Origin of the sequence: Bradyrhizobium sp. A11 (assembly GCF_042077125.1) — a bacterium.
Lineage (GTDB): Bacteria > Pseudomonadota > Alphaproteobacteria > Rhizobiales > Xanthobacteraceae > Bradyrhizobium > Bradyrhizobium japonicum_B.
The window spans coordinates 3,305,309-3,360,496 of sequence record NZ_CP149509.1 but is presented as its reverse complement, the minus strand read 5'-3'; the positions used below and the strand labels follow the sequence as shown (position 1 = coordinate 3,360,496).

Genomic DNA, 55,188 nt, shown 5'->3' with positions numbered 1-55,188 from the left:
CAGTGCCGCGAAATAAGCGGCGGCATCGTTCAGGACCGCCACGCGCCGCGCCTTGCACCGTCGCCAGACAGTGTCGCCGGGTATCAGGGTCGATGAGCTCTGAAGCAGGTGGACCTCGCAAATCACGTTCGCGTCTAAACGCGCTGAATGCTCAAGGGGTTCCATGCCTCAGGGATGCGCGGCCGGAGGGATGGCGATGATCCCCACGCCATCGCACCCTGCCGCTATTTGGTTCGGATAGTCTTTGCTCCGGCGCCCTTCAACACAGCGGCGATCTTGTCAGGCGTATCGCCGTGAAAATCCACGGAGACCTCGATCGGCCCCTCCAGCTTCTGGTGTCCCTCCGGGGCTGGCTCCGCCTTGGCGTCGCTGCCTGCCGGACGGGTCCCCACCGTGTTGGCAGCGCCGGCGGGCTGAACGAAGACGTCGCTGCGCGGCACGCCGCATTCCTGCACGACATGCTCAACCGCAAGCTCTGCGCCGCGGCGCGTGTCGAATTCGCCAATGATGGTGCTTTCCAAGAGCGCTCTCCGTGACTGGTCGAGAGTGCGAACAACCGGCCAGCAAGGACGAGGTTCCTGAAGGTCAAAACCGGACGATGCCGAACATAAAGAGCAGCGCGACGGTGATCGAGCCGGAGATCAGGCCCTCCCCTGCGCCGCATCGCAATCGCAATGTCGTGAGACCACGAGATCATTGAGACAGGTCAATACGGGCTGGCCCAGGCTCTGGGAACCTCGCGTCGGCAAGCAGATGGAGACGGCCATGTCACAGCAGAGCAGCGTGCACTATTATCTCAATTGGGCCAAGGAGCGGATCGACGAGATGGACGCCGCATTGGCCTCGTTCGAAGTCAAGGCCGGTCAGGCCAAGGCTGAGTCCAAGGTGAAGTCCGATCAGCTGCTGTCTGATCTCACCAAGCGCCGCGACGAATTTCAGGCGATGCTCAAGACCCAGGCGGAAGCAGGCGAAGCCGCCTGGACGGACGCCAAGGCCGAGCTGGAAAAGCAATGGGCAGGATTCGAAGCCCAGGTGAAGACCTACTTCGAAGGCGCCGGCAAACAGTTCGAGCAGCAACAGGCCACCTTCAAGGACGTTGCGGCGGCACAGGCCAAGGCCTGGCGCGAAGCCGCGGACAAATTCCGCGAGGCCGCGGGCAAGGTCGCCGCAGCCCGCACCGTCGATGTCGATGCCGCGCTCAAGCAGATGAAATCGGATGCATCCGAAGCAGAAGCCCGCCTGCAGAAGCTGAAGCAGGCCGGCAGCGAGTCGTGGTCGGTCCTGAGTGCGGCGCTGGCTGAATCCCGCAAGGCGTTCGATCAGGCGAACCAGGCCGCGTGGGACGCGCTGAAGGGGGCGAGTCCGAAGAGCTGAGAGCGGATGAGGCGGACCTTGTCGCTATGCTTCGGCTCCGGCCGAAGCGCCACTGACCCGATGCGCTCAGTTTCCTTTGGCCGGGGTTCCTGACCGCGGCCCGCCGAGGCCGGGACTGATGGCCAGCGACGCTCCCGCAGCGCCGCCGGCTTCATAGGCCGTCATCGACACCATCCGCCCGCTGCTTCGCTGGTTCCGAAGATTGAGGCCGAGCTTGTCGAATTCTGCGTCGACCACGGAAGTCTTGAGGATCACCAGCCCGCGGCCGGTGCTTGCGTTGGCCTGATCGCGGCCGTCCTTGATCGCCACCAGCCTTTGCGCGATGGACGCCACCATCCCGAGCGCGAAGGACGCATTGGCCAGATGCCGCTCCTGGTGCCGGAACCTGCCGTACTCGATCGAGGTCTTGAAGCGGCCGAGCTCGGCGCGCACGGCGCCGTCGATCAATTCAGCGAGGTAATGCGCGACCTCGACATCCGCGCCGAGACCAAAGAACACATAGACGTTCTCGCCGTCGGCGTTCTTCTCGCGCCAGACCCGGCAATCGCAGAAATGAGCGATCGCGCCGATGCAGTCGTCCAGGGGAATCCGCTTCTTGCGATTGGTCTGGTAGACCGTCCGTTCGCATGGCGAGGCGCGCAGCTCGACATCGGAGAGCGACAGATCATGCCGATCCAGCAGCTCGGCAACCTTGGCGGCGGCGGACAGCGCCTCGTCCTCGGTGCAGCCATTGGCGATCGTCTTGGCGCGCAACGCCTGAATGCGGAGCTTCAGTTTGTCGAGCGCGGCCGGATTGGACGTTTGATTCACCGATGACCTACCTGGGGAAAGCCGGACCGATAGACCCCTGACGGCTCGGCTGGCGGAAGGGGTGGGATTCGAACCCACGGTACCCTTGCGGGCACGCCGGTTTTCAAGACCGGTGCCTTAAACCACTCGGCCACCCTTCCAAGCCTTGAAATTGTTTAGCTTTTCGTCGCTTCGCAGAGAACGTTTCGTGGACTCTGCTACCGCTTTGCTACCCAACGTCGTCGGTTCGCTTGTTTATGGCGGCGCGCATAGCGACGTCAACCGCCGCGGCGGCCTCGCCCTGCATGTTCGGCATCAGGTGGCTGTAGATATCCATGGTGATGGCGATCGAGGAATGGCCCAGCCGCTCCTGCACGATCTTGGGATGGATATTCGAGGCCAGCATGTGGCTCGCGTGGCTGTGCCGTAGACCGTGCAGCGTGACCCGCCATTCCTTCAGGAACTCGGAAACTGAATGGGTGAGACTCCGCGGCTGAAGCGGCGACCCGTCGACTTGCGTGACAACGTGCAGCTCATCGTCACCGCGAACCCCCAACCGCAGTAGCTCCTCCGCCTGCTGGATACGCCAGCGCCGCAGCTCCTCCACCGCCATGGACGGCATGGCGATCGTACGGGCTCGGCCGCTCTTTGCTTCCTTCTCCCGAATGGCGCCGGCATCGGTCTGCTCTGTGCTTGCGACGACTGCCAACTGACCATTGTCAAGGTCGACCGACTGCCAGCGAAGGGCCGTGATCTCGCCGCGACGCAGGCCGCACAGCGTTGCCAGGATCAGCGGAATGAACAGGCGACGCTCCCGGGCCGCATCAAACGCCGCGGCAGTGTTGTTCGCATCAATGGTCCTGACAGGCTTGCGTTCAATCTTCGGCCGATCGCGTTTCTCGAGCAGCGCGGCCGGGTTACGAGGGATGAGCCGCCAACGTTCGGCCTGACCGAGCGCGGAGAACAGAACACGGTGCATGTGATGTACGGTGCGCGGCGACAGACCGCCCTTCCCGTCACGCCGACCGCTCTCCAAAGCCTTGCTGTATGCCTCGCTGATCTCGATCGGCTGGAGCTTAGAAAGGATCTTGGCGCCAAGCAGTGGGGCAATGTTCTTTGTCGCGATCTGCTCATAGCGCTCATGAGTACGCGGCGAGACGTTCGCCTTGATGTGCTTTAGCCAGCGGTCAAAGAACTGCGCCAGCGTAGTCTTGGATGGCTCGACATAGGATCCGCCGTTAAGTTCGGTTATCAGCTTGCCGCACGCTGTCTGAGCATCGCGCTTGCCCTTCGCCTCCGGCAGGGCAACCCATTTGCGTTTGCGTTTGCCGGTGCCGTCGCGGATCTCGATGACGGCGTACCAGCGGCCCTTACCGCGTTGCCGAACATGCCCCTTCATTTCTGCTTCCCCTCTTTCGGGAACAACTTAGCACCAAGGGCAGGCAGCGCGTGCAAGCCTCTCGCTGTGTGAACGTTCTTTGCAGGTTTACCGGTTGGTGCATCCATCATCATTTGCTGCCGCAAACCGAAGGCGACGGCATCACCGATCCCTTCAGGGGTTGTCATGCCAGCGGGCATCTGCTGCAAGCGGTTCGGGGTGGCTGCGTCGCCGCCGGGGTTTGACCAAGCTAGACTGACCTCCAAGGCTCGCTTGAGCGCTTGATGTGCGAACTGGTCTTCGTTCCAGGGGCGCCCTGTGCTCAACTCGATGCCCGTGGCCAAATGCATGACCAGATGGCCAAGAGCACGCACATGAGGGGCAAACTCATCGTGCTTCTCGTTCAGCGAGTCCTTTAGGCGCATTTGAATTTCCGCCGAGAGTGAACGTGGCGGATCTGCGCTAGCAGCCTCTCGCTCAAGCCGGTCCCTTGTGGCTTCATCCAGGCGGGTGGAAAAGTAAGCGCTCTTCGTCACCGCCAGAGGTTTCCGACCTGCATTCTTCCGGGCTCCGCCCCTTCTCTCGGGTTTGATTTCTGCCATAATAATCTCCGCCATTTGACGTACTATCGCATGGCAAATGGGGCAAATCAACATAAATTGCGACTGCCGGCACTGAACAAGCATGGTTTGGGGCTACCGGCGCCCAGATTTCCCAGCGAAGGACGGAAGATGACGCAAGCGAAGACCATCTCAGTGCCGGAGGCCGGCAAAGAGTATTTCAACATGTGTCGGAATGCGGCGTACGCCGCCGCGGCTCGTGGAGAGATTCCCACTATTCGAATTGGGAAACTGCTTCGGGTGCCTGTGAGGGCTCTAGAACAGATGCTCGAAAACCCGAAAAAGACGGAGGTCGCGTAAGCCATGGCCGTCATGCAAAACCCCACCCCGCTGGCGGCGGGTGGGGCTTCGAAAGTTGATCTGGCTGGCGCTTCGATCTCCTCGAAATCTAATCCCAGTTTTCCAAGTCTGCAAGCGGCGGGGCCCACCCGGCGCTGCGCAAACCGGCTCCGCTTGGCTGCCGTTGGCCCCCTCCTGCACCACGAGGGCCAATAATGAGCAGCCTTCAGGCGATAGAATGCCAAATCAAAGCTATTGAGAATCACGTCCGGCAGTCATCTCGCGAGGACGCGCTCGCTATCGCGATGGCACTACTGAACGCCACTGCGGCCGCGATTGAGGTCTTGCGGCCTTCCGAAGCGGTTCCTAGCCTCACACTGGCCTCCCTCAAGGTCGGCGGATATCAAACCAATGAGGTGCCCGCATGACCCGCGAGCAGCTCCCCAACCGCCGTCCGAACGAGACCCAGGAATTCGATCGAGACGGCATCCGCGTGACCTTGACCGTCGGTTACAAGCCGAACGGCGAGGTTGGCGAGATCTTCCTGAACGCAGATCGCTCCAACTCAATGCTCGATGTGCTGATGTCTGACGCAGCGATCATCGCCAGTCTCGCCCTTCAGTACGGGGTATCGCTTCGGCAGATTGCCCACAGCATCAAGCGGGACAAGTTCGGCATCGCCTCCAGTCCGATCGGCGCCGCACTCGACCGCATCTCCACCCCGGAGGTGCTGTGATGATGCGCTGCATTCTCGGCATTGATCCCGGCGCATCTGGCGCGCTCGCCTTCTATTTCCCTGACCATCCGGAGAGGGTCGCCGTGGAAGACATGCCACTCGCTGCCGGCGAAGTGGATGCGGTCAACCTCGCGAAGCGCATTGCCGCGATGGCGCCGGATACCGTCTTCCTAGAGCGTGTCAATGCGATGCCTGGCCAAGGCGTATCATCCACGTTCAAGTTCGGTCGCGCCTATGGTGTGGTTCTAGGAGTGATTGGTGCGGCAGCAATCCCTCTGCACCTCGTTACCCCGGCGAAATGGAAAGGACATCTTCGCCTATCCTCGGAAAAGGAAGAGGCCCGCGCGCTGGCGCTACGGCTGTTCCCGACGTGCGGAGACCACTTCAAGCGCAAGAAAGATCACGGCCGCGCCGAGGCCGCGCTGATTGCGCGCTACGGCGCCGAAAGCCTGCGTCTGATCGGAGGGGCCGCATGAGCCACCCCCTCATGGTCTCGGACCCGGAAGTCCGCAAGCAGCTCCAGCTCGCCGGCCTGCGGTTCATGTGCACGCGCGCGAAGTGGCTGGAGAGCGAAGCCAAGATCCTTGGCGTCAGCCTCAAGAACGGCAATCTGTCGAGCCGAGAGGTCGACCAACGGCTGGAGCAAATGGGCGCGCTGGACCTCGTCTATCCCGAGCTGATGAGGTGCGAATGAGAACCCCGGACGCAGCACTGGCCCGGGCGAAGGGTTTCGGCTTCGAATTGTTCGGCAACATCCGTTGCCCGACCGAGGCCGGCAAGTCGCATATCATCAAGGGCATCTTCGCCTACGACGAAACCTCGGCATGGGTTGGACCGCCTGGAAGCCTCAAGTCCGCGTTGCTGGCGGACGCTGCCGTCGCCATTGCAAGCGGCTCGGATTGGTTCGGGCACCGCAACAAGCATCAGACAGGCGTGATCTACTTCGCCTTGGAGCGAGCGGATCTCGTGCGGCGCCGGCTGCTGGCGATCGCGAAGACCAAGGGATTAGAGCGGCTGCCGATCGCTGTAGTCCCCGCGGTCGTCGATTTGGTCCGGCCGGATTCAGTCCGGAAGGTTCTCGACACAATCGCCGACGTAGAGGCCGAGTTCTACGGGCCAGAGTACGACAACGCCGCAGGTGCCGGCGTCATCATCTTCGACACATGGGCGAAGCTCATTGCCGCCGGCGGTGGTGACGAGAACCAGGCCAAAGATCAAGGCGCCATTTTCGCCAACCTCCAGCGCATCAAGAACGTCACGGGGGGGCCTCACGTCGCTCTGATCGGCCACACCGGCAAGGAAGCCGACCGCGGCCCCCGCGGCAGCAGCGCGATTGTGGGCGATGTTGACATGCTGGTGACCATCAGCGGCGAGGATATCAAGACCGCCAGCATCACCAAGGCCAACGACGCTCCAGAGGGCCCGCTGTTCTCCTTCAAGTCGAAAGTTCATGAGTTCGGCTTGGACGAGGACGGCGACCCAATCACGGTCAACATCGTGGAGCCTACAGACGAAGCGCAGGCCCCACAGAGCCGCCAACCCAAACTCACACCCAATCAGCGGACCATGCTTCTGTTGCTCCAGGAAGCCGGAAAGCCCGGGCTGATAACCGAGGACTGGAACGCCAAGGCAAAAGAGGCCGGCATAGGCGAGCGCCGCAGAGCCGATCTCACGGATGCCAGATCAGGCTTGAAGGCCAAGGGCCTCGTTCGGGAATACATGGATCGATGGCACTGTTCGTAATGTTCGGGTTTCGGGGTTCTTATAGAACCCCCGAACCGAACGAACATCCGAACACGAACACGAACCGAACATGTCCGAACAATCCGAACACGGGGACGAGATGGGAGAAAGAGGGGGAAAGTCAGCCCCAAGCGTGTCGCTGGCATCCGCGGCGCTCCGGAGACTGTGACCAATGGGAAACAGGTGCCAGCGTCAGATCAAGCGCGCCTTCATCGCCAAGCCTGGTGCTCGTCTAACCACGATGGATCTGGTGAGGTGGTGCTATCCGCGGCTCGCTGAACCGGTTCGCAACAAGCACCGGTTTGCGGTCAGACGAGCTGCCGAGCGCGTTGCTATCAAGGTCGGCCGAACGTATCCAGGCGGCTTCATTTGGGAGGGAAAAGGCCCCCTTCGGTAGCAAAGCGGTAGCAACAACGCTTCGCCCATTAGCAAATTTGAGTCCGATCAACCTCTTAGCTCACCAGAAGCACCGGTTCTGTAATTCGGTCGAAGTGAGACAATTGATTTATGCCATAGCGTTATACGCCAATTGACATGTATTTAATTGCCGTAGTGAGGCCGTCATACGTACATTCGGAGCATCAAATCACCAACTGGTGCAAACCGCGATGCCCGATCAAACGTCCTGCCACTTCACTGAGCGAGCTGTCTTCAAGTGCTCGCCCGAGCTGCTGGAAGTAATCGACCGCTCTGCGGCCGCGAACTTCACCACCCGCTCGAACTTCCTCCGCGATACCGTGGTCGATCGCTTGCGGCGAGAGGGTGTCATCCCCTGCCCGCGTGCCGAGGTCGCATGATGGAAGCGGCCCATTCCAGGAGTTGGCTACCCGCTATGAAATCTCTTTACAGGCTGCTCGCGCTTGTTTTGGTGAGCTTTTTTTGTGCCTCTGCGCATGCGCAGAATGCGGGTACGGCTACAAGTCACGCCTTCCTTTTAGGAAAGGGCGCTGGCACAACCGGGTACACTTCTCTCCTCTGTGGCTCTGCCCAGCTCGCAGTGGGCCAGGCCGCGGCGGACCCGATCTGCAGAGATGTCACCGGCGACGTGACCATGAACGCTTCCGGCGTCACCGCGATCGGCGCCAGCAAGGTCACGAATTCGCAGCTTGCGACGATGGCCGCGAACACGACGAAGTGCAACGCGACGGCTGGGACTGCCAACCCGACCGACTGCACCGGCGCAACGATGCGGGCCAATATCGGCCTCGTCATCGGAACGAACGTGGAGGCGTGGGACACCGACCTCGATTGCCTCGCTGGGCTGTCTTCTACCGGCGTTGTCTCCCGCACGGGAAGCGGAACATGTTCGGCCGGCGCGCTCGCAATCAGCGGGCTCGCGACCGGCACGCAGGACACGGTCATCGGCTATTGGGGGTCGACCACAGCAACCGCAATCGCGATCAACAACTGCACCGGCGCGCTCACATATTCGACCACGACGCACACATTTGGCTGCAACACGACCAGCGGCACCGGAACCGTCACTTCGGTGACGTGCTTCGGGTCGGCCATCACCACCACCGGAACGTGCGCGACCGCAGCGACAAAGTCAGATCAGCAGACCGGCACGAGCACAACTGCAGTCGTTACCCCATCTCAGGCGCAGAGCCACGACAGCGCCATCAAAGCGTTCGCATACGCCACGCAAAGCGGCGGCGGCGTCACGAACCTAAAGCGGTACAATCTTGATATCGCGAGAACGGGGACGGGGACCTACACGGCAACCGTAACCACAACGAACTTCGACAGTGCCAATTATGCTTGCGTGATCAACGCGAGCAAGTCAGGCAGCATCATGTTTGTTGCGCAGACCTCGATTTCATCGACAGCCATCGGCTTTACAGTTTTCATCGCGCCGGGCTTCACCGCGTCTGATCCTGACAATATCGCGGTGATCTGCGCGGGGCGCCAGTAGCGTGTTTTCGCGATGCAAGCTGGCGCTTATAGGAAGGGAGATATCAATATGAAAGCGAATGATCCTCGCTTGGCGACGCTCAGTCCGGCCGATCGGTTGGCGCTTATCCCAGAGCCTTCCCTAGAGACGAGGTTGGCCAACAAGGCTGCAGTTCGCGAAGAGAAGATCCACAATCGGAAACCACCCTACCCTGTCCTGGCGGTCGGCACCCTGGTGCGAACCGACGTTTATGGCTTCCGCGGGCATGACGTCCAGGTGGTGGAGGATCCGGGGCCAGCGAATTTGATCACCCGCAAGGTGCGGCTCGAGAAAATCGAAGGCCGCCAGAAGGGCGAGAGAGTCTTTGTGACGCGTGATCGTGTGAAGCTTTCGCCGAAGCAGTGAGTTGGCGAAGCCGCCGCCGGGCTTAACGGGCGTTTGGGACGATGACCCGTCAACATCGGATGCCGCCGGTCTGCGGGCGTAGAGGAAGCAGTGACGATGTCTGAAGCGATCGATCAGGCTGAGGTTGGTAGCGTAAGTGAGAGTAATGGCGCAGCGGAGTCGGCCACTCCGCTCGCGTCTATTCTAGACCACCGTGACACGTCGGAGGCGCCCGCTTCGGAGCAAAGCAACTCGCGCGCGGAGGATGGCGATGTGCCGAACGTTCCGCTCACCGCTTTGCGGGCTGAGCGAGAACGCCGACGAAAGATGGATGCTCGCGTTCGGGAGCTGGAGGACGAGCTTCAGAAGTACAATGAGGAGAAATGGGGCTATTACGACGAGGCCGACGAAGGGGCCTCGCAGACTTCACAGCAAAACGATGCCAATCAAGATCCGGCGGTGGAGCGGTACAATCAGAGCTTTACCAGCTTCACGTCGAAGCACGGTAAGGCCACCGTCGACGCGATAGATGCGGCGCTGAAACAGCTAACCCCTGCGCAGAAGCAGGAAGTCCTGAGTATGGTTGGCTCGACCACGGATCCCGTGGAGAGCATCTATGGCTATGTGAAGCGTATCGGCCTGCTCGACGGTGCCAAGCCTCTCTCAATCAAGGACATCCTTGCCTCCAAAGGCAAGGTGCCACCGTCGGCGGAGGACGGCGATGCGGAGCGGCGTCTTTCCGAGATGACGCAGCGCGAGCAGGCGGTACATGCCGCCGAGCTACGAGCCATTCAGGCGGCGTCGCGGAGCGAGTTCATTGCTGAGCACGGTGTGGACACGTTCAAGCAGCTTGACGCTGTTGTCGGCCACCTCATGCAGAACCAGCACCCCGCGGTCGAGCAGCTGAAAGTGATTTATCAGTCGAGCCCCAGACCGGCGCACGCGGTAGCGGAGGCACTTTACCAATGGGGGATGCTGGAAGGCCCTTCGGCCCATCAGCAAGCGCAGCCTCAGCGCCAGCCGTCGCCTCAGGTTTTCCCGTCGAATTTTGCGAATGTTCGCAACGTCGGTGTCAGGAATGGCCCTGCGTGGGCAGGACCGGCGCCGCTCCAGGATATTTTCAAGCGAGGGAGAGCCTGATGTCGCGCGCTCCGAACGGACAGTTTCTCAAGGGGACCGGTGGTCGCGTGGTCGGGTCCAGAAACAAGCTGCAAGGCGAGGTCATTACCAGGTTCCTGGAGCACTGGAAGAAAACCGGTCACGCCGCGATCGACATTGTTTTCAAGGAAAACCCGAAAGACTATCTGAAGATCATTGCGAGCCTGCTCCCGAAAGAGCACATCTTCGCGGAAGCCGGCCTAGACGATCTCACGGACCAGGAGTTGGCCGAAACGCTCGCGGAAATCCGGAAAGCGAGGGCCGCCGCCTCTCCGACGGTCGGCAATGCTTGAGGCCGCCGCACTAAAGCCGGAGGCTCTGGCGGCGCTTGAGCGCCGTCTTGAGGGGGAGCATGAGCGGCGACAAGTCCGGAAGAGCATGGCGGCGTGGGCGCGCTACAAGGGCTTTGAGCCGGCGGCGCATCACCTCCTGATCATCAATGAGGTGGAAGCCTTCCTTGAAGATCCGGAGTTGGAGGTCCTGTTGCTCCACGCCCCTCCCGGCTGCGCGAAATCGACCTACATCAGCCATTTGCTGCCGCCCTGGTACTTCGCGAAGTACCCGCAGAACAACATCCTGTTCGCGACCCATAACGGCGACTTTGCCCAACGCTGGGGGCGCAAGGTCCGAAGCGAGATCACCAACGAAGGTGATGCGCTCGGAATCTCCATCTCCCCGGTCAACGCCGCGGCCGATCAATTCGCGCTGCAGGAAGGCGGGGAATATTACGGCGTCGGCGCCGGCGTGGGCATCAGCGGCTTTCGTGCTGATCTCGGACTGTGTGACGACCTTTTCGGCAATCGCGAGGACGCTTGGTCGGATACCGTCCGGCAGAAGCGCTGGGACTGGTACACGGACGATTTTGGTGCTCGTCTGAAGCCTGGCGCCAAGCGAATTCTGATGAATACGAGGTGGCACGAGCTGGACGTTGCCGGCCGCGTTGCCGAACAGATCAAAGCGGGCCTGGTGAGCGGCAAGATCATTGATATTCCTGCGATCGCAGGCGAGGACGACCCGGTCGGGCGCAAGCCCGGTGAATATCTCTGGGACGAGCCAAACGGCTACAACTACGGTAGTTATTTGCGCAGCCGGCAGCGCGAGACATCGCCGATGATGTGGGCCGCGCTCTTTCAGCAGCGCCCCGCACCGGAAGACGGCGATTATTTCAAGGCTGATTGGCTGAAGCCCTACACGCATGAGCCGGACCGCAAGACGCTGCGAATCTATGGCGCGTCCGACTATGCGGTGAGCGCCGATAAGGGCGATTACACAGTGCACGGAGTGATCGGCGTCGACCCCGAGGGCCGCATGTACCTGCTCGACCTGTGGCGCAAGCAGGCGGCTTCTGACGTGTGGGTGGAAGCCTTCTGTGATTTAGTCTTGCGCTGGAAGCCCGTAGGCTGGGCTGAGGAAGGCGGACAGATCAAATCAGGCGTGGGGCCGTTCCTGACACAGCGGCAGCGCGAGCGCCGCGCCTGGTGCGCCCGGCAGCAATTTCCGACCCGTGGCGACAAGTCGGTGCGCGCTCAGTCGATCCGAGGACGGATGGCGGCGAATGGCCTCTACGTGCCGATGAACGCGCCTTGGTATCCGGCTTTTCGCGCTGAGCTGCTGGGCTTCCCCGCCGGCCGAAATGACGATCAGGTCGACATGCTGGGGCTGTTGGGGCAACTGCTTGACCACATGCTCCCCGGCCAAGCTGCCACCAGCAAGGGGCCTCCTAAGCAGCGGGATCGTTGGGAAAAGGCCTTCGCCGAACCTGACGAAGTGCCGAGTTGGAAAGTGAGTTAGCCATGGCAGGTCTGCACGGCATGACGCAGCGGCTGATCGGGATGGCCGTTGATCAAGCGAAATGCGTTGCGACGATGCCGGATGGCGTGGCGAAGCATTAAGGCGGCCTTAACCGGAACTTGTGAGGTTGGAGAATGTTGGGGGGCGTATGAACAGGGAAGCGATCAGGCGAGCCAACGAGGCAATCCTAGAGCGACTGGCGGGCGTACCCGCCAATCCTGGTTTCGTTCCCGCCAATTATGTCAAAGGCGGAGATGATCCTAGCTCTAACCGATCGTCCGGTGATGCGTGTTCAGAGCGGGATTCCACTTCTGGATCAGGTCTCGCTCCTCCGCGAGGCGTGCCGACTCTCCGCCTGGTGTGGTGTGCGCCACAACCAAAGACGCGCCTGCCCTGATCGCATCGTCAAACCGCTCGTGGCACGGCAATCGGGCTTGCAGATTGTCCGCCTGCCCGATGTAGACGGGCAGGTAGTTTCCGTTCGACAGTTTCTTCAGAAAGGCGTAGTTGCCAGCGACGGCTTGCCATCCTGCCGTTGAGCGCGGCAGATCGATTTTGAAATAGGGATAGCTCACACCTGATGCGCCCGGGAGATAGATGAACGGCTGAGACATAGCTTTAGTTCACTTTCTGGGGTTCTGCCCCGATTAGAAGAACCGAGCTATTGACGCCGTTGATGCGAGGTTTAAAAAGGAATCGCACTTCTCACAGGGCTCCTCCGCTCGGTTTAAAGGTGGAGGTACTGATCGCTTAAAGACCGCCAGGCCTCCCAACCTTTGGCGGTCTTTCTGCGAATCAGCCGGTCAACAACCCATTATGCCGCGTGATTTGCCCCCCTGAGTCAATCTGCCGCGCCATATCCCCGATAAAAGAAAAACGGTTCACAGAAGTCCGCTAGCCATTGCGAGGCCGCGACTCAGGCGCGCCCTTCCGCAGCGCAATTGTGCGCTTTGTGGAGGCGATAATGGCGGACCAGTTTTCTCGCTCCGAACTTCACCGCGCGGCTGAACTGAAGTGGCGCAATGTGCCACCCGGCATTCCGGCGGATCTCGCCGTTGAGTTTATGGCGAAGCTCAAAGCCGGCAGCACGATCCGAAAACTGACCTCGGGAATGAAGCAGTTTGGCCCGGCCATTGTGAGTTACGAGCGTTTCAAGCGGCACTGCAAGTTGCACCCCGAGTGGGCGGCCGACGCGTTATCTATTTCCGGCGAAAATGCCCGTCGTGGAAAAGGCTCCCGTCTCCGCAATTTCACGCACTGCAAACGCGGCCATTCTCTCGCCGATGCGCGAATGCGTGTCACTAAGCAGGGATGGAAGATAAGGCAGTGTGTGATTTGCCGAAACGCAGCGCGCAATAAATGCGAGCCGCTCCCGCCGGAGAAGTTGCGGCAAGTGAAGGCTTTGCTTGTGGCCAGGAAATCGATTGCCGATATCACTGGTCAGTGGTTGCGCGGAAAGAAGCGACCGGTGATATGCAACTCCTCCTACTTCTACAACGCCCGGAAGGCAGATCCTGAATTCGATAGATTTGTGCGTGAGCACATAACAGACAGTCAATCCAAGGCTCAGACGTTGCGGTGGTCTCTACAGCGCACGCGGGAAGTGACGGCCGCACGACGACAGGAGGCGAACGACTATATGGCCATCCGCGCCTTGGTACCCGCATATGTCCCCGACCCGGATGAGATCGTAAGCCGCATCATTGAGGACATCTTGACGGGAGCGTTGCAGCGATCGGACGCACCGCAGCGGGTGCGATGGTTCGTCCAACAGCATGAAAAGCAATTCCCCACCAAGCACCGCAAATTCGGCGACAGCCCACTTCTGTCTCTCGATGAGGCCTTGTTTGACGACGGTTCGGCGACCGTGGGTGACAACGTCAGCCGGGGACTGTGGGATTAGCCCTTGTAGGCCGCAAGACGCCAGTTGCGACGCCTGCGGCCTACGCCGGCTACCGTTCCGCACGATCGGCGCCGGCAATGTTATTTGGGACCGAAGGCACTCAGGAGCCCGATCGCGACGGGTATCAGAGCGACGCAGGCCCACAAAGCTGGCGCGTCAGAGTTTAGCCCGGCAATGAAGATCCCGATGCCAAAGCCGATGATAAACGCCGAGATCGCATAGGCAGCTACTGTATCCATCGGTCGACCCACAAGCGACAGGATCGATGCCTCCTAAGGACGCGTCGCGGCAACAAACGTTCCAGCGCGCCAAGCCCCGAAAGGGGATGGATTTTTAAGCAAATCAGGAGCAGCATGTCCGTGGGTGTCGAAACCCGGACCAGTGATAAGCCGCTTCATGCTTGGTCAGCATGTCCACTCGATTGGCGTCGAGCGGTGACGGCTGAATGATGACCGGGATTTTCCCGGCTATCGACGGACGCACTTGGCGGTGCGGCTCCGACCCGAACCTTATTGCCTATTCGGATTCCGAGGGCAAGTGGCCGGGGGCGGACTGTGCTGTCCAGAGGGGGAGATTAAGTTCCCACCCCTTAAAAGCGTCCGACCAGTCTCACTGGCTGGTTTCGACCCCCCGGCTGCCCCGTCCGACCACGAGGCATGGCTGTCGAAAGCCCAAACCAGTGAGACCACCATGGAAAACGTCAAAGAACTGCCAGCGGAGTCGCTGGATGCGATCCTGTCCGGTCCAGCACTCCAAGAGCTGGCCCGGCGAACGGCGATCCACACCCTCGCCAGACTCAGGAAAGAGGCACGGGCAGAAATTACCAAGCTGATCGACTTCCTGGATGCCTCCGACCCCTATGTCATGACCGAGCTAGAGGACGACATTTCGGCCGATCTGGAGGACGGCGACCCTGCTGAGGATGACGATCCGGCCGAGAACGGCCTTGACGACGAGCCGTCGCTTGGCAGCCTGGAGCGGCATCCGAGCGCTTACGGGCCGGACGACCGCAACTGGACGGGTGATCAGACCCATTGGGCAGCCAGCGGCACCAAAGACTTGGAGGACGAGCACGACGGCGCCGAACCGGGGGAGGACGACGAGCCTTCCCTGGGCTGGACGACCAGCGGCGTCATGGGGACATGCCTCACGGACCGCGAGCAGGACGATTGCGATCGGGAGGACAACGAACCGTTGCTGGGCGAATGCGTCTGATCCGCGTCCTATGGGCGCTGCAGCGGCTCCGGTGGGCCCGGCATCGGGCCTTGCGAAAACAACATGCCTCCGCCCGATGAGAGCCTGCTAGGCTCTTGTCCAACCGATCGGCGCCGCACGCCGGTCTAAAATCTTCCATCGCCTCCCGCCGGCTCCAGGTCGGCGGGATTTCTTTTTGTCTGATTGAGCGGGCCAGTCCCGCTTCTAAAGGAATTATGGAACGGGCCCATCTGTGGGCGCTTGTCAAAGATGCCCATGTATTTCTTCCACGTCCACAATGTCTCCCCGAGCATAGACGACCACGGCGAGGAGCTTCCAGACGACGAAGCGGCCTGGCGAGAGGCGACTGCATACGCGGCGGCTCTCTTCAAAGACATCGATGGCAGGTTTCGTCCCGGCCAAGAGTGGTCGCTTGAGGTGATGGACCAAGCTCGACGGCCGCTCTACTTCATCAATATTGGATCTAGGCGCATGAGGTAGGGCCGCTCATCCAGCCCTCGCAATATTTGACCTGCCTCAAAAAGGCACTCTAGAATCCCAGTACAAAGGGATTGTAGCCGAGCGGCGCCGCCATGACGTTGCTGAGGTTATGGGCCCGGGCTCCTAGGCACACCGGGCCCGCCTTGTTTTAGGCCCTCAGTGGGCCGTGGTTCTCCGAGCGGAGAACAAAACCCCGTACCCCGTAGTTCTCCGACCCAGAACAGATAGTGTGAAATAGCGCACCTTCTTTGTTCTTTCTGTGGGTATTTATAAGCGGAACACCTGAGCTAAGGCCGCCTCGGTGGCGATAGGAACGACTCTCCAGCCGAGAGAATTGAGATTTCGGTCTGTGGCGCGACACTCCAGATGTTGCGACATCCACCCGGGACGGCCCATCGTCCGAACGCGCGTTCGGCAGGGTCGCTTCTCGTGCCCGTAAGTTTCTTTGAGACGTGGTCTGTATTGATCAGACGTCACGGTAGGGCGTGGAACACTATTCCCCATCAACAGGGGAAAATCTCATGACCAACCTTCAAGAGCAAATTGAGCTGCTGGAACAGCAAGGCAATGACGCAGAACTGCTGCTTGCGTCAGATGCCGACACGCGAGCGCGCAACCGACTGGTTGCCGACAAGTTTCGCTCGCTTGCAGTCAAGTTGCGGCGCTTGGTGATACCCGTCGCGGATTTGAGGCAGGTTCAGTTGCCGACCTCTTTCACACCTGTGATCGCAAGTCGCGGATTGCCGCGCTCGAAATCGGGCCGCACGTCGGCCCCGCGGCTGCCGCACCCCTGACAGACGAACTGCGGCTCGATATCAGACAGCCGCACTTCATCGCCCCAGCGGTCGGCGTCTAGAGCGATGTGACGGCCGCAATGGCAATAGACCAGCACGCCGCGCACTCCCATGCCGCGCATCTGGCCGAAGGTGATTTTCATCGGCCGGCCATTGGCATGCGTCGGTGTGTGGCGTTTCTGGCGAGGCATCCCGCCATCGAAACGCCCCGCCAGCGAGAGTCAAATTATCGATCCTTAGTGGCACGGAACGTGCGTGAGCTACCGGCTGTCGTGGGTGTGAGATCGGCGACACATAAGCCAGCGGACAATGAGGCCGCCAGCGAACAGTGTGAGCCCGATCAAAGTGATTGTGTCGGCATCTATCATACGCCCCTGCTCCCGTCGCGGGAAGCAATCGGGCTGCTACCCGATTTGCTACCCAACTGGTTGGGACGACGCGGTAATGACGGGGACGAACGGGCGCTGACCCTGGGGAAATATCCCAGCATTTCAGCACCAAACGGGACCGGCTATTACAAGCCGGTACCACGATTCCAGAATTTCAAGACCGGTGCCTTAAACCACTCGGCCACCCTTCCAAGCCCGGAATGGGTGTCGCTTAACGCAGTCGACCGCGTAAGGCAACGCGAAGTTGGGCTGCTGTGATGGAGTTTGAGCCGCAGTGAGGGCGTTGTTGCCGCGGGGTTCGGTGGGGCCCTGCTCCGGACATCGTTTGGCACGCCTTGGCGGGCTTGCTTGCATATCGCTCGCGGCCGGCTGCGGAGCGTACCCCTCCGTTGAGCAGGATCAAAGAATTTCCGCCGCCCATCACTAGCGTTGGTTGACGCCGTGGGACGGAGGATCGAGATGAAACTGAAGCTATTCCTGGTAGCCGTTGCGCTCCTGGTTGGATTTGCGGCACCGGCGCTGGCGCAGCCGTTCCCGCGTCCGGTGCTGCAATTCAACGGGCAACTCGTTTTTGGACCGACGTTGATCGTCGGGTTGAAGGTGGTCAACTGGAGCGATTACTCGCCCGCCCTGTTTGCAGACTCGCCCAAGCTGCCGCCGTGCGGGCTCAATATTTCGGCGTCGCGGACCTGGGTCGATATCTACAACGCCAGAAAGCAAAAGCTCTACGGATTCTGCGATCTCGGCGATCCCTCCAATCTCTCGCAGCTCTGGTTCTCGGTTCCCATCAGCCATCGGCCGAGGGCGGTTTTCATCACCCTCATCGACCGGTTGCAGCGCCGAATAGTCGTGTCGAACAAGGTCGCGATTCCGTGAGCCGCACAAAAGAAAACGCGGCGCTCTCATGAGAGCGCCGCGCCCAATCCGATCGTTACGTTGTCCGGCTCAGTACCCGCAGGACGCGCAGTTCATCTGCACCGGGGCGTAGTAGGAATAGCCGGGCGAGACCATCTCGACGCGCTGGCGCGTCGCGTATTGCGGCGGGATGCGCTCATACTGCACGCTCGGCGGCGCGACCATCACGGTCTGCGGCACCATCACGGTGCGGTATTGCGCCGGCGTGCGGTGCGCGACGACCGCGCCGGGCGACACCATCACGGTCTCGTCGACGGCGCGGTATTGCGGCGGCACATATTGCTGCTGATAGCAGGTCGTGCAGGGCGGCGGCGTATAGCAATTGTAGCAGCCGGCGGAAGCTGCGCCCGTCATGGAAATTGCGGCGACGGCGGTCGAGAAGACGACAGCGAGAGTGCGCGACATGTAGTGCCCCAGTTGCCCGAAATGAATTTGCGAAGGTGGCGCATTATACGCCGCAAAATCCAGGGCTGCTGAAGTTCGTCAGGGCATCCTTAATGCGAACGGCCGATCACGGCCGACCGGTAAGAACTTATTGACCACGCCCATCAACGCGCCGACATGGCGTCGACCATTCATCCGCCTCCGATGGCCGAGTTAATGCCTCGCAGTTCTTTCCAAGAACTCCAGCAGCGAGGGATCGGTCTCCTCAAGTTCGACGAAGCGGCGGCGAAGCTCGTCGGCGACATCTGCGGTGGCATCTCGCGACCATCCCTCCGCGGTATTGAAGGCCACGATACGTACTGGACGGAGATATTGGCCTTCGGCGAGATGTCTGAGCAGGGTCGCGCGATTGGCGTCCTCCTCGGCCGTCTCACACCAGGCGCGGCCCAGCCGCCGGCCGAAGTCATCGAGCACGAGATAGACGTCGCGGTCTGTCGTGATTTGCGGCACGAGTGATGGAGCATGACTCATGGCTAACTCCCGCTACTGGCAATCCGGACCGTTGCGGACGGATTTCGAATATGCCACCGCCTCGGCCGAATTCGGAAAAATGGATTTCGACTATTATTCAGAGGATGGCACGATAAAATTATAAATAAAATACAAATTAATGAAATTTAAATAGCGGGATGTGAGCAAAATGCATTAGGTTGATGATGCTTGGCGGGCGAGCCCGCTTGTCGGGTGCCCCCTTCGCAAACGGCTCTCGCCTCCACCCCCAATAGCCCACGCCCCGGATGGCGGGGGCCGTTTCTTTGTAGACCTCCGGCCCCACACTGTCCTGCAACAGTGCATCATCTGCGCTGGCGTGGAGATTCGCCATGCCCTCCGGAGCAACCGATCCAGCCTTGCGGCGCCGATCAGGCCCCTACCTCAAGCGCCGCTTGACCTCGCGCACCGCGCCCCGCGCGGCGCTGGTGGTGAGTGCGGCGTAAGCCTGGAGTGCGGTCGAGACGTTGCGCTTGCGACCCACTGCCTGCCAGGCCAAATCGCCCTTCGCCTCTTCCGCGGCGCGGCGCTTGGCAAGCTCCTCGTCGGAGACTTCCAGCGTGATGCTGCGGTTCGGGATGTCGATGGCGATGATGTCGCCGGTGCGGACCAGGCCGATATTGCCGCCTTCGGCGGCTTCCGGCGACAGATGGCCGATCGACAGGCCCGAAGAGCCGCCGGAGAAGCGGCCGTCGGTGACGAGCGCGCAGGCTTTGCCGAGGCCCATCGATTTCAGATAGCTGGTCGGATACAGCATCTCCTGCATGCCGGGGCCGCCGCGCGGGCCCTCGTAGATGATGACCACGACCTCGCCGGCGACGACCTTGCCGCCGAGGATGCCTTCCACCGCCGCGTCCTGGCTCTCGAACACGCGCGCCGGGCCGGAGAACTTCAGGATGGACGCATCGACGCCCGCGGTCTTCACGATGCAGCCGTCCTGCGCGAGGTTGCCGTAGAGCACGGCCAGGCCGCCGTCCTTGCTGAAGGCGTGCTCGAGATTGCGCACGACGCCCTTCTCGCGATCGGCATCGAGCTCGTCGTAACGGCGCTCCTGGCTGAAGGCGACTTGCGTGGGAATGCCGCCGGGCGAGGCGCGATAGAAGGTGCGCACCGCCTCGCTCTTGGTGCGCTTAATGTCCCAGCGCTCCAGCGCCTCGTTCATGGTCGGCGCGTGCACGGTCGAGACCGAGGTGTCGAGCAGGCCGGCGCGGTCGAGCTCGCCGAGAATGCCCATGATGCCGCCGGCGCGGTGGACGTCCTCGACATGGACGTCGGCGACCGAGGGCGCGACCTTGCACAGCACGGGCACGCGGCGCGACAGCCGGTCGATGTCCTTCATGGTGAAGGCAACCTGCCCTTCATGGGCGGCCGCAAGCAAGTGCAGCACGGTGTTGGTCGAGCCGCCCATGGCAATGTCGAGCGTCATCGCGTTCTCGAACGCCTTGAAGTTCGCGATGTTGCGCGGCAGCACGCTGGCATCGTCCTGCTCGTAATAGCGGCGGACGAGATCGACGATGGTGTGGCCGGCCTCGACGAACAGGCGCTTGCGGTCGGCATGGGTCGCGACGACAGAGCCGTTTCCGGGCAAGGCAAGGCCCAGCGCCTCGGTCAGGCAGTTCATCGAATTGGCGGTGAACATGCCCGAGCAGGAGCCGCAGGTCGGGCACGCCGAGCGCTCGATCACCTGGACGTCTTCGTCGCTGACCTTGGAGTCGGCGGCGGCCACCATGGCGTCGATGAGGTCGACGGCCTTGGTCTTGCCGGCCAGCTTGACCTTGCCGGCCTCCATCGGCCCGCCCGAGACGAACACGGCGGGGATGTTGAGCCGCAGCGCTGCCATCAGCATGCCGGGCGTGATCTTGTCGCAATTGGAGATGCAGACGAGGCCGTCGGCGCAATGCGCGTTGGCCATGTACTCGACGCTGTCGGCGATCAGCTCGCGCGACGGCAGGCTGTAGAGCATGCCGTCATGACCCATGGCGATACCGTCGTCGACCGCGATGGTGTTGAACTCCTTGGCAACGCCGCCGGCCTGCTCGATCTCGCGAGCGACGAGCTGGCCGAGGTCCTTCAGATGCACGTGGCCGGGCACGAACTGGGTGAAGGAGTTGACGACCGCGATGATCGGCTTGCCGAAATCGCCGTCCTTCATGCCCGTCGCGCGCCAGAGGCCGCGGGCGCCCGCCATGTTGCGGCCGTGGGTGGTGGTGCGGGAGCGATAGGCTGGCATGGCGGTTTCCGTCCTCGGGTTTGGTGCCTAAGCGGGAAAATCCGGTGCCGCCACAGGCCTTTGTGGCCGGATAGCGCACGGGATGGCGGGGCGCAACGGGAACTTGAGGCGGACAGGGCTCCCCTGCTCCCGGCGGGGGGGGCTATTGCCGCCCCCTCGCCTGTCGTCCCGGACAAGCGCGCCCTAAAGCGCGCGCCGATCCGGGACCCATACCCCACAGGAAGTGGTTTGGCGCGAAGCTGATAACTCCGAGTCTTCGCAAAACTATTGCTGCGGCGTATGGGTTCCGGATCGGCGCTTACGCTTGTCCGGGACGAGGAGCGGAGGATTGTCTCGCGCGGACCTGTCCCATCCTACTGCAACGTCGGGTCGAGCCGGTCGCGCAGCCAGTCGCCAATCACGGACACTGCCAGCGTGGTGATCACGATGGTGGTGGCCGGGGCCAGCATGATCCAGGGCGCCCGGGTGAGGTATTCCCGGCCGTAGCCGACCATGTTGCCGAGGCTGGTCATCGGCGGCTGCACGCCGAGGCCGAGGAAGGACAGGCCCGATTCCATCAGGATCACCTCGGGGAAAACCAGCGTGGTCGAGACGATCAGGGTCGAGGCGATGTTGGGCAGGATGTGCCTGAGATAGATCCGCTGCGGCGTCGCCCCTAGCTGGCGGACCGCGGCGGCGTAGCCTTGCGCGTTGGCGGAGATGGCAAGGCCGCGCGCGATGCGGGCGTAGCGCTCCCAGCCGAACAGGCCCATGAGGCCGATCAGAAGCGGCAGCGAATTGCCGAAGAAGGCGAGCACGGCCAGCGCCATGATCAGGAACGGCATGCTGGCCTGGAAGTCGGTCAGCATCAGCACGAGCTGCTCGGCGGCCCCGCGGAAATGCGCGGCGAGGAAGCCGAGCGTGGTGCCGACGATCGCCGAAATCGCGGTGGCGCCGAAGGCGATCAGCAGCGAGATGCGGATCGAGACGAGAAGCCGCGACAGCACGTCCCGGCCGAGCTCGTCGGTGCCGAGCCAGTGCGCGGCGTTGCCGGGCGCCGCCAGCCGGTTGCGCAGGTCGAGCTGGGTATAGCCATATGGCGCAATTTTTTCGGCGAAGGCGGCGATCACGAGCATCGCGACGATCCAAGTCACCGCCAGCGCAACCGAGACCGGGATTGCCGGCAGCCCGATGCGGCGGCTAGTGGTATCCTTCAACGTGGCGTCGGTCATGCATGCGCTCCCTTGGCGCGCAGCCGCGGATCGAGGAAGCCGTAGAGGAAGTCGACGATCAGGTTTGACGTGACCATGGTCATCGCGACCAGCAGCAGGATGCATTGCACGACGGCAAGGTCGCGGTTGGCGACGGCGACCACGAGCAGGCGCCCTACTCCCGGCCAGGCGAACACGCTCTCGACCACCACCGCGCCCGCGATCAGCGTGCCCACCATGAAGCCGAGAATGGTCACGGTCGGGATCGCCGCGTTCGGCAGCGCATGGGACGTCACCACCTTGCGCCACGGCAGGCCTTTGGCGGATGCGGTGCGGATATAGGGCTGGCCCAGCACCTCCAGCATGGCGCTGCGGGTGAAGCGCGCCAGCACCGCGGCGCCCCCTAAGCTCAGCGTCGTGATCGGCAAGATGGCATGGCGCCAGCTGTCCTGCCCGCCCGACGGCAGCCAGCCGAGCTGCACGGCGAAGACCAGAACCAGGATCAGCGCGAGCACGAAGCTCGGCACGGTGAAGCCCGCGACCGCCGTCGTCATCACGGCACGATCGATGGCGGAACCCCGGTGCAGCGCCGCGTAGATGCCGGCGGGAACGCCGAGCGCGACCTTGAAGAAGAAGGCCGGAAGGGTCAGCGCCAGCGTCGCCGGGATGCGCTCCAGCACCAGCTCGATCGCGGGCCGTCCGTCGCGCATGGAGCGGCCGAGCTCGCCCTTGGCGATGGCGCCGAAATAGTCGAGATACTGAAACCAGATGGGATCATCGAGGCCCCAGGCCTTGCGGAACGCCGCAAGCACTTCGGGCGGCGCCTCCGGTCCCAGGATCATCAGCGCGGGATCGCCCGACAGCCGCAACACGACGAAGGCGAAGGTGACGACGAGGACGATCGTGAGCGCAGCGCGCCCGATGCGGATGGCGAAATAGCGTCCCATCACGCCGCATCCCGCGTTTGCGCGCCCGTGACGAGATGGCAGGCCACCTGCCGGTCGCCGCCGACGGCCGCCAGCGCCGGCACCTCGCTCGCACAGCGGGCGATGGCGCGCGGGCAGCGCGGATGGAAGGCGCAGCCTTGGGGGCGCGCGGCAGGGTTCGGCGGATCGCCCGCCAGGACGATGCGGCCGGCGCTGCGGCGGCCCGGCGCCGGCGACGCCGAAACCAGCGCCTGGGTATAGGGATGCTCGGGGCGCGCGAACAGATCGTCGGCGCTGCCGATCTCGACGATGCGGCCGAGATACATCACCGCGACGACGTTGCTGATCTGTCGGACGACGCGCAGATCGTGGCTGATGAACAGCAGCGTCAGCGACAATTGCGCCTGGAGATCGCAGAGCAGGTTCACCACCTGGGCCTGGATCGAGACGTCGAGCGCGCTGACCGGCTCGTCGCAGACCAGGAAATCGGGCTTGGTGGCGAGCGCCCGCGCCAGCACGATGCGCTGGCGCTGGCCGCCGGAGAGCGCGCCGGGATAGCGCGCACCATGCGCCGGCGTCAGCTCGACTGCGCGCAGCAATTCGCGGACGCGCTCCTCGCGCTCCGCGGGCGTGCCGATGCCGTGGATGTCGAGCGGCTCGCGGATTTGCGCTGCGACCGGCAGGCGCCGGTCTAGCGCGCCGAGCGGATCCTGGTAGATCATCTGCATGCGCGCCCGCTGCGCGCGCCATGCGGCCGTTGCGGGCACGGCCATCGGCTTGCCGTCGAACCGCACCTCGCCGCGATCGGGCGGCTCGAGGCCGAGCACGATACGTCCCGTCGTCGATTTGCCCGAGCCGGACTCGCCGACCAGACCCAGCGTCTGCCCCCTGGCAATCGCGAGCGACACGCCGTCGACGGCGTGCACGGCCGTAGCCCGGCCGAACATTCCCGAGCGCATCGCATAGCTGCGCGAGATCGCGGACACCTCGACGAGCGGCGGGCTCATTCGGCGGCGATCCCAAGCAGGGAGCGGCGGGAGGCCTCGGCCCGGATGCAGGCGACGCGGCGGTCATCTGCGATCGGCGCCAGCGCCGGCGCGGCAAGGCCGCACGGCTCGGACGCCAGCGCGCAACGCGGCGCGAAGGCGCATCCACCAGGCATCTTTGCGGGATCAGGCACCGTTCCGGGAATGGCGGTGAGACGCCGCCGGGGTCCGTCGAGCGGCGGCAGCGCGCCGATCAGGCCCTGCGCGTAGGGGTGCGCGGGATCGGCGAAGAGCTGGTTGCTGGGGGCTTCCTCAATGATGCGGCCGGCATACATCACCGCGACGCGGTCGCAGTTCTCGGCGACGACGCCGAGATCGTGGCTGATCAGCACCATCGCCATGCCGAGCTCGCGGCGCACCGTCGAGAGCAACTCCAGGATCTGGGCCTGGATGGTGGCATCGAGCGCGGTGGTCGGCTCGTCCGCGATCAGGAGGTCCGGATTTCCGGCGAGCGCCATCGCGATCATGACGCGCTGGACCTGGCCGCCGGAAAACTCGTGCGGATAGGCGTCCAGCCGCCGGCCCGCGTCGGGAATGCCGACGAGATCGAGCAGCCGCCGCGCCTCCGCCTTCACGGCTTGGCCTTGGAGATCGCGATGCAGCGCCAACGCTTCGCAGAGTTGCCTGCGGATCGTCAGCACCGGGTTGAGCGCGCTCGCCGGATCCTGGAAGATCATGGCGATGCGCCCGCCCCTGACATGGTCGAACTCGGTGGCCGGAGCGCCGAGGATCTCGCGCCCTTCGAGCCGCACCTTGCCGGAGACCTGCGCATACCGCGGCAACAGGCCGAGCGCGGCGAGCCAGGTCACCGATTTGCCGGAGCCGGACTCGCCGACGAGACCGAGGGCCTCGCCCTTATGCAGAGTGAGATCGACGCCGCGCAGGACCGGCACGCCGCTGAAGGCGACGCGGAGACCTGCAATGTTGACCAGCGGCGCCACGGCTACGCCTCGAAATTGCCGGCGCGGAAATCCATCGCGAAGGCGGGTGCTGCCTTCCACTTGATCGATTTCGGCTTCGCCGTGAACGTCGCGTTCTGGTGCAGCACCGTGTAGGCGGGGTCCTCGCGCTCGGCGATCTCCAGCATGCGGCGGAACGCCTTCTTGCGTGCGGCCCGGTCCGTCGAGGTCTCCAGGAATTCGGAGAGCTTGTTCAGCTCGACGTTCGTCCACTCGCCGATCTGCTGCTGCTGGCCGTTCGGTCCATGCTGGGCCACCAGCGAGGACACGGGATCGTTGAACGCGGCCGAGTTTGACCAGTCGCGCACCGCGCGCGCGGGTCCACGTTCCATGATCTGCGACCAGTTCTCCTTGGTCTCGATCTGCACGTTGAGGCCGACCGACTTCCACATCTCGACCAGGATCTGCGCGGTCGCGACCTGGTTGGTGTAGTAATTGTTGAGCAGGCGATAGGGAATCGGGTCGCCCTTGTAATTGGCTTGCTTGAGCAGATCCTGCGCCAGCTTCGGATCAAACGCGGGCACGGCCCAATCGGCGTTGAACATGTCGCCGTAGAATTCCCATTGCAGCCCCTTCGGCACGCGGGTGCGGCCGGCCCACAGGCTGTCGACGATGGCCTGGCGGTCGATCGCATGGGTGAAGGCGCGCCGCACCAGCGGATTGGCGAGCACGGCGTGGTTCTTGTCGAACACGGTCAGGCGGTGGTTGAGGATGGTGCCGCCCTGCACTTCGAACGCCGAATTCTTCTCGATGCCGGCGATCTGGTCCGGCGGGATGTCGCAGGCGAACTGGTATTCGCCCGACAGCAGTCCGTTGATGCGGCTGGCGACCTCAGGTACTTCGAGGAAGCGGATGCGCTTCAGCGGGGGACGGCCGCCCCAATATTCGTCATGCGCTTCCAACGTCAGCGAGACGTCGGGCTTGAGCTCGACGACCCTGTAGGGCCCGGTGGTGATCGGCTTGCGCGCCCAGTCGAGATAGCTCGCGGATTCTTCCCAGGCGCGGCGGTTCATAATGTCGGAGCCGTAGCGCTGCAGCCGTCCCTCGATGGTGACGTCGGGCGTCGCGTTGTAGAAGCGCACGGTGTACTTGTCGACGGCATCGACGCGCGCAAGGTCCGGCCAGATGCGGCGGGCGACGGCGGGCACGTCGGGCGGCAGCTCCTTGCCCGGCCGCGGCGTCGGGATCTTCTCGAACGCCTTGATGGTGGAGCGGTTCTTGGCCTCGGTGTCGCCGAACATGCGCTCGCGGCTGAAGGTGAAGACGACGTCCTCGGCGGTCATCTCGTCGCCATTGTGGAACTTGACGCCCTGGCGCAGCTTCACCTCGACGGTCTGGTCGTCGATGCGGCGCCATTCGGTGGCAAGGCCCGGCACGGCTTCGAGATTGCCGCGCCAGTTCTTCGAGATCAGGCCTTCCCAGATCGAGGAGAAGAACACGCGCTCGCCGACATTGGACTGCTCGCGCAGCACGTCGAGCACGTTGGCGTTGGTGACTTTTTGCACCGCGATCGTCACCGACGGACGGCTGTCGCCCTGCGCGATGGCAAAGCGCGGCAGCAGCAACGTGCTTGCGGCCGCGCCGCCGGATTTCAGGATGGTGCGACGGGTAAGCTTGCTCATGGCGGTAATTCCTGCCCTGGATGATGCGGTTATTCGGCGAGACCGAGCGCGGCGAGATAGGCTGCGCCGGCGCGGACGTCGTCGTGATTGCGAAGTTCGAGGATCAGTCGCGGGTTGGACGTCAGCCGGCCCAGCGCGCGGAACACGGCGACCCAGGGGATGTTGCCCTCGCCCGGAGCCCAGTGCCGGTCGGCAAAGCCGTCGGTGTCCTGCAGATGCACATGAGTGAGCATGTCGCCGGCGGTCTCGACGTAATAATCGACCGGCGGCGCGCCGGTGGAGATGTGGGCGTAGTTGGCATGACCGGTGTCGAGCGAGACGCGAACCCTGGCGCTTTCGAGCGCCCTGGCGAGGCGCACCCGGTCGCGCGGATCCTTGTCCTCGATGTTCTCGATGACGATCTCGCAGCCGATAGTTTCCGCGCGCGCGACGACTTCGGCGAGCGTCGCCTTGACGCGCTCGACGAGGTTGTTGCGATTGTCCGGATAGAGATCGAGATTGTTATGGTCCCAGGTCGTGAACGGCGAATGGATCACCATCTGCGTCGCGCCGAGGAACTCGGCGGCATCCAGCCCCTGAAGCAGGCGCTTGGTCACCGCCTGGCGGATCATGGGATCGTGGCTGTCGATCTTGAAGCCCCAGAACGGACCGTGGATGCCGAGCCGTCCGGTATGGCCCGACAGCATCTGCTTGATCTCGCCGGCGGTGCTGCGCCAATCGCTGTCCAGAAGATCGGCGCGGAAGAAATCCTGGATCTCGAGATCGCGCTGCCGCTCCAGAAGCCAGTCGCGATGCGCGGGAATCGATTTGATGGACAATGCGGCGCCCAGCACCGGCTTCGACATGGCTTGCTCCTTGACCGTCAGCGATGACGGGAGCAGCGCTAGACCAGTTCGATGACAGGCCGGTGAAATGCAAATTCTGCAGCGCCGGGAGATGTGGACATCCTGCCGACGATGCGCTCGGGTTCAGGCAGCCGCGATCGCGCACCGATGCCGAACGGACACATCGCAACCGGTATTCGTGTCCGTAGTGATCCGGAATGGAATCCTAACCAAGCTTCGCGTACATCGCGGGACATCGATCGGCGGCCACTTCCACGGGCATCACCCTCTGATCGCGCTACATGGGGTTGGGGGACCACATGGGGCGGGGGATTGAAGGCTGGGGCAAGGTGACGAGGTCCGGACTCCTAGGCACTCCGGACCTCGACACTTTCTGAGATTGAACGCAATGACGCGCCGTCCGGCTGGGGCATCCGGGCGGCGCGTTGTCGTTTCAGCGTCGTGTTGCGCTCAGCGCGTCTGCGGCTCCAGAGTTACCGTGCAGTCGCCCTGTCCTTGCGTCGCGACCACGATGTTGCCCGCGGGAGCACCGAGGGCGATCGGAGCGGACGAGCCGCCGCCGGGCATCTGGACGATCACGCTCATGGAATCCCCGCGCGCGGTCGATCCCACGGTCGAGGGTTCTGCCTGGGCGACGTTACCCGAAGCGTCACGCCGCATGATCTGGCAGTTCACATTGCTTGCACCGGTTGCTGCCATGCTCGATGAAGCGCTGCCGCCCATTTGCGCGCGGGCCCGCGACGGATCGCGCGGCACCTGGCTGACGATGCGATGCGTGCGCGGCTCCACGATGACGACCTCGTCTTCCGTCGCGAAATATTCGTAGTCGCGATATGCCGGCTCGATCGACACGATCTCGGGCGGCAGCCGGTGGAGTCGCACGCGCGGCGGAATCGTCTCGCCGATCCGGATCGAGATGTTCAGGTTGCGCTCCGGCTGGGCCAGGCGTGCACGGCTCACCGTTTCGGAGATCCGCACCTGCTTCTCGGTGGTCACCTGGGTCTGCTGATTGACCTGCGTGTTGGTCTGGGTGGTCTGATTGGCTTGATTGGTCTGCGTGCCGGATGGCGCGGTCTGCGCATTGTTGGTCGGAGCCGTCCGGCTCGTGTCCGTTGCCGTGGCTGGCCGGTCGGTCTGCTGCGCCGGCTGCTGCTGATCGGCCGCATTGCGCGGCGGCTGGGTCTGGTTCTGCTCCTTCTGGTTGGTCGCAGCCCCAGTCCGCTCGTTCTGCTGACCAGCGGGGCCGGTCTTGGATTTCTCGGACTCGGCCGTTGATTTCTGCGGCGCAGACTTGTCCTGCTTATCCTGCTTGGTCTCAGCGCTGCTCTTGCTGTCGCGGCCCGGCTTGGTGCTCTCGGCCTCACGGTTGCGGTCGCGCGCAGGCTCGCGGGATTCTTGTGCCTGGTCCCTGCCCTTCGGCTGGTTACGCTCGGCAGAATTGGCCGGCTGGCGCTTGTCGTCGCTCGCCTCCTGCTTGGCAGCGCCGCCCTTTTCTTCGCGGCCCGCGCCCTGCAGTCGCTCCTGGGCGCCAGGTGCGCGCTCTTGAACACGTTCCTGAACCCGTTCTTGGGCGCCGCCGCGCTGCGGCCCAGCGCCTTTCGCGGGCTCCTCGGTCCGTTTCGGCTCGTCTCTGCGCTCACCGGGCCCCTGGGCGTAGGCGAAGCCGGAAGCGAGCATCAATCCAATGGCCGCAGTCGATAGCATCAAGTGCTTAGGCATGGTCCCTCTCCTCGAGAATTCGCAACAACACACGCGAACGTTCTGTAGGTGCGAAGGTTCCTGAGCAGGAACGAGGGGCCGAGTTACGCCTGGCTCACATCGGGTCCTTGAGCGTGAGGCGGGCTGTGAATGTCACGCTGGTCTTGCCGACCAGCGCCATGCCTTCGACCTCGGCGCCGCCGGCGGAATAGTCGCCCGAGAAGCCGCAGGTGACCTCCCTGCCGCCGAAGGCGAGCGTCCGGCCGACGGCCTCGGTATGCTGGTTGACGATCATGTCGCCGCGCCACTTGCCGTTCCGGAAGGTGTAGCTGCCGGTGTAATAGAAATAGCTGTCGCCGCCCATGATGCGCCCGTCGCAGAGCATGACGACGCCCCTCGCCTGGCCGCGCTTGCCGTCGCGCATCTCGATGTCGAAGATGTAGAGGCCGTTGACGACCCTGGCCTCCTCCTGTGCTCCATCCACCGCCGACATCCGATCATCTCCCCACCGATCCGCCGCACTGATCAGTTCGGCACGTTCCGCTCGAGATCCTCGAGCCAGGCCGCCGCGCTCGAATCCGACGGCGCGCGCCAATCGCCGCGGGGCGACAGCGAGCCGCCCGCCGAGACCTTCGGACCGTTCGGCATCGCCGAGCGCTTGAACTGGCTGAAGGCAAAGAAGCGGCGCAGGAACACTTCGAGCCAGCGGCGGATCTCCGGCAGATCATACGCCCTGCGCCGGTCGCTCGGGAAGGCCGGCGGCCATTCGCCCTTGGCCACGTCCTTCCAGGCGTGCTGCGCCATGAAGGCGATCTTGGACGGCCGCATGCCGAAGCGCAGCGTGTAGAACAGGTTGAAATCCTGCAGCTCGTACGGTCCGACCGCCGCCTCCGTGCTCTGCGGCTTCTGGCCGGCCTCCACCGGCACCAGCTCGGGCGAGATTTCGGCTGCCAGGATCGCGGCGAGCGTGCGGTTGACGTCGTCGCTGAACTGCTTCGACGAGATCACCCAGCGGATCAGGTGCTGGATCAGCGTCTTCGGCACACCGGCATTGACGTTGTAATGCGCCATCTGGTCGCCGACGCCATAGGTGCACCAGCCGAGCGCGAGCTCGGAGAGATCGCCGGTGCCGATCACGATGCCGCCGTGATGGTTGGCGAGCCGGAACAGATAATCCGTGCGCAGGCCGGCCTGAACGTTCTCGAAGGTGACGTCGTAGATCTTCTCGCCCCGGCCGAAGGGATGACCGATGTCCTTCAGCATCTGCGTCGCCGTGGTGCGGATGTCGAGTTCCTGCCAGCTCGTGTGCAACGCCTGCATCAGCGCCAGCGCGTGGCTCTTGCTTTCGCTGCCGGTGGCAAAGCCCGGCATGGTGTAGGCCAGGATATTCTCGCGCGGCAGGCCGAGCAGATCGACCGCCTTGGCGGCGACGATCAGCGCGTGCGTTGAATCGAGTCCGCCCGAGACGCCGATCACGACGCGCTTGGTGCCGGTGGCACGCATGCGCTGCACGAGGCCGGCGACCTGGATGTTGTAGGCCTCGTAGCAATCATGCTCGAGCAGGCTTTCGTCGCTCGGCACGAACGGGAAGCGCTCGACCTTGCGCAGGAAGCCGATGTCGGCGGCCGGTGGCTTCAACGCGAATGTCACTTTGCGGAAGAACGCCTCGCGCTGGCGGCGGTTATCGTCGAACGTGCCCATCAGCGCGCGCTCCTGCCTCAGCAGGTCGAGATCGATATCCGCAATGGTGATCTGGCCGCTCTGCCGGAACCGCTCGCCCTCGGCCAGCAGCACGCCGTTCTCGTAGATCGAGGTCTGGCCGTCCCAGGACAGATCCGTGGTCGATTCCCCTGCCCCGGCGGCCGCGTAGACGTAGGCCGCGAGGCAGCGCGCCGATGTCGATTGGCACAGCAGCGCGCGCGAGCGCGCCCGGCCGATCGTGATCGGGCTGCCCGAGAGGTTGATCAGCACGCTCGCGCCGGCGAGCGCGAGCTCCGAGGCCGGCGTCACCGGGATCCACATGTCCTCGCAGATCTCGACGCCGATAGTGAGGCCCGGAACGTCCTCGGCGGAGAACAGCAGGTCGACGCCGAACGGGGCATGCAGCCCGCCGAACGCGATCGTCTCTCCGACCATGCCGGCACCGGAGGCGAAATGCCGGCCCTCGTAGAATTCGCGGTAGGTCGGCAAATAGGTCTTCGGCACCACGCCGAGAACGTTGCCGCGATGAATGACGACGGCGCAATTGTAGATGCGATGACCAAAGCGCAGCGGTGCGCCGACGATCAGGACCGGCATCAGGCCTGCGGAGGCCTCGACGAGGCCGGCGAGACCGCGTTCGACCGCGTCGAGCAGCGGGTCCTGCTTGACCAGATCCTCGATCGCGTAACCGGACAGGCACAGCTCGGGAAACACGGCGACCGCCACCGACTGCTCATGGCAGGCATTGGCTGCGGCCAGCACCGCCTTTGCGTTGGCCGAGGGATCGGCGACATGGGACGTGGTGACACAGGCCGCCACGCGCGCAAATCCATGGGCGTAGATCGAGTGGAAAGTCATCGAGCGCAGTACCCTTGATCTCTTCGCTGCCGAAGCCGTCAGCACCTAACCATATGTAGCCCATCGGCCCGGTCCCGTGCAGGCCATCCGCCGTCATGCATAACGGATTTGCAGGGCCGCCGGTTCGCGCCCGACGAGCTCAGGCGCTGCGGGCCAGCACGCCCGACAGGTCGTCGCGCAGCCATTCGGCGATCCGCGGCCAGGCATGCGCGTGGGTGCGCGCGCCCATGAACAGGCCGAGGTGGTTGCTCGGCTCGGAAGCCGCCGCAATGAAGGCCGGCGGCGTGCCGAGCAGACCAGCCGTGGCGAGCGCCTGCGCAGCCGGCACGACGTCGTCGTCGAGCCCGGCGAGCAGGAAAACCGGCGCTTTGACGTCCTTCGGATCGATCGTGCGGCCGAGCGCCTTGAAGCTGCCGCCTGCGATCTGGTTCTCCCGGAAGATCCGGTTGACCACCTCCAGATAATACGCACCCGGCAGATCGAGCGTCTCCGCGTTCCAATGCTCGAAGCGCGCGAGCAGCGCCGCGCCTTCCTCGTCCGACAGGTCTCTCTGCAATGCCGCCACGATATCATCGCGGTTTGGCGCCTTGGACCACAAGTGAAGCATCTCCCCGCCGCTGACATTGCCGCCACCGCGTGCGACGAGCTGGTCGTACACCATCTCGGGCGCGTTGCGGGTGAGCCGGCACAACGGCGACTCGATTGACAGGTCGACGGGCGCGCCTGCTAGCACCAGCCGCCGCACCTTGGCCGGAAAGCGCGCCGCATAGAGCAGCGACAGCCAGCCGCCCTGGCACAGGCCGACCAGATCGACCGGCGCGCCGATCTCGTCGATGGCGACGTTGAGGTCGCCGAGATAGCTGTCGATCGAGAGATAGCGCATGCCGGGGGTGGCCGATCGCCAATCGGTGAGGTAGATCCGGTCGATGCCGCCGGATTGCAGAGACTGCACCACGCTGTGGCCAGGCGCGAAATCGGCGATCAAGGCCCGGTGCAGCGCATAGGGCGCGCACACCAGCACCGGCTGGCCGGACCGGCCCTGCGAGCAATCGCGCAGGTGCATCGTCGCGAGCTCGAGCGCAACACGGTTGGGCGTCGTCCACGGCAGCTTGCTCTCGTCCTGCTCAGCCCGACCGCGCTCGACCCACCAGAAGCACGCGTCCATGGCCAGCCGGGCTGCCGTGAACGGCCATAGCAGCGGCTGGTCGGGTGCATGGTCCGATCCGCCCGCCTGTTTGCCGATCTTGTCCACCATGACGAGGTCCTTATAGAAACGCCTCGAGGCTGACGACGGAGATGCCGAGGTCGCGAAAGCTTCGATGGGTCGCGGCCACGGAGCCGTCGAGATCGATGCCGCGGCAGGCGTCCTCGATCACGGCCACCTCCAACCCGGCCTTGCGCACATCCTCCGCTGAGAAGCGGACGCAGAAATCCAGCGCCAGCCCGGCGACAAAGACCGTCTTCAGCTCGCGTTCGCGCAAATAGCCGAGCAGGCCCGTCGCCGTCTTATGGTCGTTCTCGAACAATGCCGAATAGGAATCGATGCCGCGGCGAAACCCCTTGCGCACCACCAGGCTCGCCCTGACCACGTCGAGATCGCGGTGGAATTCGGCACCCGAGGTGCCCTGCACGCAGTGCGCCGGCCAGAGCACCTGGGTGCCATAGTCGAGCTCGATGGTCTGGAACGGCTGCTTGCCCGCATGATTCGTCGCGAACGAAACATGGTCGCGCGGATGCCAGTCCTGGGTCAGCACCACATTGACGAATTTTTGGGCGATCCGGTTGATGGCGGGGACGACCTTCTCACCGCCGGGAACGGCGAGCGCTCCGCCCGTGCAGAAGTCGTTCTGCACGTCGATCGCCAGCAGCACGTCGCGGTCGGAAATCTTCATCGCCAGTCCCATCCATATGCCCGGTGCAGCGGCCGCCGGACAGGCCCCACTAGTGTCGGCCTTCCCGCCCGGCTTCGCAACCGCCGGCACCGTGCAAAACCTGCGCGAATTGGTCACTGGACCATCGCCAGCATGCAACGGTTTGGCCTCGTCCGTGTTGACTAGGCGCACCCGAGGGCGGATTCTCGAAACTGTCGGGACGGGTGGATGGGGTCGAAGGCGCGGAGGAGAGGGTTGCCGAGGCCGGAAGGCGGCGGCAACCACGAGATCATGAATATCGGCAAGACAGGACAGATTCTTCTCGCCGATATCGGCGGCACCAATGCGCGCTTCGCGCTGAGCCGGAGCGAATTGGGCCAAGGCGGTCAAACCGGACCGATCGACTATGTGAAAGTCGCCGATTTCCCGACGGTTCGGGAGGCCATTGCGGACGTCCTGGCGCGCCGGGCCGGTGGCGAGCAGCCCCGCAGGGCTGTGCTCGCCGTGGCGGGACCCGTCACCAACAACCGCTGCGTCATGACCAACAGCCCCTGGGTCATTGACGGCAACGAACTGCAAGAGGCTCTGGGCTTCGACAGCGTCCACGTGCTCAACGACTTCGAGGTGGTAGCCTGGTCCCTGCCCGCCTTGCAGCCTGTCGATCTGATCCCGCTCGGCGGAGGCGATGGCCTGTCCGGCGAGCCGTTGCTGGTGGTCGGACCCGGAACCGGCTTTGGCGTCTCCTGTCTGGTCCAGCGCCATGGCGCGCGCCTCGCCGTGGTCACCGAAGCCGGACACGCGACCCTGCCGGCGGAGGATGAGCGCGAGGAACGCGCGATCGCGTGCTTGCGGCGGCGCCTCGGCCACGTCTCCATCGAGCGCGGCGCCCTCTCGGGATCCGGGCTGCAAAATCTCTACGAAGCCTTGGCGGAAGTCGACGGCGCTCAGGTGCCGCATCGCGATGCCGCCGGCATCACCAAGGCGGCCCTGGAGGGCAGTTGTCCCGTCAGCCGGGCGACGCTTGAGATGTTCTGCGCCATCTTGGGCTCGGTCGCCGGCAATCTCGCGGTGACGTTCGGCGCCCGCGGCGGCGTCTATGTCGCCGGCGGAATCGTGCCGCGCTTTCCCGAGTTCCTGATGGCCTCCGCGTTCCGTGCGCGCTTCGAGGCCAAGGGTCGGTTCCAGGACTATTTGCGCAACATCCCGACCCGGCTGGTAATCAAACCAGATGCGAGCTTCGTCGGCCTGAAGATGTTTGCCGACCATAATGTGGATTGAGCTACGGGAACTCTCTCCACGCGTTGGTTCCAATATTCACAGGTGATTCAGCTTCCGGGCGGTTCCACGCATGAACACGCTTGCCTCCATGTTCCCGATGCGAAACAATCAAGCCGTGTGTGGCGTAGTTGCGGGGGCGTGACATGCGTAAGCAGGATCTGGGTTTCGACTATCACCGCTATCATCGCCTGCTGAGCGAGGCCGATGACGAAGACAAGCGGCTGGCCCTGATCAATCTCTTGATCGAGGAAAAGGCGCGAGACCGGCTGGCCGCACAGCGCGCCTCGGACCGGGCGGCCATGACGGCCCATACCATTGCCAGGGTGCTGAAGAACGGCCGCAACTGAGGTGCGGCGTCTTCGTCGTCATCGATGCGGCATCGGTGCCGTCGCTCAGTGCGGCGCTTTGGCCGGGACTTCGGGAAACATCGAATCGATCATCGCCTTGAGCTGATCCATCGCGATCGGCTTGCGCAGGATCGGCCGACGCCGGAGCAAGGACGGCAGCAGCTCTGGCCCGTAGCCGGTGGCGAACAGGAACGGCTTGCCGCGACGTTCGATCAAGTCGGCGACGGGATCGACGTAGACGCCCATGAGGTTGATGTCGAGGATGGCCAGATCGTATTGCGCGGTCATGGCAAACGCGCTCGCGTCCCGCACATTGTCGGCTTCCGCGACGACGTGGTGGCCGAGTTCCACCACCATGTCGGCGATCATCATCCGGATCAACGCCTCGTCTTCGACCAGGAAAACGGAGAGTCCGTCCGCCATTTCAACTCCGCAGTCAGCTTGCGAAGCTAACCATACATCAATTGCGGAAGGGATACACGAATTCGTGGCGGGCGCCGTTAATTCAGAGGCGCCCGATCCGATTCAACTTGATCAATCCAATCCGCGCTCGTGGCTGAGGCGCACCATCTCCTGGATGAAGACCTGCTTCTGCTTGTCATCGAGGCTCGAATAGAGCGGCTCGGCGGCGTCGGCGACATTGCGCTGGTCGGCGGCGCGGTCGATCAGGAACTGCGCCTCGTTCCGCATCTGCTCGATGATGTCGTCGGGCGGATCCCGCTTGGCGCGCGCAACCCGCAAGTTGAGCCGCTCTGCACCATTATGTCCCAGGTAGTGCATCGCGCTCGAGAAACCGTACCAGTGCTTCTCCTGCTCGGGCGTGAGGTTCAGCTCGGTCTTGATCCGCTCGATGTAGGAATCGCTGTTGGCCACGATCTGCTCGGCGGTCTGCTGCGGCGCGCCGGGCTGGGTGAGGACGGTGACGTCCTTGTTGTCCTTGCCCTGCGGTGCGTTCTTCGCCTCCTTGCTCGCCTTGCCGCCCTTGCCCCCTTTGGCACTCTTGGCGTCCTTGTCCTTGGCTGCGCCCTGCTGCTTGGCGTCCTTGCCGGACTCCTTGGCGGCCGGCGGCGGAGTGCCGGCATTGTTGTTGCCGACGCCGAGCACGCCGGTGAAGACGCCGACGACGCCGCCGATTGCGCCGCCCAGCACGCCACCGACCGGACCTGCCGCCTTGTTTCCGGCAGCCGCGCCGTCCTGAACGCCTTTGACCAGACCTTGCGCATTGGCCGCCGCGGCACCGAGCAGCAAGGCGAGCACGGCCCCGAGCGCGATGCATCGCCGCATGTGAAGCCGCGCTGACGGCGCCGGGTTGATCATTCTCGTCTCCATCGTCGATCTCGCTCGCCTGTTGGGCGGCAGCCAAGCCGCCCGCCGCAACTCTATCGTTTCCACCGCTTCGCGGTCCAGCCGCGGCCAAGTGCTGTCCACGCCGAAAAGTCTTTCGCGCGAAGCGGTTATGCAGGCTTGTTCGAAACTGCGGCGTAATTGCGCACGGATCGTTCCGGGCCGACTCACGCGAAGTGTGCGTCGCAAAAACAAGCATTCGCAGCGCATCAGGACACAACGTTAGTTCTACGTACGAGCCTCTCGGGTTTCTCGACAGACGCGATCAATCATGATCTGATCGCGCTACCAATTTGTTGCGGCATCGGTGAATTGCCATCGGGCCGACGGCATCAATAAGAAAATCGAACAACAAGAAACTCGGAAAAGACGTCTTAGAGGAAACTCCAACAACAACACCCAAGCGAGGAAACGAGATGTCACGCAAGAGACTGACGCGACGTCAATTTGTGGCTGCCACTGCAATGTCCTCCGCGGCGCTGATCTCGGCGCCCTATGTCCGGGGCGCTTCCGCTGCCGGCAAGCTCTCGATCGGCTTCTGGGACCATTGGGTGCCAGGCGCCAACAAGGCCTCGACCGAGCTCGTCAACGAATGGGCCGCCAAGGAGAAGGTCGAAGTCACCATCGACTACATCCCCAGCCAGGGTAACAAGAACCTGCTGACCATCGCCGCCGAAGCGCAGGCGAAATCCGGCCATGATATCTTCGCGATGCCAACGTGGTGGGCGCATTCCAATGCCGACCAATTGGAGAACGTTGCCGACATCATGGGGCCGATCATCGCCGAGAACGGCGAGGTGAACGGCACGGCCAAATATCTCGGCACTGTCGGGACCAAGTGGCTCGGCGTTCCCGCCTGCGTCGGCAGTCAGATCAAGGGCCCCTGCTCCCGCATCGACCTGATGAAGAAGCACGCGGGGATCGACGTACAGGAGATGTATCCGGCCGGCGCTCAACCCAAGGCCGACAATTGGACACTGGAGACATTCCTGAAAGCTGCCGAAGCCTGTCATAAGGCGGGCGTCCCGTTCGGCATCGGCCTCGGCGAGACCACCGACAACGTCGATACTGCCGGCGCGATCTTCCTGTCGTTCGGCGCCCAGCTCGTCGACGCCAAGGGCAATCTCACCGTCAAGACCGACGCGGTTCGTCAGGCGCTCGATTTCTACAAGAAGCTGATCGGCTTCCTGCCGCCCGATGTCGCAGCCTGGGACGACGCATCCAACAACAAATGGCTGGTCTCCGGCAGGGGTGCGATGATCATGAATCCGCCGAGCGCCTGGGCCGTCGCCAAACGCGACGCGCCGCAGGTTGCGGAGCAATGCTGGACCCACGGCTTCCCGGCGGGGCCGAAGGGCCGCTTTGCACCCTACCTGCCGTATTTCTGGAGCATATGGAACTTTTCCAAGAACAAGGAAGCAGCGAAGAGCCTGCTGGTGGCGTTGTCGAAGCCGGCAGCCATCGAAAAGATGGTCACGGCCAGCGGCGGCTACGACCTACCGGCTTATGAGAAGCTGACGACGCTGAAGGTCTGGCAGGAGGAGGGCCCGCCGAAAGGCACGCTCTACCACTATCCAAATCCCTTCAAGCATCAGACGCTGTCGATTGCAGCTTCGCCTGCGCCGCCGAAGATCGCACAGCAGATCTATGCGCAGGCCACGCTCACCAAGATGTGCCTGCGGTATCACCAGGGCGAATCGATGGAGAAGACGCTCGCCTGGGCCGAAGGCGAATGCGAAGGCTTCATGCGGAGCTGAACCGGAACGGCTCGCCGCGACGGCCTCACGCCGCTCGCGGCGAGTCTTCTGTCTCACTCACCTGACGAGAGCCGACGGCTTCGGCTCTCGAACCTTCCAAAAGTCGGGTCTACCGACCAAACCGCGCGAGGAAATGCATCATGGCGGATGTCGCATTGCAGCCAGACAGGGCTGGCGCAGCGCAACCGGCGCGAAAACGCTCCAGTCTGCAAAAGGCACTCAAACGCAAATCGACTGCGGCGTTCCTGATGACGCTGCCGCTGATCATTCTCATCACGCTTCTGGTGCTTTATCCCGCGTTCTATTCGCTTCACCTGGCGACGCTCAACAAGTCAATGCAGAGATTCGTCGGTCTCGGCAACTTCGAGTTCCTGTTCAAGCGCGACACGTTCTGGCTGGTCGTCAAGCAATCCTGCATCTTCGCCATCACCGCCGTTCTGTTCAAAGCGCTGATCGGGTTCATCGTCGCGCACTTCGTCCACAACATTCCAGCCAAGGGCCAGCGCAAATGGCGCGGCATGCTGCTGGTGCCCTGGGTGATCCCGCCCGCCATGAGCACGCTGGCATGGCTGTGGCTGTTCGACCCCTCCTATTCCGCGTTCAACTATACGCTGTCGTTTTTCGGAATCGGTCCGATCCCGTGGACCGGCGACGCTGCCTGGGCGCGCTTCTCCGTCATCCTTGTCAACGTCTGGTACGGCGCGCCGTTCTTCATGATCATGTATCTGGCGGCCCTGAAATCGGTGCCCGACCAGCTCTATGAAGCCGCGGCCATCGACGGCGCCAATTGGTGGCAGCGGATCTGGTACGTCACGCTGCCGATGATGCGCAACATCATCGCGATCACGACGCTGTTCTCGCTGATCGTGACCTTCGCCAATTTCGACATCGTGCGAATCCTGACCGCCGGCGGTCCTCTCGACCACACCCACATCTTCGCCACCTGGGCCTTCAGGATCGGCATCGAAGGAAGCGATATTCCGCTGGGCGCCAGCGTCTCCCTGTTCATGGTGCCAATCCTGGCGGTCGCAGCGATATTCATCCTGCGGGACGTCAACAAGCGCGGGAATGAAGCCTGATGAGCTCAGTCACGATAGACAAGGCCGCGCCGTCGCGAACGGTCAAGTATGGAAGCATGAGCCGCGACCGCAAATGGGCGCTGCGGTGGTCGTATTTCTTCCTGACGCTGTTTGCGATCTTCTCGCTGCTGCCGCCCATCTACATGCTGATCACCTCGCTCAAGAGCAGCGCCGAAATCTCGGCGGCGACCAATCCATGGTGGGTCTTCCATCCGACTCTCGAGAACTATGTCGGCCTCTTGACCTCGAACCAGTTCCTGCGGTTCTTCTGGAATTCGGCGCTGGTGTCGATTTTCGTGGTCACCATCACGATGCTGATCAGCGTGCCCGCGGCATTCGCCCTGGCGCGGATGCGGTTCTGGGGCTCGGCCACGCTGGCGACCGGCGTGTTCCTGACTTACCTCATTCCGGACAGCCTGTTGTTCATTCCGCTGTTCAAGGTGTTCGCCCTGTTCGGCGACTGGACCGGCATCCAGCTCATCAACCGCTGGTACGTGCTGCTCTTCATCTATCCGACGCTGACGGTGCCGTTCTGCACCTGGATCATGATCGGCTATTTCGCCTCGATCCCGAAGGAGCTCGACGAGGCCGCGATCATCGATGGCGCCTCCTGGTTCCAGACGCTCACCCGGATCTTCATTCCGGTGGCGCTGCCGGGGCTGATCGCCGCGACCATCTTCGCCTTCACCGTGTCATGGGCGCAGTTCCTCTATCCGCTCGTGTTCACGACGTCCACGGACCAGCTCGTGCTGCCGGTCGGCATCATCACGACGCTGATCAAGGGCGACGTGTTCAACTGGGGACAGATCATGACCGGCGCGCTGCTCGGCGCGGCGCCGCCGCTGATCATCTACGCGTTCCTGATGGACTATTACATTGCCGGCCTGACCGCCGGTGCGACAAAGGGTTGAGGACTCATGGCTGACGTTGCTTTGCGGAAGGTAGTCAAGCGTTACGACGACGTCGAGGCCGTGCGCGGCATCGACCTCGACATTGCCGACCACGAGTTCATCGTGCTGGTCGGCCCCTCCGGCTGCGGCAAGTCGACCACGCTGCGCATGATCGCAGGCCTCGAGGACATCAGCGACGGCGACATCATGATCGGCGGCGACATCGTCAACGACGTGCCGCCGAAGGACCGCGACATCGCCATGGTGTTCCAGAACTACGCGCTCTACCCGCACATGACGGTCGCGGAGAACATGTCGTTCGGGCTGCGCCTGAAGCACTATCCCAAGGCCGAGATCAAGGCGCGGGTGACGGAAGCGGCGCGCCTGCTCGACATCACCGACCTGATCGACCGCAAGCCGAAGCAGCTCTCCGGCGGCCAGCGCCAGCGCGTCGCGATGGGCCGGGCCATCGTGCGCAATCCGAAGGTCTTCCTGTTCGACGAGCCGCTGTCCAATCTCGACGCGAAACTGCGCGTGCAGATGCGTATCGAGATCAAGAAGGTGCACCAGAAGGTGCGCACCACCACCGTCTACGTCACCCACGACCAGGTCGAGGCGATGACGCTGGCCGATCGCGTCGTGGTGATGAACAAGGGACGGATCGAGCAGATCGGCACGCCGAACGAGCTCTATCACAAGCCGGCCACGCGCTTCGTCGCGGGCTTCATCGGCTCGCCCGCGATGAACTTCATCCCGTGCCGGCTCGAGGACGTCGGCGGCACGCTGCAGATCCGCCTCACCGACCGCATCGCCTTCCCGCTGCCGCCGGCCCGGGCCGCGCGCTACAATTCGCTGCCGCGCACCAACAAGCTGCTGCTCGGCCTCCGGCCCGAGCATCTCACCGAATCCCACGCGCATCTGGAGCCCGGCGTCGAAACCTTCGACACCGTGCTCGACGTCACCGAGCCGATGGGAATGGAGACCCTGGTCTATTTCGGACTCGATGGCACACCGGTCTGTGGCCGCGTCAATCCCAATGCCGGCGCCAAGGACGGGGCACCCATGCGTTTGGCGATGGACCTCAACAATATGCACCTGCTAAACGAGGCGACCGGCGCCGTGTTGTGACGCCGGTTCAAGAAACTCGCGCAGGCAGGGGACGATGGCGACCAACAAGAAGAAGATTTTCGTTACGCAAACTTTGTCGCAAGGGGCACGCGCCCTCCTCACCCAGCGGGACGATATCGAGCTCGTCGAGTTTCCGAACCTGATCTCGGCGGGGGACTTCGAGGCTTTGCTGAAGAGCCATGCGCCGGTCCACGGCGTCGCGCTCGGCGCCACCGCCTTCGGCGAGACCGAGCTCGAGGCCGCAAAGGACATGAAGGTGGTGACCCGGATCGGCGTCGGCTACGACGCCGTCGACGTGCCCGCCCTCTCCCGCCGCAAGGTGCCGCTGATGGTCGCCGGCAGCGCCAACTCGCCTTCGGTTGCGGAAGCCGCGCTGTTCATGATGCTCACGCTGGCCAAGCGCGCCCAGGAATTGCATTCTTGCGTCAAGGACGGCAAATGGGCCGACCGGCTCGGCATGCTGCCGTTCGATCTCTACGGCAAGACCGTGCTGGTGATCGGCTTCGGCCGCATCGGCAGCCGCACCGCCAGGCGCTGCCTGGCATTCGAAATGAACGTCGAGGTCTACGATCCCTACAAGCCTGCCGCCGAGATCAAGGCGGCCGGCTGCGAGCCCGTCGCCGACCTCGACGCCGCGCTGCCCAATGCCGATTTCGTCACCATTCACTGCCCGAAGACGCCGGAGACCATCGGTCTGTTCGGCGCTGACAGGATCGGCCGGATGAAGCCGAGATCCTATCTCATCAACACCGCACGCGGCGGCATCGTCAAGGAAGCCGCGCTCCACGACGCGCTGGTCTCGGGCAAGCTCGCCGGTGCCGGCATCGACGTGTTCGAGGTGGAGCCGCCGCCGGTCAGCAACGCGCTGTTCGCCCTGCCCAACGTCATCATCGCTCCGCACGTCGCCGGCGTCACGGTCGAGGCGGTCCAGCGCATGAGCGAGCAGACCGCGCGCAACATCCTGAGTGTGCTCGACGGCGATCCGATCCGGCAGAACGTGATCAATCAGGACGTGCTCGGCTGAGCTAAGCTGAGCTCCTGGCGGGGCGATGGAAGCGCCCGCCTTCGGAACGCCAGGAAGCGTCCCATTTTGGCGCAGATCGGGCCCCAACTCAGCCTTAATCAAGCGCGCCTAATGTTCCCGGCCGCGGCGGCAGTGGGACAGACTAGCCGGCCGCGTCGAGCTGGAGGATGGAGCCTTGTCAGAGATCGACCCGACCGACCACGCGCTGGCGACCATCGCCAGCATTCTGGAGAACCCCGAGCCCGTTCTGGTCATTCGCAAGACCGAGACAGAGATCGTGGTGTCCGGAGAGCGCGAGCATGTGGACTCCGACGAGCATCGGGTCGTGGACGAATATCCTGCGGTCGAAGAGCATCCGTCGCTGGAAGAGCATCCGGTCATCGAGGAGCAACCGCTGGTGCCGGAGCACACCGATGCCGACGGCTACAGCAAGGTCGGGCCCGGACCCATGGTGGCGATCCGTCTCAAATGGACGGTCCATCGCGGTGACGACGGCCAGTATTACGTCCACGAAACCATCGGCGAACAATCCGCGCCCGTGGTCAGCGGCCCCATGACGAGCGAGGCCGCGGTGCATTTCGTCGACACCCAGCAGGACGAGGCGCATCGGCGCTTCGAGCTGCTGCGCAGCGAGATCGCCGGCCGCAGCTCGCTGGCCGATTACGAGCGCAAGGGCGAAGCCTAGCGCTGCACCTGGAGGCCTTTCCACACCTCTCCCGAAGGGAGAGGTGTAGACCGAGCATCCGCAACTACTTCCTTCCGAGATAGTCCTTTTTCACGAGCTCGACGCCGGCGTGCCGCAGCAGGTCGTAGGCGGTCGTGACGTGGAAGAAGAACTGGGGGACGCTGAACGTCAGCAGCAGCGTCCGCCCCGTGAACGGCAGCTCGGTCCCGTTCTTCAACTTGAAGAAGACGTTGCGCTCCGCTGCCGCCTCGATCGCCGCGCGCGGCAGGCTTTCGATGAACTCGATCGAGGTGGCGATGCGCGCCTGCAGCCCGGCCATGTCGTGCTCCAGCGCCGGCAGCGCCAACGGCTCGCACTCCGCCAGCAAGGCCGGCGCGACCACGGCATGGCGGCAGGCCTCGCCGACCTGCTGGGCGAGGTCGTACATGTTCGGCGCAAGCCGCATGCCGAGCATCACCGCCGGGTTGAACTTGCGGGCCTCCGCATAGGCGACGCCCTTGTCGAGCAGGACCGACAGGTTACGCAAATACGGCACGAAGAGGCCGACCGAGGCCTCGTGCATTGAGATCGTCACGTTGAGATTCCCTTCAATTCCGCCTCGCCGGAAGCTCGCATCTGGTCTACATCCGTCTTGAGGAGCTGCACAATGACAGCTCGCGCGGGGGTGGAGAAGAGATGATCGTTCGAATGGCCGCTCGAATCCTGGCAGCTTTGGCCGTGGCCTTGCTGGCAAACCTTTCGGCCCAGGCGCAGCAGGCGCCCTCGCGGCTTGACGAGATCGTCAAGCGCGGCACCTTGCGCGTCGGCATGACCGGTGACTACAAGCCCTTCACCTATCTGGACAAGGCGACGCAGAAATTCAGCGGCTTCGATGTCGACATGGCCGAAGCGCTCGGCAAAGCGCTCGGGGTCAAGGTCGAGTTCGTCCCGACGGCCTGGCCGAAGCTGATGAAGGATTTCGAGGCCGACCAGTTCGACATCGCCATGGGCGGCGTCTCGGTCACGCTCGACCGGCAGAAGAAGGGCTTCTTCTCCACGCCGATCATGCGCGAGGGCAAGACGCCGATCACGCGCTGTGCCGACGTCGGCAAGTACCAGAGCATCGCCGACATCGACAAGAAGGGCACCCGCGTGATCGTCAATCCCGGCGGCACCAACGAGCGCTTCGCGCGCGCCAACATCAAGGAAGCCGACATCACGGTCTTCCCCGACAACACCGTGATCTTCGACGAGATCGCCAAGGGCAATGCCGATCTGATGATGACGGATGCCTCGGAGACGCGCTACCAGCAGAAGCAGCACGCCGGCGTGCTCTGCGCGGTGCACCCGGAAAAGCCGTTCGATTTCTCCGAGAAGGCCTACTGGCTCCAACGCGACATAGCCCTAAAGGCCTTCGTCGACCAATGGCTGCACATTTCCATGGAAGACGGCAGCTACAGGAAGATCTACGCCGCCTGGTTCGATTAGCTCGTTGTCGTGACGCAAGGGACCGTTGCGCGCAAAGCGCGGGGCGCGAGAAGCTGGAATCCGTTCCATTTCGGTTGCAATGGCGCCTCAGGCCGCGTCCTCCTGTCGCTTGCCTCGGCCCAACTTTGGGCCGGTCCCTCGCCTATTGAACCCTGACCAGCAGGACGGCGACTCATACCGAGACAGTGATCTAGATCACTTTCTGCAATCGAACCGATGCGTAAGCGTCGGTGCGGGGACCACCTGTTCAGGAGATGGAAATGAGGAAGCTGTTGGCCACGGCCGCATTCCTTTTGGCGAGCACCGCTGCCCAGGCGCAGTACACGTTCGAATATGGCGGACGCACCATCCGCATCGACCCCGACCGCGGCACGGTGCAGATCCCCGGCGTGTACGACAACACCGGCCAGAAGGCCAAGAAGGCCAAGAAGAACGAGACAGCGCCGGGCCAGCAGCCGCCCCAGCAAGCCATTGTCGAGCCGCAAACGCCGGCAGCACCGGTTCCCGCGCCTGCCCCCGTCGCCCCGCCGCCTGCGGCCGCCCAAGCGCCTGCGCCTGCCCAAGCACCTGCGCCGGCCGCTGCGGCCGTGGCGCCTCCGCCGGCTCAGCCTCCGGCGGCAACCCCCAGCAATGCGCCGGCCGAGACCGCGGTGCTGCCGCCGCCCGCGCCGCAAGCAGCCCCTCCGGCTCCCGCGCCGGCCACACAGCAGTCCGCTCCGGCCGCTCCCGCCGCGCCCGCCCCGGCCGTGGCTGCGGCTCCGCCGCCTCCCGCTCCGCCCCCTGCACCGGCGCCGGTTCAGGCGGCCGCGGTCGCTCCGCCCGCCCCGGCGACGGGGCCCACGCGCGATCTCAGTTCACCTCTCGGCGTCTGGCTCACCGAGGAGAAGGAAGGCAAGGTCCGCATCGAGCAATGCGGCAGCAATCTCTGCGGCTATTCAGTCGACAGCAAATCGAACCAGAACGGCGAGCAGGTTCTGATCAACATGAAGCCCGGCAAGGACCAGAAATGGTCCGGCCGCATTCTCGATCCGAATTCCGGCTCAACCTACGATTCGACCATCGCGATGAAGGGCACTGATCGCCTGCGCGTGCAGGGCTGCGCCTTCGGCGGCATGTTCTGCGGCGGCCAGACCTGGACGCGGGTGAACTGAGCGGCGCCAATCGGATTGAAGCCAACATGGCGCAGCCAGGCTGGCGTTTATGCGCGGGACCATCCGCGATCGGTAACGCGACTGCCACGCCGGCAGTCGCTGTCACCGCCAATGAGAGCGCTGCGGGCTTCCTGTCATAGGGAAGCGCAATTCAAACGCAGCGCAATTCAAACGCTCCATTGTGAACCATTTCATACCTTCTCGTCCTCGCTACTTCTAGTCTGGATTGAAAGCCAGACTATCTGCGACCGTCATACACCGCAATTGGCACCGTTTCGCCGAGACGCGTAGACTCGAAACGAGTTACTCCCCGACCTCGTTTCGGCGCCGGTCATCATTGCGTAAGCGAGCGAGGTTGTTATGGAGGAACTCCGTGCGACACCATCGCTAGTCTCGGGTGACCGGGGCCCCCACTCGCTGATGTCGGAGCAAGGCATCAGGCGCCATGTCATCGGCGCACTCCGAAGTCGGCAGACGAGCCTGACCACCGCGCTGCAGCCTCTGGTCCAAGAGCAAGCGCGGATGCTCGTTTCGGAATTCGGTTTCGACGCTCAGACCGTGGGCAAGATCCTGCAATCGCAAAACACTATGCTGAGCGTCTTGTCGGATCGGTATGACGCGCTCGATGAAGCCGCACATTACAGCGAGATTCCCTTCGTCGAACTGGCGCACGACGGCCGCATCGTCTATTCGAACGCGGCATTCGACAAGCTCTTGCCCGGCAGACGCGGTGTTCCCTTCTCCGGCCTGTTCGGATCACGTGCAGCCGACGTGTGGATGGCCCTCCGGGCCAACCACAATTCGAGCTTACGCGCAGACATCCAGACCAACGAACTAGTGCGTCAGGTCAGAGTCGAAATTGGCCCGCTGCGCGACGAGGATGGCATGCCGGGCAATTACGCGCTGCTTCTCGACCAGAGCGCCGAACAGAGCCGCCTCGATGCCCTGCAGGATGGCGTGCTCCGCACCGACTTGATCGGCAAGATCCGATTCGCGAACGAGCGCGCGGTGCAGGTCCTGGGATTCTCGGAATCAGAACTCAGGGAGATGCAGCTCTCCCAGGTGTTCGGCCCCGATGACGAGGGAGCGACGAACCTGTTCGGCGAATGGATCACAAAGCAAACGGGTTTCTCGAGTTTCGTTCGGCTGCGCCCAAAAGACGGGCGTTCCATTCTGGCAAGGGTGAGCGGAACGCCGTACATGGAAGCACCGAACAGTTCGGCGGGGCTATTGGTGCTGTTCGCTCCTCTTGCCGAAGATCGCGCGCGCCAGGAGCTCAAGACAATTCTTGCCGAGCACGATGATCCACAAGAGATCATCGAGGCAACACTTCAGGCGATCGGCAAGGTCATCCCGTTCGAAATGAGCACGTTCGGGGTCTACAGCGATCTCAACGACTTTTGGCGGGCGCTCACGATCTTTCCAAAACCCAGCTGGGAGTGGAGCACGCGTTGGTTCAAGGTGCCACCTGGCGTGATCGAGTGGCTCGAGCAGGGCAAGACGTGGGACAACAATCTGGCCGCGTTCGTCGAGAGCCGCAATCCCGAGGAAAAGGACAATCCGGTAAGCAAGGCCATCGTCGCCGACAAGTTCGAGTCGATGCTCGTATTGCCGATACGTAAGGCGGGAGGTCGGTTTGGCAGCTCGCTGGCTCTGCTGTCCCGCAAGCACAAATACACCCCTGCCGATCTACGCACGCTGCAAAATCTCGGCGTCGAGGAGATATTGCAGGCCGCCGACGCGGCCATGGAACATACGCAGGCGCGCACCTTGCGCAAACTCAAGGATGATTTGAACAAGGCACCGAGTGCGCGCGCCATCGCCGAGCTGCTGGCCACCGGGACGACGCAATGCCTGGGCTGGGAATATGTCGGCGTGTTCCGGATCGATCGCCTGGGCGGCAAGTTCGTGTTGGTCGCCGAGCACGTCAAGAACGACCGCAACCTGCTCGTGAAGGCGGCCGGCCGCAAGGCCGAATACACCCAGGATCTGTCCAGCGGCATGCTTGGCAGCTGCCTGACCGAACGAAACATTCTTGTCGTCCCAGACGTCAGCGATGCCGAGCGGAACTACGGCTTCATCAAGACCGCTCCCGATCAACGATCGGCCATGACGGTCCCCCTGCTCGTGAACGGCAAGATCGAGCTGATCCTGGACATGGAATCATCGGAGCTGAACGCGTTCCGTGGGCCCGATCGCGACGCGGCAAGCGGCCTCGCCGCCGACTGTGAACAGATCTTTGCGGCTCGGTGGCACGAAGCGATCGAGCACGCGCTCATGAATAGAATCGAGCAGGCGGCCGTCATCGTCGATGCCATTGGGACGATCTGCCACATGAATGGTGCGGCGGCCAACATCTTCGGCCAGGCGCGTGACAAGAAGCTCTCGACATTTGGTGCCCGGCAGGAAGATTCGGCGCAACTGTCGGAATCCGGGATCCAGCACCGTCTTCGCCTACACCTGTCGATCGGCGATGCGCCGCGCACCGAACTGACGGTTCTCGCAAGTCGCGAGCCGTTGAACGACGATTATGGTCATCAGCTCTGGCTGTTCATCAGCCTTGCCGATCAAAGCCGGGAGAGCGACTGGGGTTATCTGGAGGAGACTGTCACATCCGTTGCGCGCGAGACGCGCGCCCCGCTGTTGATGGCCGACGGCTTGCTGCGCGGCGCAGCGTCGCTCCTGAGCAAGCCGGAGCTCATGAAAAATTGCGCCGGTCTGCTCGAGCAGGCCGCCAACCACCTGCTCAAGGCCGATCTGACTTTCGAACGTCTGTCCGAGCGTCTCGTCGTGCAGCAGACACCGCAGGAAGTCCCCGAGCTGTTCGACGCATTGGAAGTGCTCTATCACGAGGTCGAGGGCCTTCCAGTCGAGGATCGCGACGCGATCCACTTCGTCGACGAGATTGCGACACGCCGCCCCCTGCTGGTGAAGGGATGGACGAAGCGATTGAGCTTTGCGTTTCGCTCCGCCCTCAGCTCCCTGCTGTCGTTGCGCATCACACCGAACGACAAGTTGACCGTGACGATTGCGGAACGACCGCAGCATCACCTCTCGGTGTCCATGCGCTTGCCCGCAATGATCGCCGACACCCTGGCTCCGTCGGCGGCGGACCCGATCGAGCAGAGTCAGCACCGGGCACGGCAAATGGCCAGCGTCGCGGTCGAGGCGATACGCAAGGCAGCCGAGCAGCACGGCGGCACTCTGACTGATTTGGACGGCGCAGGCTTCGACTTCAACCTGCCATTGTGTGCGCAGGAGGTACCGGTATGACAGCCAAGATCGCAATCGCCACCGCGGAGCCGAACATGTTCGAAACGCTGCGGGCACAGCTGCTCGCGGCGGGAGTGGCGATGGAGGAATTATACGACAAGCCTCTGATGACACCGGACCAGACCAACGAGTGGCTCGTCGCGAATGAGACCGAGCTGCTCGTGCTCGATGCCCGGCTGCCGACCGACCCGACTGCCGTCTATGACACACGTACGACTCTCGGCGCGAAGCACGTGCTCAACACCGTCGTTTTGGCCCAGGACCCGCACACTTCCGTGCTGGTCATCGCGCCCTCGTTCGGGACCTGCACGGACCTGGAGGAAGAGTGCCGGGCAGCGGGCAATGCGTTGATCCTGCCGATGGACGCGCTGCAGCTGCACCGGCACCGGATCTTGCGCCCGTTCATTGCGATGCTTACCGGTCGGCCGGACGAGACGAATGCGATCCCGGGCGCGTTCCGCGTGGTCGAGATCGAAATCCATAGCGCCAAGGTGGAATGCCGGCTCGGAACGGGCGAAGACGGCTCCTCGATGCTTCGCTGGAACACTATCAGCGATCTCGATGACCTCAAGTCTGCCGCTCAAACCTATGCGCGCGACGAGATGCCGCTGAACAATTGGCTCGGCCAGACCCGCGACGTTGGAACGCGCCTGTTCAAGAGCTTCGTCGTCAAAGCGATCGGAGAACATCTGTTCTCGCAGATCGAGAAGTCCGCAGGCGGGCTGGTGGGACTGTCGTTCCGGTTCGTCATCAGCGACGCAGGCTTTTATGCGGTGCCCTTCGAGGCGAGTGTGCGTTATCTCTCGGAGGAAAATGGGCCATTCGTGCTGCTCTATGCGCCGATTGTCCGGCGCATTCCGTTCTTCGTCCGTGGAAGGGCCAGTGAGCGAGCGCGGATCAGTCCGGGCGCGAAGCTGATGTTCGTTCGCTCTCAGATCGGCGAACATCCCGATCTGAAGCTCGACAGCGCGATCTGCGACGGCAAGAGGTTCGACAAGCTCGGCAATATCGATACTGAACTGCAGCACGTGGAGAAGCTGGGCGCCGCAGGCTGTTTCGATTTGAAGATCGTCAATTTGTCGGATGCCCCTCCGGGCGAGGCCGCCCCCTATTTGCTGAGGCAGCTGGACGCATTCCGGCCCACCATTCTCCACTACGCCGGTCACGCCTGGAGCGACGGTCAGCAAACCGCGACCCTCGTCCTTCCCGGGATGAAGCCAGAGCAGGCGGTCGGGCTGAAACTGGACAGGGTGGCGGCCTCTGACGGCCTTTCAGCGACGACGCTGGTCTACCTATCGGCCTGCCGTGGCATTTCGAAGGGTTGCGTTCAGCAATTGGTGATGAACGGAATCCCCTATGCGCTGGGCTTCCGATGGAATGTCGAGGACGAGCGCGCGCCGCAGTTCGCCAAGGAGTTCTATGACGAACTGTACCGGACGCGGTCCGTTTGCCTGGCGTTCCGGAAAGCGTGCCGCGCATCGTGGGAAAGCCTGAACTACGACGAGGAAAGCCCGATCTGGCTTTCTCCCATCCTGCTGGCGCAGTCGACCGATTGGGCAACACGCTGCCACTGAGCAGCTCGTAGTGGAAAGAATGTCATGACAGTCTGGGCCACGCTCAAGAACGTCGTCGACCACTGGGCAAGCCGCGAGCTGCGGCGCCCCTATGTCGGCTACGTCGCTTCGACCGGCAATGGGATAACGGCGGGACAGACCTTCGTGCCCGAAGCGAGCTACTTCGGCGTGCGCATGGTTGAAATGGGCTTACGCGAGGGCGGCAAGTTCTTCAGCTCGTTCCTCCCGCTCGGCGTCGTGCTCACCGAGTTCAGCTTCGGCGATGGGCGCCAGCGCCGGCCCACGATCTTGAGCAACGACGAGATCGCCGCTCAACTGAAGGCAGCCGGTGCCGCTCCGGGCTATGTCGACTTCAGGAATATCTATGCCGTCAGGCGCGCGCCCATGAAACAGGACAATCTGTCTCTGTTCGTCGGGCTCTTTCGCCTTCCGTTTCACGATGTCGCGCAGCAGGTCCTGCAACTGGCCGCCGACCTGACCACGCAGACCGGCCTCGCGCCGGGCGTCTCCGACGGGTTGCGTGTGGCTGAAAAGATCTACGACCGGGTCGCCGGCCTGTTCGGACTCAACATCGTCACGCCGTTGTTCTCGTACGCCGACGGCAATGCGCTTGGTCGCAGCGGCTACCTGCTGGTTGCAGGTTCCGATCTCGAAGAAGCGGTCGCCAAGCGGTTGGTGGTGACCGACGACCGCTTGCTGCTGGACGGCCGGCGTGTGTCTGGACTGGACTATTGCCTCCTGGGCGTCGAGTTCACGGCCAGCCTGCTGCCCGACGGGCCGGACTCGATCAACCCTCTCACGCAGCTCGGATTTCATCGACACTGGCAGGGTGTTGCAGGCAGCATCATGAGGCGGGAGTTGGAGCGTGCGGACGAGCAGATGCTGACTCTGCGCGCCGAGGTGATAACGTCGCCCGAACTTGCCGAAAACGATCGTCTCGTGGCGATCGGCGCCTACCAGACGAGCTACGACAAGCTCGTGGAACGCGTGACACCGAAAAATGCTCACCGCGGCTGGGAAAAGGCAAACCTTGGCGCCCCCAACGACAAGACGATCGCCAAACCGGCCGTGACAGAGCTCCTGAAGGGCATGCAGATCCGGCTGCTCACCGGCATCAGGGATGCCCCGGAGGATCCCGACAAGCTTTTTGCGGCCGAGGCTTTCGCATTGCGACAAACAGTCGGCAAAATTTCTCTGGTCGACACGGACTCCGCCGTCGCGCTGGCGCGCGTGATCGATCGCGCTGCGGCAGCAAAGTGACGGCACGAACCAGCCGTTTCACGGCTTGCCCGGCGATGGGCTGGCGCCCGGAAGCGGTCCTCGCCGTCACCGTCCGGCCGAATGCGTGACAGTCCTCACATCGGCCCGCCCCGCCTTATGACACGCTGCCCCGCAGGTTCAGCCAATGGGGCGTGTCATGCGATATCTTTGCAAGGGTGTTTTTGCCGCGATCTGGGCCGTCGCCCTGCTCTGCGGACCGGCGAATGCAGCATCGACCAGCTTCGACGGCGCCTGGAACGTCCGCATCTCGTCATCCAGCGAGACCTGCGGCAACGGCGCCACCGTCGCGATCGGCATCAACAACGGTCAGATCGCATCGAGCAGCGCGGCCGTGTCGGCGTCAGGTCGCGTCGCCGATGCCGGCAGCATCAACGTCACCTTGAGCACGGGCATCAAGCGCGCCGTCGGCTTCGGCCGGCTCAGCGGCACCTCCGGCTCCGGCACCTGGCGCGGTGCGCTGTGCACGGGCACGTGGACGGCGGAGCGGATGTAGGTTGCCGTGTCCCGGACAAGCGGCAATGCGAAGCGTTGCCGCGCAGAGCCGGGACCCAGCACGCTTCACAATGCGCTTCGTAGCACGGCAGCTCTGATGGGGTGGACGGCCCCCTACGGCATCAGTTGTGCCAGAATGAGGTTGTCAGACACCCATTCACAGGAGCCGTCCGTGAACCAGATTATCCGTATTGGGATGGATACGTCGAAGCATATTTTTCAACTGCATGGGGTTGATGCATCCGAGCAGGTGGTGCTGCGCAAGCGGCTGACCCGCAAGGCGATGCTGGAGTTTTTCACTAAGCTGCCGCCGACGGTGATTGCGATTGAGGCTTGCGGGGCTGCTCACCACTTGGCACGGGAGCTCGGCAGGCTGGGACACACGGTCAAGCTGATTGCGCCGCAACTGGTGAAGCCCTACGTGCCGCGCAACAAGAACGACGGACGCGATGCGGAGGGACTTTGCGAGGCGTCGAGCCGGCCGCGGATGCGGTATGTGCCTGTAAAGACGGCGGAGCAGCAGGCCGCACTGATGCTGCTTGGCGTCCGCGAGCAATTGGTCGGGCGTCGCACGCAACTCTCCAACACGATCCGCGGTCATGCGGCGGAGTTCGGTCTGACCGAGGCCAAGGGGCTGGACAAGCTCGCTGCGTTTCTGGCCGCGATCGAGCGGGACGAACGTGTGCCCGTGCTGGCCCGCGAGCTTTTTGTGATGCTTGCTCGGCAATACGACCAGGTGCAGACCGAGCTGAAGGCGATCGAGGCCAAGCTGCGGGCCTGGCACCGGGCCGATGCCACGAGCCGGCGATTGGCGCAGATCCCGGGGGTCGGCCCGGTGACGGCGGCCGCGCTGGTGATGAAGGCGCCTGATCCGCACGCCTTCCGTTCGGGACGATTGTTCGCAGCCTGGCTCGGCCTGACGCCCAAAGACCATTCCACCGCAGGAAAGACCAGGCTCGGCAAGATAACCCGAGCCGGCGACGAGAGATTACGTCAACTTCTTGTGGTCGGGGCGACCGCGGTCGTCAAGCAAGCGACCGGGAAGCGCCGTCGTGGATCGCGCTGGCTGCTCGACCTACTCCAGCGCAAGACGCCGAAGCAGGCAGCCGTGGCGCTGGCCAACAAGACTGCACGCATCGCCTGGAAGCTGATGGCGACGGGAGAGGATTATGACCGCGCGCGGTTCGATGCCAAAAGCGATGCCGAAGTGGCCGCCGCCGCGTAGTTGAGATTCGGCCGACCGGCGGGCTCGCCCACCGGCCGAACCGGAGCTGCAAGAGCAGAGGAGATGGTGCGATCGATCGTTCCGAGATGCGAGCAAATCCGTGGGACCCAGTGGTCGAACAAGACCGCCCTTCTGATTGGAACTCGCGTCGCGAAAACCATCTTGGCCCGCGGTTCAACACGCCGCATCAACAGGCCGGACATATGGATGCAAGCGATCCGATCAAACCTTACAAAGCTCTTGTGCCACGGGGGCCGTCCACATATGGGTCCCGGATCAGCGCCGCATCGCCTTGCGGTGCTGCGGCTTGTCCGGGACACGAGGCTCTAGCCCAGCGCCGCGCCGTACTCCGCGTCGGTGACCGGCTCGAGCCAGGTCGAGTACACGCCGTCGAGCGCCTCCTGCATGGCGATGTGGCACATGCCGTTGGTCGGCGAGGCGCCGTGCCAGTGCACTTCGCCCGGCGGAATCCAGACGGTGTCGCCGGGACGGATCTCCCTGACGGGACCGCCCTTGGTCTGGACGCGGCCGACGCCGGAAATGACGTAGAGCGTCTGGCCGAGCGGATGATGGTGCCAGTTGGTGCGGGCGCCGGGCTCGAACGCAACACGCGAGCAGTTCAGCCGTGCCGGCGCGGGCGCCATGATCACGGGGTCCTGCCACACGGTGCCGGTGAAATTCTCCTTGGGCGCGCGGCGGGTCGGCCGCGTGCCTGCAACAGTGATCTCCATGGGATTACCTCGCTTGCTTCCCGGTTACTTCTTGCTGGCGGCGTAGCGCGCCTTGGTTTCGGCGTTCATGGGATAGAGGCCCGGCAGCACGGCACCGTTGTTCACCTCGTTGACGATCCAGGCCTCCATGCGCTCCTGCTCGACACCCTCGTTGAGCACGTGCTCGAGCATCGCCTGCGGGATCAGCACGCAGCCATCCTGGTCGGCGACCACGATGTCGTTCGGAAACACGGCAACGCCGCCGCAGCCGATCGGCTCGCCCCAGCCGACGAAGGTGAGGCCCGCGACGGAAGGCGGCGCGGCATAGCCGTCGCACCAGACCGGAAGATTGGTGCCAAGCACGCCCTCGACGTCGCGCACGACGCCGTCGGTGACCAGCGCGGTGACGCCGCGCTTGACCATGCGGGCGCACAGGATGTCGCCGAAGATGCCGGCATCGGTGATGCCCATGGCATCGACCACGGCGATGCATCCTTCCGGCATCGCCTCGATCGCGGTGCGGGTGGAGATCGGCGAGGACCAGGATTCCGGCGTCGCCAGATCCTCGCGCGCCGGCACGAAGCGCAGCGTGAAGGCCGGTCCCACCAGGCGCGGCAGGCCCGGGCGCAGCGGCCGCGCGCCGCGCATCCACACATTGCGCAGGCCCTTCTTCAGCAGGACCGTGGTGATGGTGGCGGTGGTGATGCCGGCGAGGGTCTTGCGGGCTTCGGGGGACAGCGACATGGAAACAGACGAGCTCCG

General features: G+C 63.5%; 58 protein-coding genes and 1 tRNA gene (1 of these 59 running past the window's edge). 32 read left to right on the top strand and 27 right to left on the bottom strand.

Annotated features, from left to right (window positions below; all coding sequences use genetic code 11):
- Nucleotides 1-42, bottom strand: the 5' end (the start) of a protein-coding gene (locus WI560_RS15545) for a VTT domain-containing protein (protein WP_375308691.1). Its footprint begins 1,992 nt before the window's first position; the window shows 42 of its 2,034 coding nt (coding positions 1-42); the start codon lies at nt 40-42; its stop codon lies off the left edge, out of view.
- Between the two features lie 182 nt (nt 43-224).
- Nucleotides 225-521 carry a hypothetical protein gene (locus WI560_RS15540; protein ID WP_375308690.1) on the bottom strand — a complete coding sequence of 99 codons (297 nt, stop codon included), beginning with the start codon at nt 519-521 and terminating at the stop codon, nt 225-227.
- Nucleotides 522-765: 244 nt separating this feature from the next.
- On the opposite strand from WI560_RS15540, the gene WI560_RS15535 reads away from it, so the two are divergent.
- Entirely contained in the window at nt 766-1,374 is a 609-nt protein-coding gene (locus WI560_RS15535) for a hypothetical protein (protein ID WP_375308689.1), read from the top strand.
- A gap of 66 nt (nt 1,375-1,440) precedes the next feature.
- On the opposite strand, the gene WI560_RS15530 is transcribed toward WI560_RS15535, so the two are convergent.
- The 4 genes from WI560_RS15530 to WI560_RS15515 form a co-directional block, all read right to left on the bottom strand.
- The gene (locus WI560_RS15530) at nt 1,441-2,184 is read right to left on the bottom strand and encodes a DUF2786 domain-containing protein (protein ID WP_375308688.1); all 744 of its coding nucleotides are present in this window, start codon (nt 2,182-2,184) and stop codon (nt 1,441-1,443) included.
- Nucleotides 2,185-2,234: 50 nt separating this feature from the next.
- Nucleotides 2,235-2,324: transfer RNA gene (locus tag WI560_RS15525), tRNA-Ser, on the bottom strand.
- A 68-nt stretch (nt 2,325-2,392) separates the two neighbouring features.
- Nucleotides 2,393-3,562, bottom strand: a complete 1,170-nt coding sequence (locus WI560_RS15520) for a tyrosine-type recombinase/integrase (protein ID WP_375308687.1) — start codon at nt 3,560-3,562, stop codon at nt 2,393-2,395.
- Nucleotides 3,559-4,158 carry a hypothetical protein gene (locus tag WI560_RS15515; RefSeq protein WP_375308686.1) on the bottom strand — a complete coding sequence of 200 codons (600 nt, stop codon included), beginning with the start codon at nt 4,156-4,158 and terminating at the stop codon, nt 3,559-3,561. The genes WI560_RS15520 and WI560_RS15515 overlap by 4 nt, the downstream gene beginning before the upstream one ends.
- Nucleotides 4,159-4,173: 15 nt before the next feature.
- Here WI560_RS15515 and WI560_RS15510 point away from each other — a divergent pair, with 15 nt between their 5' ends.
- The 12 genes from WI560_RS15510 to terL all read left to right on the top strand — a co-directional run bounded on the left by WI560_RS15510 (nt 4,174) and on the right by terL (nt 12,146).
- On the top strand, nt 4,174-4,461 hold the full coding sequence (locus tag WI560_RS15510; RefSeq protein ID WP_375308848.1) for a helix-turn-helix domain-containing protein: 288 nt from the start codon (nt 4,174-4,176) through the stop codon (nt 4,459-4,461).
- Between the two features lie 194 nt (nt 4,462-4,655).
- The gene (locus WI560_RS15505; RefSeq protein WP_375308685.1) at nt 4,656-4,868 is read left to right on the top strand and encodes a hypothetical protein; all 213 of its coding nucleotides are present in this window, start codon (nt 4,656-4,658) and stop codon (nt 4,866-4,868) included.
- Nucleotides 4,865-5,176, top strand: coding sequence for a hypothetical protein (locus WI560_RS15500; RefSeq protein ID WP_375308684.1), 312 nt, complete (start codon nt 4,865-4,867; stop codon nt 5,174-5,176). The genes WI560_RS15505 and WI560_RS15500 overlap by 4 nt, the downstream gene beginning before the upstream one ends.
- Nucleotides 5,176-5,652: a hypothetical protein gene (locus WI560_RS15495; RefSeq protein ID WP_375308683.1), complete on the top strand. Its 477-nt coding sequence runs from the start codon at nt 5,176-5,178 to the stop codon at nt 5,650-5,652. Before WI560_RS15500 ends, WI560_RS15495 begins: the two co-directional genes overlap by 1 nt.
- Nucleotides 5,649-5,870, top strand: coding sequence for a hypothetical protein (locus WI560_RS15490; RefSeq protein ID WP_375308682.1), 222 nt, complete (start codon nt 5,649-5,651; stop codon nt 5,868-5,870). The genes WI560_RS15495 and WI560_RS15490 overlap by 4 nt, the downstream gene beginning before the upstream one ends.
- Nucleotides 5,867-6,919 carry a helicase RepA family protein gene (locus tag WI560_RS15485; RefSeq protein WP_375308681.1) on the top strand — a complete coding sequence of 351 codons (1,053 nt, stop codon included), beginning with the start codon at nt 5,867-5,869 and terminating at the stop codon, nt 6,917-6,919. The genes WI560_RS15490 and WI560_RS15485 overlap by 4 nt, the downstream gene beginning before the upstream one ends.
- Before the next feature lie 608 nt (nt 6,920-7,527).
- Nucleotides 7,528-7,716, top strand: a complete 189-nt coding sequence (locus tag WI560_RS15480) for a hypothetical protein (protein WP_375308680.1) — start codon at nt 7,528-7,530, stop codon at nt 7,714-7,716.
- Between the two features lie 254 nt (nt 7,717-7,970).
- A complete protein-coding gene (locus WI560_RS15475; RefSeq protein WP_375308679.1) occupies nt 7,971-8,834 on the top strand; it encodes a hypothetical protein in 864 nt (287 codons plus the stop codon).
- 132 nt (nt 8,835-8,966) lie between these two features.
- Complete coding sequence (locus WI560_RS15470) at nt 8,967-9,218, top strand: hypothetical protein (RefSeq protein ID WP_375308678.1); 252 nt, start codon at nt 8,967-8,969, stop codon at nt 9,216-9,218.
- A gap of 96 nt (nt 9,219-9,314) precedes the next feature.
- Nucleotides 9,315-10,337 carry a hypothetical protein gene (locus tag WI560_RS15465; RefSeq protein WP_375308677.1) on the top strand — a complete coding sequence of 341 codons (1,023 nt, stop codon included), beginning with the start codon at nt 9,315-9,317 and terminating at the stop codon, nt 10,335-10,337.
- Nucleotides 10,337-10,648, top strand: a complete 312-nt coding sequence (locus WI560_RS15460; RefSeq protein WP_375308676.1) for a hypothetical protein — start codon at nt 10,337-10,339, stop codon at nt 10,646-10,648. The genes WI560_RS15465 and WI560_RS15460 overlap by 1 nt, the downstream gene beginning before the upstream one ends.
- Entirely contained in the window at nt 10,641-12,146 is a 1,506-nt protein-coding gene (gene terL / locus WI560_RS15455) for a phage terminase large subunit (protein WP_375308675.1), read from the top strand. The genes WI560_RS15460 and terL overlap by 8 nt, the downstream gene beginning before the upstream one ends.
- A gap of 266 nt (nt 12,147-12,412) precedes the next feature.
- Here terL and WI560_RS15450 read toward each other — a convergent pair whose 3' ends face one another.
- Nucleotides 12,413-12,760, bottom strand: a complete 348-nt coding sequence (locus tag WI560_RS15450; RefSeq protein ID WP_375308674.1) for a hypothetical protein — start codon at nt 12,758-12,760, stop codon at nt 12,413-12,415.
- A gap of 350 nt (nt 12,761-13,110) precedes the next feature.
- Between WI560_RS15450 and WI560_RS15445 the strand changes: the two genes are divergently transcribed.
- The 3 genes from WI560_RS15445 to WI560_RS15435 all read left to right on the top strand — a co-directional run bounded on the left by WI560_RS15445 (nt 13,111) and on the right by WI560_RS15435 (nt 15,744).
- Complete coding sequence (locus WI560_RS15445; RefSeq protein ID WP_375308673.1) at nt 13,111-14,049, top strand: hypothetical protein; 939 nt, start codon at nt 13,111-13,113, stop codon at nt 14,047-14,049.
- 690 nt (nt 14,050-14,739) lie between these two features.
- A complete protein-coding gene (locus WI560_RS15440) occupies nt 14,740-15,264 on the top strand; it encodes a hypothetical protein (protein WP_375308672.1) in 525 nt (174 codons plus the stop codon).
- Nucleotides 15,265-15,513: 249 nt separating this feature from the next.
- A complete protein-coding gene (locus WI560_RS15435; RefSeq protein WP_375308671.1) occupies nt 15,514-15,744 on the top strand; it encodes a hypothetical protein in 231 nt (76 codons plus the stop codon).
- A 697-nt stretch (nt 15,745-16,441) separates the two neighbouring features.
- Here WI560_RS15435 and WI560_RS15430 read toward each other — a convergent pair.
- A complete protein-coding gene (locus WI560_RS15430) occupies nt 16,442-16,729 on the bottom strand; it encodes a hypothetical protein (RefSeq protein ID WP_375308670.1) in 288 nt (95 codons plus the stop codon).
- A gap of 657 nt (nt 16,730-17,386) precedes the next feature.
- Here WI560_RS15430 and WI560_RS15425 point away from each other — a divergent pair.
- Nucleotides 17,387-17,803 (top strand): hypothetical protein, encoded by a 417-nt coding sequence (locus WI560_RS15425; RefSeq protein WP_375308669.1) that lies wholly within the window; start codon nt 17,387-17,389, stop codon nt 17,801-17,803.
- 69 nt (nt 17,804-17,872) lie between these two features.
- Here WI560_RS15425 and WI560_RS15420 read toward each other — a convergent pair whose 3' ends face one another.
- The 14 genes from WI560_RS15420 to pncA all read right to left on the bottom strand — a co-directional run bounded on the left by WI560_RS15420 (nt 17,873) and on the right by pncA (nt 33,754).
- The gene (locus WI560_RS15420; RefSeq protein ID WP_049820276.1) at nt 17,873-18,196 is read right to left on the bottom strand and encodes a hypothetical protein; all 324 of its coding nucleotides are present in this window, start codon (nt 18,194-18,196) and stop codon (nt 17,873-17,875) included.
- A gap of 243 nt (nt 18,197-18,439) precedes the next feature.
- A complete protein-coding gene (locus tag WI560_RS15415) occupies nt 18,440-18,757 on the bottom strand; it encodes a hypothetical protein (RefSeq protein ID WP_375308668.1) in 318 nt (105 codons plus the stop codon).
- Nucleotides 18,758-19,154: 397 nt separating this feature from the next.
- Nucleotides 19,155-21,005 carry a dihydroxy-acid dehydratase gene (gene ilvD, locus WI560_RS15410; protein WP_375308667.1) on the bottom strand — a complete coding sequence of 617 codons (1,851 nt, stop codon included), beginning with the start codon at nt 21,003-21,005 and terminating at the stop codon, nt 19,155-19,157.
- Between the two features lie 353 nt (nt 21,006-21,358).
- Nucleotides 21,359-22,216, bottom strand: a complete 858-nt coding sequence (locus WI560_RS15405) for an ABC transporter permease (RefSeq protein WP_257179800.1) — start codon at nt 22,214-22,216, stop codon at nt 21,359-21,361.
- Nucleotides 22,213-23,142, bottom strand: a complete 930-nt coding sequence (locus WI560_RS15400; RefSeq protein WP_375308666.1) for an ABC transporter permease — start codon at nt 23,140-23,142, stop codon at nt 22,213-22,215. The genes WI560_RS15405 and WI560_RS15400 overlap by 4 nt, the downstream gene beginning before the upstream one ends.
- Nucleotides 23,142-24,128 (bottom strand): ABC transporter ATP-binding protein, encoded by a 987-nt coding sequence (locus WI560_RS15395; protein ID WP_375308665.1) that lies wholly within the window; start codon nt 24,126-24,128, stop codon nt 23,142-23,144. Before WI560_RS15395 ends, WI560_RS15400 begins: the two co-directional genes overlap by 1 nt.
- On the bottom strand, nt 24,125-25,108 hold the full coding sequence (locus WI560_RS15390; protein WP_375308664.1) for an ABC transporter ATP-binding protein: 984 nt from the start codon (nt 25,106-25,108) through the stop codon (nt 24,125-24,127). Before WI560_RS15390 ends, WI560_RS15395 begins: the two co-directional genes overlap by 4 nt.
- A gap of 2 nt (nt 25,109-25,110) precedes the next feature.
- A complete protein-coding gene (locus WI560_RS15385; protein ID WP_375308663.1) occupies nt 25,111-26,748 on the bottom strand; it encodes an ABC transporter substrate-binding protein in 1,638 nt (545 codons plus the stop codon).
- Between the two features lie 29 nt (nt 26,749-26,777).
- Nucleotides 26,778-27,593, bottom strand: coding sequence for a sugar phosphate isomerase/epimerase family protein (locus WI560_RS15380; RefSeq protein ID WP_375308662.1), 816 nt, complete (start codon nt 27,591-27,593; stop codon nt 26,778-26,780).
- A gap of 450 nt (nt 27,594-28,043) precedes the next feature.
- On the bottom strand, nt 28,044-29,270 hold the full coding sequence (locus tag WI560_RS15375; protein WP_375308661.1) for a DUF1236 domain-containing protein: 1,227 nt from the start codon (nt 29,268-29,270) through the stop codon (nt 28,044-28,046).
- Nucleotides 29,271-29,406: 136 nt separating this feature from the next.
- On the bottom strand, nt 29,407-29,784 hold the full coding sequence (locus WI560_RS15370) for a GrlR family regulatory protein (RefSeq protein WP_375308660.1): 378 nt from the start codon (nt 29,782-29,784) through the stop codon (nt 29,407-29,409).
- 32 nt (nt 29,785-29,816) lie between these two features.
- Entirely contained in the window at nt 29,817-31,850 is a 2,034-nt protein-coding gene (locus WI560_RS15365; RefSeq protein ID WP_375308659.1) for an NAD(+) synthase, read from the bottom strand.
- 139 nt (nt 31,851-31,989) lie between these two features.
- The gene (locus tag WI560_RS15360; RefSeq protein ID WP_375308658.1) at nt 31,990-33,105 is read right to left on the bottom strand and encodes an alpha/beta fold hydrolase; all 1,116 of its coding nucleotides are present in this window, start codon (nt 33,103-33,105) and stop codon (nt 31,990-31,992) included.
- Between the two features lie 10 nt (nt 33,106-33,115).
- Entirely contained in the window at nt 33,116-33,754 is a 639-nt protein-coding gene (gene pncA / locus WI560_RS15355; RefSeq protein WP_375308847.1) for a bifunctional nicotinamidase/pyrazinamidase, read from the bottom strand.
- Between the two features lie 258 nt (nt 33,755-34,012).
- On the opposite strand from pncA, the gene glk reads away from it, so the two are divergent.
- Nucleotides 34,013-34,999: a glucokinase gene (gene glk, locus WI560_RS15350; protein WP_375308657.1), complete on the top strand. Its 987-nt coding sequence runs from the start codon at nt 34,013-34,015 to the stop codon at nt 34,997-34,999.
- Nucleotides 35,000-35,142: 143 nt separating this feature from the next.
- Nucleotides 35,143-35,346 carry a hypothetical protein gene (locus tag WI560_RS15345; protein ID WP_375308656.1) on the top strand — a complete coding sequence of 68 codons (204 nt, stop codon included), beginning with the start codon at nt 35,143-35,145 and terminating at the stop codon, nt 35,344-35,346.
- A gap of 45 nt (nt 35,347-35,391) precedes the next feature.
- Here the strand turns inward: WI560_RS15345 and WI560_RS15340 are convergent, their stop codons facing one another.
- Both WI560_RS15340 and WI560_RS15335 read right to left on the bottom strand, forming a co-directional pair.
- The gene (locus tag WI560_RS15340) at nt 35,392-35,769 is read right to left on the bottom strand and encodes a response regulator (RefSeq protein ID WP_257179810.1); all 378 of its coding nucleotides are present in this window, start codon (nt 35,767-35,769) and stop codon (nt 35,392-35,394) included.
- Nucleotides 35,770-35,880: 111 nt separating this feature from the next.
- Nucleotides 35,881-36,663, bottom strand: coding sequence for a Spy/CpxP family protein refolding chaperone (locus WI560_RS15335; protein WP_375308655.1), 783 nt, complete (start codon nt 36,661-36,663; stop codon nt 35,881-35,883).
- 443 nt (nt 36,664-37,106) lie between these two features.
- Here WI560_RS15335 and WI560_RS15330 point away from each other — a divergent pair, with 443 nt between their 5' ends.
- From WI560_RS15330 to WI560_RS15305, 6 genes are all read left to right on the top strand, one after another.
- Nucleotides 37,107-38,447, top strand: a complete 1,341-nt coding sequence (locus WI560_RS15330; protein WP_375308654.1) for an ABC transporter substrate-binding protein — start codon at nt 37,107-37,109, stop codon at nt 38,445-38,447.
- A gap of 140 nt (nt 38,448-38,587) precedes the next feature.
- Nucleotides 38,588-39,526 (top strand): carbohydrate ABC transporter permease, encoded by a 939-nt coding sequence (locus WI560_RS15325; RefSeq protein WP_028136374.1) that lies wholly within the window; start codon nt 38,588-38,590, stop codon nt 39,524-39,526.
- A complete protein-coding gene (locus WI560_RS15320) occupies nt 39,526-40,437 on the top strand; it encodes a carbohydrate ABC transporter permease (RefSeq protein ID WP_375308653.1) in 912 nt (303 codons plus the stop codon). The genes WI560_RS15325 and WI560_RS15320 overlap by 1 nt, the downstream gene beginning before the upstream one ends.
- Nucleotides 40,438-40,443: 6 nt before the next feature.
- Entirely contained in the window at nt 40,444-41,544 is a 1,101-nt protein-coding gene (locus WI560_RS15315) for an ABC transporter ATP-binding protein (RefSeq protein ID WP_375308652.1), read from the top strand.
- Nucleotides 41,545-41,578: 34 nt separating this feature from the next.
- On the top strand, nt 41,579-42,568 hold the full coding sequence (locus WI560_RS15310) for a hydroxyacid dehydrogenase (RefSeq protein WP_375308651.1): 990 nt from the start codon (nt 41,579-41,581) through the stop codon (nt 42,566-42,568).
- Nucleotides 42,569-42,743: 175 nt separating this feature from the next.
- On the top strand, nt 42,744-43,253 hold the full coding sequence (locus WI560_RS15305) for a hypothetical protein (protein WP_375308650.1): 510 nt from the start codon (nt 42,744-42,746) through the stop codon (nt 43,251-43,253).
- A 64-nt stretch (nt 43,254-43,317) separates the two neighbouring features.
- Here WI560_RS15305 and WI560_RS15300 read toward each other — a convergent pair whose 3' ends face one another.
- Complete coding sequence (locus WI560_RS15300) at nt 43,318-43,815, bottom strand: DUF1993 family protein (RefSeq protein ID WP_375308846.1); 498 nt, start codon at nt 43,813-43,815, stop codon at nt 43,318-43,320.
- A gap of 125 nt (nt 43,816-43,940) precedes the next feature.
- On the opposite strand from WI560_RS15300, the gene WI560_RS15295 reads away from it, so the two are divergent.
- From WI560_RS15295 to WI560_RS15265, 7 genes are all read left to right on the top strand, one after another.
- A complete protein-coding gene (locus WI560_RS15295) occupies nt 43,941-44,720 on the top strand; it encodes a transporter substrate-binding domain-containing protein (RefSeq protein WP_375308649.1) in 780 nt (259 codons plus the stop codon).
- Nucleotides 44,721-44,980: 260 nt separating this feature from the next.
- Entirely contained in the window at nt 44,981-45,871 is an 891-nt protein-coding gene (locus tag WI560_RS15290; protein ID WP_375308648.1) for a DUF2147 domain-containing protein, read from the top strand.
- Between the two features lie 420 nt (nt 45,872-46,291).
- On the top strand, nt 46,292-49,144 hold the full coding sequence (locus WI560_RS15285) for a PAS domain-containing protein (RefSeq protein ID WP_375308647.1): 2,853 nt from the start codon (nt 46,292-46,294) through the stop codon (nt 49,142-49,144).
- Entirely contained in the window at nt 49,141-50,718 is a 1,578-nt protein-coding gene (locus WI560_RS15280; protein WP_375308646.1) for a CHAT domain-containing protein, read from the top strand. The genes WI560_RS15285 and WI560_RS15280 overlap by 4 nt, the downstream gene beginning before the upstream one ends.
- A gap of 24 nt (nt 50,719-50,742) precedes the next feature.
- Entirely contained in the window at nt 50,743-51,978 is a 1,236-nt protein-coding gene (locus WI560_RS15275) for a hypothetical protein (protein ID WP_375308645.1), read from the top strand.
- A 157-nt stretch (nt 51,979-52,135) separates the two neighbouring features.
- Nucleotides 52,136-52,492 carry a hypothetical protein gene (locus WI560_RS15270; RefSeq protein WP_375308644.1) on the top strand — a complete coding sequence of 119 codons (357 nt, stop codon included), beginning with the start codon at nt 52,136-52,138 and terminating at the stop codon, nt 52,490-52,492.
- Nucleotides 52,493-52,663: 171 nt separating this feature from the next.
- The gene (locus tag WI560_RS15265; protein WP_375304826.1) at nt 52,664-53,716 is read left to right on the top strand and encodes an IS110 family transposase; all 1,053 of its coding nucleotides are present in this window, start codon (nt 52,664-52,666) and stop codon (nt 53,714-53,716) included.
- Nucleotides 53,717-54,042: 326 nt separating this feature from the next.
- On the opposite strand, the gene WI560_RS15260 is transcribed toward WI560_RS15265, so the two are convergent.
- Together WI560_RS15260 and WI560_RS15255 are read right to left on the bottom strand one after the other, a co-directional pair.
- Nucleotides 54,043-54,447 (bottom strand): cupin domain-containing protein, encoded by a 405-nt coding sequence (locus tag WI560_RS15260; protein ID WP_028136366.1) that lies wholly within the window; start codon nt 54,445-54,447, stop codon nt 54,043-54,045.
- A 24-nt stretch (nt 54,448-54,471) separates the two neighbouring features.
- Nucleotides 54,472-55,170, bottom strand: coding sequence for a ribonuclease activity regulator RraA (locus WI560_RS15255; protein ID WP_028136365.1), 699 nt, complete (start codon nt 55,168-55,170; stop codon nt 54,472-54,474).
- Between the last annotated feature and the right edge of the window lie 18 nt (nt 55,171-55,188).

Excerpts from the sequence above, each read along its gene's own strand:
- WI560_RS15360 (WP_375308658.1), bottom strand. The coding sequence starts at position 33,105 with ATGGTGGACAAGATCGGCAAACAGGCGGGCGGATCGGACCATGCACCC.
- WI560_RS15270 (WP_375308644.1), top strand. The coding sequence starts at position 52,136 with ATGCGATATCTTTGCAAGGGTGTTTTTGCCGCGATCTGGGCCGTCGCC.
- WI560_RS15445 (WP_375308673.1), top strand. The coding sequence starts at position 13,111 with ATGGCGGACCAGTTTTCTCGCTCCGAACTTCACCGCGCGGCTGAACTG.
- WI560_RS15380 (WP_375308662.1), bottom strand. The coding sequence starts at position 27,593 with ATGTCGAAGCCGGTGCTGGGCGCCGCATTGTCCATCAAATCGATTCCC.
- WI560_RS15255 (WP_028136365.1), bottom strand. The coding sequence starts at position 55,170 with ATGTCGCTGTCCCCCGAAGCCCGCAAGACCCTCGCCGGCATCACCACC.
- WI560_RS15310 (WP_375308651.1), top strand. The coding sequence starts at position 41,579 with ATGGCGACCAACAAGAAGAAGATTTTCGTTACGCAAACTTTGTCGCAA.
- WI560_RS15405 (WP_257179800.1), bottom strand. The coding sequence starts at position 22,216 with ATGACCGACGCCACGTTGAAGGATACCACTAGCCGCCGCATCGGGCTG.
- WI560_RS15325 (WP_028136374.1), top strand. The coding sequence starts at position 38,588 with ATGGCGGATGTCGCATTGCAGCCAGACAGGGCTGGCGCAGCGCAACCG.
- WI560_RS15385 (WP_375308663.1), bottom strand. The coding sequence starts at position 26,748 with ATGAGCAAGCTTACCCGTCGCACCATCCTGAAATCCGGCGGCGCGGCC.
- WI560_RS15490 (WP_375308682.1), top strand. The coding sequence starts at position 5,649 with ATGAGCCACCCCCTCATGGTCTCGGACCCGGAAGTCCGCAAGCAGCTC.
- glk (WP_375308657.1), top strand. The coding sequence starts at position 34,013 with ATGAATATCGGCAAGACAGGACAGATTCTTCTCGCCGATATCGGCGGC.
- WI560_RS15440 (WP_375308672.1), top strand. The coding sequence starts at position 14,740 with ATGGAAAACGTCAAAGAACTGCCAGCGGAGTCGCTGGATGCGATCCTG.
- WI560_RS15505 (WP_375308685.1), top strand. The coding sequence starts at position 4,656 with ATGAGCAGCCTTCAGGCGATAGAATGCCAAATCAAAGCTATTGAGAAT.
- WI560_RS15485 (WP_375308681.1), top strand. The coding sequence starts at position 5,867 with ATGAGAACCCCGGACGCAGCACTGGCCCGGGCGAAGGGTTTCGGCTTC.
- WI560_RS15260 (WP_028136366.1), bottom strand. The coding sequence starts at position 54,447 with ATGGAGATCACTGTTGCAGGCACGCGGCCGACCCGCCGCGCGCCCAAG.
- WI560_RS15425 (WP_375308669.1), top strand. The coding sequence starts at position 17,387 with ATGAAACTGAAGCTATTCCTGGTAGCCGTTGCGCTCCTGGTTGGATTT.
- WI560_RS15295 (WP_375308649.1), top strand. The coding sequence starts at position 43,941 with ATGGCCGCTCGAATCCTGGCAGCTTTGGCCGTGGCCTTGCTGGCAAAC.
- WI560_RS15275 (WP_375308645.1), top strand. The coding sequence starts at position 50,743 with ATGACAGTCTGGGCCACGCTCAAGAACGTCGTCGACCACTGGGCAAGC.
- WI560_RS15495 (WP_375308683.1), top strand. The coding sequence starts at position 5,176 with ATGATGCGCTGCATTCTCGGCATTGATCCCGGCGCATCTGGCGCGCTC.
- WI560_RS15375 (WP_375308661.1), bottom strand. The coding sequence starts at position 29,270 with ATGCTCGCTTCCGGCTTCGCCTACGCCCAGGGGCCCGGTGAGCGCAGA.
- WI560_RS15510 (WP_375308848.1), top strand. The coding sequence starts at position 4,174 with ATGGCAAATGGGGCAAATCAACATAAATTGCGACTGCCGGCACTGAAC.
- WI560_RS15320 (WP_375308653.1), top strand. The coding sequence starts at position 39,526 with ATGAGCTCAGTCACGATAGACAAGGCCGCGCCGTCGCGAACGGTCAAG.
- WI560_RS15415 (WP_375308668.1), bottom strand. The coding sequence starts at position 18,757 with ATGAGTCATGCTCCATCACTCGTGCCGCAAATCACGACAGACCGCGAC.
- WI560_RS15370 (WP_375308660.1), bottom strand. The coding sequence starts at position 29,784 with ATGTCGGCGGTGGATGGAGCACAGGAGGAGGCCAGGGTCGTCAACGGC.
- WI560_RS15285 (WP_375308647.1), top strand. The coding sequence starts at position 46,292 with ATGTCGGAGCAAGGCATCAGGCGCCATGTCATCGGCGCACTCCGAAGT.
- WI560_RS15420 (WP_049820276.1), bottom strand. The coding sequence starts at position 18,196 with ATGACGGGCGCAGCTTCCGCCGGCTGCTACAATTGCTATACGCCGCCG.
- WI560_RS15345 (WP_375308656.1), top strand. The coding sequence starts at position 35,143 with ATGCGTAAGCAGGATCTGGGTTTCGACTATCACCGCTATCATCGCCTG.
- WI560_RS15430 (WP_375308670.1), bottom strand. The coding sequence starts at position 16,729 with ATGCCTCGCCAGAAACGCCACACACCGACGCATGCCAATGGCCGGCCG.
- ilvD (WP_375308667.1), bottom strand. The coding sequence starts at position 21,005 with ATGCCAGCCTATCGCTCCCGCACCACCACCCACGGCCGCAACATGGCG.
- WI560_RS15330 (WP_375308654.1), top strand. The coding sequence starts at position 37,107 with ATGTCACGCAAGAGACTGACGCGACGTCAATTTGTGGCTGCCACTGCA.
- WI560_RS15475 (WP_375308679.1), top strand. The coding sequence starts at position 7,971 with ATGAACGCTTCCGGCGTCACCGCGATCGGCGCCAGCAAGGTCACGAAT.
- WI560_RS15460 (WP_375308676.1), top strand. The coding sequence starts at position 10,337 with ATGTCGCGCGCTCCGAACGGACAGTTTCTCAAGGGGACCGGTGGTCGC.
- terL (WP_375308675.1), top strand. The coding sequence starts at position 10,641 with ATGCTTGAGGCCGCCGCACTAAAGCCGGAGGCTCTGGCGGCGCTTGAG.
- pncA (WP_375308847.1), bottom strand. The coding sequence starts at position 33,754 with ATGGGACTGGCGATGAAGATTTCCGACCGCGACGTGCTGCTGGCGATC.
- WI560_RS15315 (WP_375308652.1), top strand. The coding sequence starts at position 40,444 with ATGGCTGACGTTGCTTTGCGGAAGGTAGTCAAGCGTTACGACGACGTC.
- WI560_RS15395 (WP_375308665.1), bottom strand. The coding sequence starts at position 24,128 with ATGAGCCCGCCGCTCGTCGAGGTGTCCGCGATCTCGCGCAGCTATGCG.
- WI560_RS15280 (WP_375308646.1), top strand. The coding sequence starts at position 49,141 with ATGACAGCCAAGATCGCAATCGCCACCGCGGAGCCGAACATGTTCGAA.
- WI560_RS15400 (WP_375308666.1), bottom strand. The coding sequence starts at position 23,142 with ATGGGACGCTATTTCGCCATCCGCATCGGGCGCGCTGCGCTCACGATC.
- WI560_RS15515 (WP_375308686.1), bottom strand. The coding sequence starts at position 4,158 with ATGGCGGAGATTATTATGGCAGAAATCAAACCCGAGAGAAGGGGCGGA.
- WI560_RS15435 (WP_375308671.1), top strand. The coding sequence starts at position 15,514 with ATGCCCATGTATTTCTTCCACGTCCACAATGTCTCCCCGAGCATAGAC.
- WI560_RS15520 (WP_375308687.1), bottom strand. The coding sequence starts at position 3,562 with ATGAAGGGGCATGTTCGGCAACGCGGTAAGGGCCGCTGGTACGCCGTC.
- WI560_RS15535 (WP_375308689.1), top strand. The coding sequence starts at position 766 with ATGTCACAGCAGAGCAGCGTGCACTATTATCTCAATTGGGCCAAGGAG.
- WI560_RS15290 (WP_375308648.1), top strand. The coding sequence starts at position 44,981 with ATGAGGAAGCTGTTGGCCACGGCCGCATTCCTTTTGGCGAGCACCGCT.
- WI560_RS15500 (WP_375308684.1), top strand. The coding sequence starts at position 4,865 with ATGACCCGCGAGCAGCTCCCCAACCGCCGTCCGAACGAGACCCAGGAA.
- WI560_RS15335 (WP_375308655.1), bottom strand. The coding sequence starts at position 36,663 with ATGATCAACCCGGCGCCGTCAGCGCGGCTTCACATGCGGCGATGCATC.
- WI560_RS15300 (WP_375308846.1), bottom strand. The coding sequence starts at position 43,815 with ATGCACGAGGCCTCGGTCGGCCTCTTCGTGCCGTATTTGCGTAACCTG.
- WI560_RS15465 (WP_375308677.1), top strand. The coding sequence starts at position 9,315 with ATGTCTGAAGCGATCGATCAGGCTGAGGTTGGTAGCGTAAGTGAGAGT.
- WI560_RS15340 (WP_257179810.1), bottom strand. The coding sequence starts at position 35,769 with ATGGCGGACGGACTCTCCGTTTTCCTGGTCGAAGACGAGGCGTTGATC.
- WI560_RS15480 (WP_375308680.1), top strand. The coding sequence starts at position 7,528 with ATGCCCGATCAAACGTCCTGCCACTTCACTGAGCGAGCTGTCTTCAAG.
- WI560_RS15365 (WP_375308659.1), bottom strand. The coding sequence starts at position 31,850 with ATGACTTTCCACTCGATCTACGCCCATGGATTTGCGCGCGTGGCGGCC.
- WI560_RS15450 (WP_375308674.1), bottom strand. The coding sequence starts at position 12,760 with ATGTCTCAGCCGTTCATCTATCTCCCGGGCGCATCAGGTGTGAGCTAT.